Origin of the sequence: Acinetobacter sp. 826659, from assembly GCF_000588515.1 — a bacterium.
GTDB lineage: Bacteria > Pseudomonadota > Gammaproteobacteria > Pseudomonadales > Moraxellaceae > Acinetobacter > Acinetobacter pittii.
This window is the reverse complement of record NZ_JFYD01000008.1, coordinates 115,343-165,436: the sequence shown is the minus strand read 5'-3', so window position 1 is coordinate 165,436 and position 50,094 is coordinate 115,343. Positions and strand designations below refer to the sequence as shown.

Genomic DNA, 50,094 nt, shown 5'->3' with positions numbered 1-50,094 from the left:
CCGCCGCTAAGATCAGTAGCAAGCTACCTCTCTCCGCTCGACTTGCATGTGTTAAGCCTGCCGCCAGCGTTCAATCTGAGCCATGATCAAACTCTTCAGTTAAAATCATTTTGCACCTTATTTAAAGACAAGGTGCCAATTCTGGCTCATCAATTACTGACTTAAATTTCGCTCAAATAAACTTCGAGTAATTTAAACCAATCAATCAATGAAAATTATTTCGATTAATCAATCAGTAAAAATCCACACAAGTTGTTCTTCAATTCTCTTAATGATCTTCTTCCTGGTTCGTCACCAGCAAGCTAGGTCGGCTATATTACTCTTAATCTCTTAAAAGTCAACAGGTAATTTCGATATTTTTAAAACTCATCTCTCAAACCAACTTACCATCAAATTCATCACTTAAAGTAATCAACTTAATCACAAGTAACTGTTTTTCAACAAGTTTCTATCTACATCACCGCCGATGGATGTGCATTATAGACCATCTCATTCCCTTTGCAAGCGAAAATTAAAAATTAATGACCTGAGCGTTTACTTTTAAATCACCATGCGAATTAAGCTATTGTTTTATATTAATAATTATTTTAATTTTTTATTTTTGGCCTAAATAAGCCAGTATCATGCTCGATAATTCGCATTTAAGTTGTTGTTCTGAGATAAGAAAATTGTTCTGGCTTACATAACGCATCATCGTAAAAAGCGTACTATTAATAATTACAAAGGATTTATACTTTACCTGTTCGAAGTCCCACTGATGAGGATTTCTACTGAATGTATATAGCCCTACTTCAAAAAAATGCTTTTCTAAAATCTGAGCAGCTTGCGAATGACTATAGTCATGCCAGTGTTTCAGCACTTCTATAAAAAATCCATGATCGGCTTTTAATGCATTAAATCCCAACTCTATTGCTAAGGGAATGAGCAGCTCTAAAGGAATATTTCCTTGTCGCACAACTAATTCTTTAAGTTGTTGCCCCAGCAATTCGCTTTTACGGCGCAATAGTTCTTCTATGATTTGATCTTTATTCTCAAAGTATTGGTAAATCGACCCAACACTTACTCCAGATTTCTCTGCAATTTTAGGCGTCGTCGTATGTAGTAATCCATACTGCGCGATACACTGCTGTGTCGCCTCTAAAATATGGTCAACAATAATTTTTGAACGCTGTTGTTGTGGGGCTTTTCTCATCGTTTTTTATTCGTTAAATGCGAATTGAATGCGAATAATTATTCATATTAGCCTATTTATTATTCAGTTCAATAAGTAAGTAACGATATACAAATGATTAGCCCGACTCGACTTGCTTCTTTTAATGACATGCAAGACAGTAATTTCTTTACTCAGTTTTTAAATATCTGTTGCGAAAAACCTGTACAACCAAACTATAAAGAATATGTGTCTTTACAACGTGCTCTTTGTGAAGGGGACGTTGAAATGGATAAGGTGATTGATTGGGTTATGCAAGATCCCAAAGGTCACCGAATGATTTTTGAGAAGATATTATTTCAAGGCCGCGATAACCTATCTGAGCCGCTACCTACTGAGTTAGAAAATTTCTTTAATTACATTGAGCAAAAGCCTGAATGGTTAGATCAGCGTCAAATTGATGAGGCTGTTAAATTTACTCATCGTTTAGGAATAAATAATGGTTTTATTCTTAGAGATTTATCCTTAATGGTGGGATATTTATATCCAGGATTTAATCAGCCGCTAATTTTAACGGGTGCATTAAAGAAACAGGCGGGTACTCGTTTAGCTGAAACCACTAAATGGTGGGTTGATATTACTGAACCTCAAGGACTTGAGCGTCTAAGCGCAGGTTTTACATCAACGATTTATGTTCGCTTTATTCATGCACTCGTTCGCCGACAATTAAAAAAGTCTGATCGTTGGGATAGTGAAGTTTGGGGAATTCCACTTAATCAATTTGATTTAGCCATGACTAATTTGGCTTTTAGCAGTGTAGTTTTACTCGGTATTAGGGCTTTAGGTGTATGGCCGACCAAACAAGAAGCCAAGAGTTTTCTACATTTTTGGCGTTATGTTGGCTGGTTGATGGGTATTGATGAAAAATGGCGTATTCAATCTGAATCTGAGGGCTGGAGGTTACTTTACTGGATGCAGTTTGCTCACCCTCGCTCCGATCACAGCAGTGTTGAGTTAGGATCAAGCTTATCTAAAGAGCCTTTTGAGAGAAAATATCTACATTTACGTTCTTTGCAGCAGAAGCTTGCTTATCGACAACATTTAGAACTTACCCAATTTTTTATTGGCAAGAAGAGAATGAAACTACTCGGATTGCCTCAGCAGTCTGCCTCATGGTTTGCTTATTATCTAATTGTGCGTAATTCACTACTTTATAATGGCGCAAAGCTTTCACCAAAAGTTGAAAAGTTTTTATCTAAATCAGGCCGTAATATACAAAAACTTGGTTTAACGCTTTATCAGAATCAAGGTAAGGCAAAAACCTTAGCGAGTATGCATCAATAATTTTTAAAACTTAAAAACAAAAATGGAAGCCCGTTAATTAGACTTCCATTTTCAAATATTAAGGAACTTATTGAGCTGATGAACTGTGCATTTCAGCGTGATTCATTTGCTCGTGTGACTCCATCATCTGCTTCTTTTTCTGACTTGGCATGTAGTCAGGTTCATTGTTGATCGCCAAGTAAAAAACAATCATAAACAATAAACTCAGAATAGAAGCCACAATAAGTAACTTCCATCCCCACCAAGACTGTTCAGGTGATAATTTATCAGTCATTTCATTTCTCTCTTTAAATTAATATTTTCAGTTCATTCGCTACGGCTTATTAAAACTTCATGCTCATACGAACCCAGTAATTTCTTCCGATATTGTTGAACTGCTCTTCGCTCGCAAATCCAAACCCTGCACTACCTGCTTTATTTAAGTGTTCGGTATAGGTCTTATCCAATACGTTATCGATGCCAACAGAGACATCGATATCTTTACGAAGGTTGTAACTTCCGTTTAGAGAAAGAGTCGAGAAACCTTTACTTGGTTTTAAGTCATATCCTACGATATTACCTTGATGTAGACTCACACGGTTTTGCTCAGCCACAGCTCGCCACAACAGACCTAAATTATATTTGTCAGCCACATAGCGAATATTTAAGCGACCTTCTAAAGGTGAAATTTGAGGTAGTGGTTTGTCATCTGTGGTGTTTTTACCCCATGCATACATGGCACTCAAATCTGCCTGAATATGATCGGTAAATTGATATCCAATACCCGCTTCCGCACCTGCGATGGTTGCATCGACATTCTTGGCACCCGCAGTAATATCATGGCTCATATCATGCCCACCCATTCCAGTACTTGGATGATGGTGATAACTCATTAAAATGTAGTCCTCCACCAAACCGGCATAAGCAGAAGCCCATGTATTTAAAGCGCCATGTTGTTGCTGGAAACCTAGATCCAACTGTAATGTTTTTTCAGGATTCACACCGTTAAAAGTATTGGTTGAGCCAGCGTTCCCATGTTTAGGCGAGAAAAGTTCCCAATAATCAGGCATACGCTCTACATAACCTAAACCAATATAGCTTTTTAGGTCATGCTCAGGATGTTGATTTTCCCAACGCACAAATGCACTCGGTAAAGTCTTTTCAAGTTTAGTATTAAAGCCTTTTGCTTGAGAATCAGCACGCTCATCTTCAACTGTGACTCGATCTAAACGTGTACCTGTAACCAGTTTGTTGAAATCGTTCCATTGATAGCCGAGTTCGCCAAAAGCACCATATGATTGAAAATGCATATCTTGGCGATATGGAATATTCATAGAAGGCATTGTTGGCGATGACATGCTACCGCCATGTTTATTAAATTGAGAGTCAACGCCTGTGATCAAACTCCATTTATTCCATTCAGAAGTCATTGCCAAACGTGAGTTTAATGTACGGCGTGTCACTTGCATTGCCATTGGATTCGGCATCAGCATGGTCATACCACCATGATTCATTTCAACTAATGGCGGTGTGCGCAAACTAAAGTTATCCATAATATGGTCGTTATAGCTGTAGTTCACCTGCCCTTCAATTTTCTTAATGACGTCAGTGATATTTTTCTTTTCAAACCGCAGACCTAAGCTTTCTCGCGCAAATTGAGATCCATCCATTGAACGTCCAGCATAAAGCGATTCACCATCAGATTTTCCACCAGTGAGTTCGACCCACGTGTTTTCATCTGGAGTAAAGCCAAGTGCTACATCAGCGTTCCACTTTTTCCATGCTGACGGCACAGTATTTCCATCACCATCTTGATAACTATTCGACTCTGAACGATTGGCATTTAATCGAATATATTTTTTCTCATCGCCCACTGCAGCTTCAATATTATGGTCAATACGCCCATATGAACCTAGCAAGACACTTGCTTGCCCACGATAAGGTTTTTCAGAGGTGAATTTCTCAGGCTGACGTTCAAAAAGCACTGTTGCTGCTGAACCTGTATTGGCATATTGAACAGTTTGTGGACCTTTAATGACAGAAATACGATCATAACTTTCTGGTGAAATATAAGAAGTTGGAGCATCCATACGATTTGGACATGCACCTAGGTTTTCTGTTCCATCTGTCAAAATTTTGATGCGTGAACCAAACATGCCTCGGAAGGTCACATCACCATTTGTTCCACCGCTTTGTATTGAGTTAAAACCCATAATACTTTGTAGATAGTCTGCCCCATCTGTAGCAGGTACCGGCTGAATGGGCTGTTTCGGGTCAGCATGTACAATCAGACCATTTGCATCGTTGCCTTGTTGTGCTGTAACAACAATAGGTGCTAATGAGTGAAGAGCTTTGGTATCGGCATCATTTTTTTCTGAATCAGCAAAAACTAGACCCGAATGAGAGACAGCAAACATCGCAACCCATAAAGGTTGTAGTAAAAATTTAGAATGTGGCATTTTTATAGGCTCTAAAACATAAATAAAGTGATATCGAAGTCAGTTAAGACCCCAACAAAAAATTGCTTTTATTTATGCAAATAGAGGTGGTGCACGCCCTTGCGGGAGTAGAAAAAGTCGCTGTAGTGCAAAGTAGACATGTCTAAATGCTTGTTGATAGGCAACTAAGCGGACTTGTATGCGGACTAAAACTTCTTTTACGCCAAATTCAGGTGGCAAAACCAGATTGGCATAGACGGTACAATATTGACACTGGTGATTTGCATCATGATGATCATGTTGCCCAGAGGCTTGTGCCTGTTCAATATGATGTTCATGATGTGAATGCATGGCATGTGACATGGTTTCCATCTGTGCTTTAGGTTTAAGCAAAGCGAGGGTAATAGTTTCACAGACCGGAGCAATTTGATACTGCTTCGGTAATAGCGGCTGTAGAAATACCGCGACCTGTAAAAATACTGCTGCACATGCAAGCAGTAAACCACTACGAAAAACCAAAAATCACATCCACATTACATTAATGTTTCAAGAATAGAAATTTTTAACGTTTTACTGCAACTTTTTCACGTTCACGTTGACGAACAACTTTTTCGACTTTTTCTCGAGCACGCTGACGTTTAAGTGGCGACAAATAATCCACAAATAATTTGCCATTTAAGTGATCCATTTCATGTTGGATACAAACAGCGAGAAGTCCATCAGCTTCTATCTCAAATGCTTGACCTTCAAGGTTAATTGCCTCAATTTTCACACGTGACGGGCGCTCAACTTTGTCGTATATTTGTGGCACCGATAAGCAGCCTTCTTCGTACTGCTGCTTATCTTCTGTCAGTGGAGTTATTTTGGGGTTAATGAAAACCATAGGGTCATCTTTAGATTCAGACAAATCTATGACGATAAGCTGAATATGACGATCGACCTGAGAAGCTGCTAAACCAATACCCGGTGCCGCATACATGGTTTCAAGCATATCTGCTGCAAGTTGACGAATTTCATCAGTAACTTCTTCAACAGGCTTAGCAATGGTACGAAGACGGGGATCAGGAAAACTTAAAATAGGTAATAAGGCCATACTGACGTCCTCACTTATGCCATTGATTGAAAAACCAAATGAAGGAAATACTTCATCGAAAAAATTGTGTGTTAGCCGCCTATTATAACGCATCTGCACGCATAATTTTTAGGAATTATCATAATGAAAAAGGTTTTTGACGGCATGGTTCAATTTCATGCTTTGGGGATAAAAAAGCATTTACTTGCTTTCGCACTTTTTACAGGGGTTGCTTTCGGTACGGTAGCAGAGGTTTATGCTGCTAGTCCAAACCATAATCCACCCTCTCTTAAAAGTAATGCACCACATGTCTACGTAGTAAAACGAGGAGATACGCTATGGGATATTTCCGGTCACTTTCTGAGTAAACCTTGGCGCTGGCCTGAAATTTGGGCAAATAATCAGCATGTTAAAAATCCGCATTGGATTTATCCAGGTGATCGATTACTGCTGTGTAGTTTAGATGGCCGTCCATTGGTTGGAAAAGATGAGGGAGATGGCTGTGTCGGCATTATTCGCCGTTACACAGGCCAAATGACAAATTTACAACCTCAAGTTCGTGTGGAATCACTTAACAATAACGTACCTGTTATTCCTCTTGAGCATATCAAACAATGGTTAGAACACAGCACAATTTTGCCAGCCGACGCAATTGAACACACTCCTTATGTAGTCGGTACTGCCGATCAACGTGTACTTGCAGCAAAAGGTCAAACTATTTATGCGCGCGGACAAGGTTTGATTGATGGTCAACGTTATGCAGTTTATCGTGAAGGTGAACCTTATTATTTCACCGATAATAAAGGCAAAAAGCACAGTCTAGGTATTGAGCTACAACAAGTTGCCTCAGGGATTGCGATCTCTTCTGAAAAAGACATTACCACTCTTGAGTTAACTGATAGCTACAATTCTGAAGTACGTCGTGGTGATCGGGTGATGCCAGAAGAAGATGCCACATTGCCTACTTTATTTTATCCAGTGGACGCTACTCAAGTGCCAGATGGCGGCAAAATCATTCGTGTAATGGGATCAATTGGCACTGCTGCCAAAAATAGTGTGGTGACTTTGGACCGAGGCACAACTCAAGGAGTTCAAGTAGGCCAAGTTTTTGATATTACGCAGCAAGGCGAAACCATTCGAGATCCTAAAACCAAGGAATCAATAAAGTTACCTGGTCAACAAATTGGGAACCTAATGGTTTTTAGAACCTTTGATCAGTTGAGTTATGCCTACGTATTAGAAAGCGATTTACCAATTAAAGTTGGTTCAAGCATTCAGCCGCCTCGCTTTAATGATTAACGCTGGATATACACTTTACAATGCTTACTCAACTTTCTTCACACCATTACCACACGCTTAAAGTGTGGTATTTGGTGCAGCACTCTTTAGTTAGCTTTAAAAAAATTATTGATTATTTTGGTACCTGTGAGAAGGCTGTCCAACCTGCTGGGTTATCCCAATGGCGCAATCTTGGGTTACACGCCAATCATTTAAAACGTGTAGATGAATTTCAAACTGCTCAAGGTCAAGCTCAGTTTGAAAAACTGATTGAGCAGATCCAAAAATATACTGACTTTATTTTAACGGCAGATGACTCAGGCTACCCCACTCAATTACTACCTTATACAGACCACCCGCCTATCATTTTTGGAAAAGGTCAGGCACAAGCACTATTGCAACCACAAATTGCGATTGTCGGTAGTCGAAAACCAAGCCCGCATGGTCGTCAAGTTGCTTATGATTTTGCCTATTACTTAAGTGAAAAAGGATTTTATATAAGTAGTGGCTTGGCATATGGGATTGACGAAGCTGCTCACCAAGGTGCTTCAGCGCATCAACGTACAATTGCAGTGACAGGAACAGGTTTAGATAGTACCTATCCTGCGCAAAATAAAAAACTTGCGGAACAGATCTTGGCTCAAAACGGCGCCATCATTACTGAGTTTTTACCCAGTACTCCACCATTACAGCAACATTTCCCCCGTCGAAACCGAATTGTCAGTGGTCTGAGTTTAGGCGTGTTAGTTGTAGAAGCTACTTTAAAAAGTGGTTCTCTCATTACTGCGAACAAAGCAGCCGAACAAGGTAAAACCGTATTTGCTATTCCTGGTCATATTTACAGTGAATTTCATCAGGGCTGCCATCAACTCATTCGTGAGGGAGCAATTTTAGTTGATCATCCTGAGCAGATTATTGAAGACCTTGCTTTACCTACCCAATGGCAAAGTCAGCAACAGAACTCAACTGAGGAAGTAATAGTTTCTTGCGCCCCAGAAATTCCTGGGCATTTAGTTAACCTTTATCAGTCTTTAGACTGGGTTGGACAAGATATTGACCAGCTTGTCTTACATCACTCTCAGCCTGTTGCAGAACTCACCTCTTCACTGATGGAACTAGAACTACTTGGTTTATGTATGCAACAATCAGGATTGTATTTACGTTGTCGTTCTTAGTATTGAAGCGCACAATAGCAATTCTGTCTGATTGAAAGGAAGAGTATTACCATGATTACCACCTCAGTTACCGAAGCAGCCGAATGTTTACAACAAGGTCAAGTTTTGGCATATCCAACTGAGGCAGTTTGGGGGCTAGGTTGCGACCCTTTTAATGAGCAAGCTTTTCAAAAGATTCTTGAACTAAAGCAAAGGCCTATTGAAAAGGGTGTAATTTTATTAGCAGGTCATATTAGCCAAGTTGAGCACCTGCTAACTTCTCTACCTCAAACAACCCAACAAGAAATTATTGATTGTTGGACTAATCATCAACCTTCAGAAAGAGCAACAACTTGGCTATTACCTGCTGGCGAACATATTCCTTCATGGATCAAAGGTGAGCATCCTCTTGTCGCTGTTCGAGTCACTACACATCCTTTATGTGTGGCATTATGCAATGCTTTTCATGGTTTTATTGTCTCGACTAGTGCGAACCCAAGTGGACAAGAACCTGCTCATTCATTACAGGATGCCTGCCAATACTTTGGTTCACAATTAAACTATCTGAATGGTGACTTAGGCCAGAGCCAACAGCCAAGCCGAATCATTAACGCTCTTACCAGAGAGATTATTCGCGCCTAACTTCAAACAAAAAAAAGCTCAGTTATATAGGGATAACTGAGCATAAAAAAGGATGGGTATATACCACATCCAGAGGGTTTGGATATCTGTGGAACAAAAGGTAATTTACAAAGAAAATAGCGCCTTTCGTAGTGGCCGCTATTATGTGGTAAGAGGTTCAATGAGAGAAATATATTATTTCTCTAAAAAAAGCATGAAAAGTGTAGGGAATTTACGGTTTTTTGCCTATAAATTAAAATTATATTAATATTTTTACTCGGCTTTTTTAATATTTATATTACAACCTATTTTTATAAACTATTTATAAATCATATAGAAAAACTTTAACTAAGAAAAAATTGGCATATTTTTATGAGTTTTTTTCAAAATATGCCATAGTTTTTTTACCAATTTTAGTTTTGTTCTTGCATTAATTCGCTCTTTTTAGGACTCACCTTCTTCTGAGCCATAATGATACCAATTAAAATAACAGTCCCACCTAGCGTGTGATAAATGGTCCACTGCTCAGACAACCAGACGCTTGCAATAATTGCTGTAAAGACAGGTACCAAGTTCATAAAAATACTTGTTCTATTAGGACCGAGTTGTTGAACAGCTAACATCCAAACTAACGGCGCAATAAGTGAAGCAAATACACCTGCATAAATAGCACTTGGTGCATTTTGTACATTTAAAGCATCAAGTCCAAACCAGAGAATTAAAGGAATATGAAATATGACAGAAAATCCAATCTGAACATATAAGCTTGTCATAATTGGTAGTGGCAACTGCCATTTTTTAAGGAATACTCCATAAAATGCATAGAAGAATACGGCAATAATCATCAATGCATCACCCAGGTGTCCACCACCACTTAAAAGCTTATTAATATTTCCTTGGGACATGACATATAGCAACCCTGCAAAAGATAGAATACTGCCAAAAACTGCAAAGCGATTAGGCACATCTTTTAAAATGGCAAGCGAAACAAAGATCGTGAATATAGGAATAAATGCATTCACAATTCCCATATTGGTTGCACTGGTATAATGGGCGGCTGTATAAGCAAGCCCTTGATAAAGCACCATCCCAAATGCACTTAACACAGCAAGCTTAGGTAAATATGGTATTACTAGTCGTCTTTGTCTCCACACAGGCATAAACATAAATGGAGTCAAAATAATAAAAGCGATTAACCACCGATAAAAACTAATGCTTACCGGAGAGATATAATCCGAGACATAGCGGGTGACTACAATATTTAAAGACCAAATCAATACTGCCAAAATGGGAAAAATAAACGCCCATTTGTGATATTTCATGACCTGACTCATAGCAATACACCATCTACAAAAGAGATTTTATTTTGAAGAATGTCTTAATAAATTGAAATATCGTATTTCCGACATTGATATCGAACTTAAGACATCATCTTTTTTAGAATAATGTCCAAGCTCTCATCGCATGTTCTACAACTTTATGTAATTGATCAGTACTGGCACCGTCTCTTGCCTGAATGGTAAGGCCTTGAATGACAGTAGCATAAAAGTCCGTCATTTCTTGTAGAGGAGCATTAGATAGCAAATCACCCTGCTCAACACCTTGTTTTAGACGCTCCAATAATTTTTCTTTGGTTTTTATACGCTTGTCTAATAGGTTCTGCTGCACATCTTGAGTGGCATCAGAACAATTCATGGCAGCAACCACCAACATACAACCAGCTGGTTTATTGGGTTGAACCAATCGTTTTACATTGTCATAAAGATATAACTCAAACGCAATTTTTGCAGTTTTTGCTTCTAAAAAGATGGTCTCAATAGGACAGGCTTCATGAGCCAAATAGTAATCAATACTTTTATAAAACAGCCCTGCCTTATCACCAAAAGCACTATATAGGCTAGGTGCTGTAATTTCCAAAGCTTGTGTTAAATCACTAATAGACGTTGCTTCATAGCCATGCTCCCAAAAGAGCAACATTGCTTTTTGCAAAACCTCTTGTTCATCAAAGCATTTAGGACGTCCACGCTTTTTTTTCAACGTATCTTCTGTAACAACTAAATTCGTTTCATGCCTATTTGTCATAAAGATCACATCTATTTTTATAACAATCGTTATTAAATTAATTGACGTTCGATTTTTTATCAACTATTTTATTTTCATAATGATCGTTAGTTAATTAATAAATTGCCTTTCTTTACTCCAAATTTAGCCAAGTAAGGATTTCCTATGGACCAATCTTCTATCTCTAAAGCGCGACCCACGACCTCTACTCAAGGAAGCTGGTTTGCCATTTTGGCCGTTTCTATCGCAGCATTTGCATTAGTAACAAGTGAATTTTTACCTGTTGGTGTTCTAAATAGTGTCGCAACTGATTTAAATATTTCTGTAGGTACAGCAGGCCTGATTATTACTGTACCCGGCATTATGGCAGCAATTGCCGCCCCTCTATTGCCTGTATCAGTAAAACAACTTGATCGGCGTTATGTGCTTATCTTGCTGACAGCTATTATGGTTATTGCCAATACCATTACCGCATTTGCTGAAAACTTCCATGTTCTATTGTTAAGCCGCTTAATTTTAGGTATTTCAATTGGTGGTTTCTGGGCGACTGCCATTGCTCTAAGTGGAAAATTAGCTCCTTCGCATCTTCCTATTGCTAAAGCAACTGCGGTCGTGATGGCAGGTGTGACTTTTGCTACAGTTCTAGGTGTACCGATTGGAACTTGGTTAAGCGAGTTTTATGGCTGGGGGAGTGCTTTTGGGATTACTGCAGGCATTGGCTTAGTTGTTTTAATCTTACAATTAATCTTTTTACCTAAACTTGTACCAGATTCGGCAATTCACATGAAAGATTTGCCAGCACTATTACGCACTCCTAAAGCACGTAGTGGCATGTTGATTGTTTTATTGATCGGACTCGCTCACTTTTGTGCCTATAGCTATTTAGCACCTTTCTTTAAAAATGTTGCTGGTTTTAATGGGACAACCATTAGTTCATTATTATTGCTCTATGGAATTGCTGGTATTTTCGGAAATGCTTTTGCCGGATATAGTGGGAATCTAAATGTCCGTTATACATTAGCTTTTGTGGGTACATGCTTTGCAATCGTATTTTTTGGATTTCCTCTTTTTGCCGTTCATGAATTTGGTGCTATTGTCTTAACCGCGTTATGGGGATTTGCATTTGGTGCCTTCCCTACCTCAGCGAATATTTGGATGTTTGTACATGCGCCAAATGCAGTTGAAAAAGGTATGCCGCTTTTTGTAGGTATGTTTCAGGTGATGATTGCGACAGGTTCATTATTAGGGGGATATGTGGTTGATCATTTCAATGAAAATACTTTAATTTATGGTGTATTAAGCTTCGTTGCCCTAGCATTACTGAGTACATTTACCTTAGCGAAAGGTCTTAATAACCCTAAAGCTACTTGTGAAAATTAAAATATGAGTCAAAGCATATAGATGAACAATGAGGATCAGCAATTTTCATTATTAAACAGTATAGAAGTTCATGAATTTCTATACCAAAAAGAAGATATTGTTCGTCCTCATGCATCTCTTTGGGGAGATTTTAATTTCAGTTTAAATGGCATATTAGAAATGGAGATTGAAGAACAGCTATATCTTTCTCCACCTAGCTATGGTCTTTGGATTCCACCTCAAACTGTTCATCAGTCAACCCATATCGACCATGAAATTCATTATATCTGTATTCGGCTGCACCCTAGCCTATGTTCTATTTTAGGTGACGTCTGTAAATGCTTTAGTATTCAGCCTTTTTTTCGCACTTTAGTTTTACAAATTCTAGAGCAGCAAAAACAAACCGAACAACCTGAATATTTAGAACATCTTTTACAAGTTTTATTCGATCAACTCAAACAAGCTCCTGCATATTCGCATTATTTACCGCAAACACGGCATCCTGTTTTATTGCCTATTTTAGAAAAACTTTCAGATCCTTTACTTTTTAATCACTCTTTACAGCAGTTGCTTCAGAACTTTTCGGTCAGTGATCGTCACTTATTACGTTTGAGTCAACAAGAGCTTCAGCTTTCGTTGTCCGAATGGAGAAATCGGGCCAAAATTGTTTATGCCCTTCATCAGATTCGCCAAGGGACGCCTATCAAGCGTTTAGCATATGATTTAGGTTATCAACATAGCTCAAGTTTTATTGAATTTTTTAAACGTTACACTGGGCAAACACCTATCCAAATCAGAAACAACTAGAATTCAGCTTATCTTTAAAAACTTTTTCTTTTTTGAACACGAATATTATTGCACTACCCCTCAATAGCAGTTAAAACAAATGCGTTACTTGATATCAATTACAATCTTTAGGAAAGACTCATGACACAATCTGTATATCACATTCCAGTAAAAGCCATTTCAGGCGAAACGGTTGACCTCGAACAATACAAAGGAAAAGTTTTACTTATCGTAAATACTGCTTCTAAATGTGGTTTAACTCCACAATACGAAGGCTTAGAAAAACTTTATCAAGCAAAAAAAGACCAAGGTCTTGAAATTTTAGGTTTCCCGGCAAACAACTTTAAAGAGCAAGAACCAGGTTCTGATGAAGAAATTCAACAGTTCTGTTCATTAAATTATGATGTTCATTTCCCTTTATTTTCTAAGGTTTCTGTAGTCGGCGAAGATAAGCACCCACTTTACCAAGCTTTGACAGCGGCTCAGCCGGAACGCACTGGTGAAGGTCCTTTCCGTGAGCGTTTAGAAGGCTTAGGTATTCCAACCAACCCTGCTCCAGAAGTTTTATGGAACTTTGAAAAGTTTTTAATTAATAAAAATGGCGAAGTCGTAGCTCGCTTTGCTCCAAACCTAACAGCAGACGATGAACAAATCGTTAAAGCAGTTGAAGCAGAGTTAGCAAAATAATATTTTAAAATGTGAGAAAGGGCGTTTTATACGCTCTTTTTTATGTTCGCCTCAAAGTGTTGTTCGTTTGCAAAAATACAATCTTTCTTCATATTTTATGCCTATAGTATCTATTTGCTTTATTTGATGTTGTTTGTAGTTATGAAAAAAGTTTTACAGGGCGCATTTCTTCCTTTTGTAATTTTTGCCTCAGGCATGCTTTTACTCGGGTGCGATCAGGCACAAGACCATGCTACCGAACAAGAAAAGACTGAAATAACTGAACAGGCATCTGACCAAAACATTGAACAACAAGAGTCAGAAATTGCACCCAACAAAGCCGAACTTAAAAGCGGCAATATTTTTTATATGGTCCGCGACGCTGCTAATTTACAGCTTAAAGCTGGTGACTATGTTGAACAGCTTAAAGATACTCAGCTTGATGTTGAACAAGCCATCCAAGATAAGAATCAGAATGAACTAAAAACTACTGTCACTACCTTAAAACAGCAACTAGAAGGTTTAAATCAAGCACTTTTGACTTTAGATATCAAAAGTCAGGAAATTGAGAATATTCGCCAAAGTTTATTACATGCCAACCAACAAGCTCTTAGCATGCCATTACTCAATGGGAAATTAGATCAAATCAATTTTGACCAAATTGAAAAACAGCTTAATACCATTCAAATGGATATGGTGAAGCTTGCCGCCATGATTATGGCAGGAGATGAAAAGTCAGATTCAAAAACTGAATCTTAAAAAAACAACTTATAAAAAAAGCCACCTTACGGTGGCTTTTTCAATCTCAAACCGGCAATTATAGTGCGCGGTTTTTGATTTTACGGATAGTTTCAAGCTGTGCAGCTGTTTCTGCCAAGGCAGCCAACGCAGCAGCTGAGTCCAAATCACTCTTTTGGTTTGCAAGCAATTGTTCAGCATTTTTACGTGCTTCTAAAATTGCCGCTTCATCCAAGTTGTCTGCACGGATTGCAGTATCTGCAAGAACCGTTACAACATGAGGTTGAACTTCTAAAACACCGCCAGATACATAGACGATTTCTTCTGTACCATTTTCCAACTGAACACGAATCGGGCCCGGTTGAAGCAAGGTTACAAGTGGAGCATGTCCTGGCAAAATACCAAGCTCACCACCAGCACCTTTCGCGATTAACATCGTTACTGCGCCAGAGTAAATAGACTCTTTAACACTTACGACATCACATTGCATAGTCGCCATGAGATGATCTCCTTAAATTAGAGTTTCTCAGCTTTAGCAATCACTTCGTCAATACCACCAACCATATAGAACGCTTGTTCTGGGATGTGATCGTATTCACCAGCTAATAGACCTTTAAAGCCACGAATCGTTTCTTTAAGCGGTACTAATTTACCAGGAGCACCAGTAAACACTTCAGCTACGTGGAATGGTTGAGAGAAGAAACGTTGGATTTTACGCGCACGGTAAACAACCAATTTATCTTCTTCAGCTAATTCATCCATACCCAAGATTGCGATGATGTCTTTAAGCTCTTTATAACGTTGCAATACGTTTTGTACTGCACGCGCAATTTCATAGTGCTCTTGACCAACAACTAATGGGTCTAACTGACGTGAAGTTGAGTCAAGTGGATCGATCGCTGGATAGATACCAGAAGATGCGATGTCACGGCTCAATACTACTGTTGCATCTAAGTGAGCAAATGTAGTTGCAGGAGATGGATCTGTTAAGTCATCGGCAGGTACATATACTGCTTGGATCGATGTGATCGAACCAGATTTAGTAGATGTAATACGCTCTTGAAGAACACCCATTTCTTCTGCAAGTGTAGGTTGGTAACCTACCGCAGACGGCATACGACCTAACAATGCTGATACTTCAGTACCTGCAAGTGTATAACGGTAGATGTTGTCGACGAATAATAATACGTCACGACCTTTACCATTTTCGTCTTTTTGATCACGGAAGTATTCAGCCATAGTCAAACCAGTTAACGCTACGCGTAAACGGTTACCTGGTGGCTCGTTCATCTGACCGTAGACCATTGCTACTTTGTCAAGAACGTTAGAATCTTTCATTTCGTGATAGAAGTCGTTACCTTCACGAGTACGCTCACCAACACCAGCAAACACAGATAAACCTGAGTGAGCTTTAGCGATGTTGTTGATCAACTCCATCATGTTAACGGTTTTACCAACACCAGCACCACCGAATAGACCAACTTTACCACCTTTTGCGAACGGGCAAAGTAAGTCAATTACTTTAATACCAGTTTCTAAAAGATCAGTAGAAGCTGCTTGTTCAGCATAAGAAGGGGCTTGACGGTGAATCGGCAAACGCTCTTCAGTCGCTACCGGACCTGCTTCATCAATTGGGCGACCCAAAACGTCCATGATACGACCAAGCGTAGCTGGACCTACTGGAACAGAAATCGGTGCATTTGTGCTAGTTACATTAAGGCCACGTTTAAGACCTTCTGTAGAACCCATTGCGATGGTACGAACAACACCATCGCCAAGCTGTTGCTGAACTTCTAATGTAGTTTCAGTACCGTCAACTTGGAGAGCGTCATAGATCTTAGGAACGCTATTGCGCTCAAACTCGACGTCGATAACCGCGCCGATGATCTGAATGATACGACCGCTACTCATTGCTGTCTCCTCAATTCAAACTTAATAATGTTAAACGGCAGCGGCACCGCCAACGATCTCGGAAATTTCCTGAGTAATCGCGGCTTGACGCAGCTTGTTGTAAATGAGTTGTAGGTCTTTAATCAATTGTCCTGCGTTGTCTGTCGCTGCTTTCATCGCGACCATACGAGCTGACTGCTCACATGCAACGTTTTCAATCACACCTTGATAAACCATAGACTCGATATAGCGAACCAACAAACCATTTAACAATTCTTCTGCTTCTGGTTCGTAGATATAGTCCCAACCATAAGTACGGTTGAGATCATCGCCTTCTTCTGCTGGTGCTAAAGGAACAAGTTGTTCTACTTTAGGCTGCTGAGTCATTGCATTAACGAAGCCATTTGATACGAGATAGATACGATCTAATTCACCTTTATCAAATGCATCAAGCATAACTTGGACTGAGCCAGTTAACTGTTCCAAACTCGGCGCATCGCCAAGTTGGGTAGTTGCACCGAGCACTTTACCGCCGTAATTCTTAAAAAACGAAACCGCTTTTTGACCAATTAAAGCAAATTCAACTTCAATTGACTGCTGTTGTTGTGCTTTGACATGCTGCACAACTTTCTTGAACAAGTTAATGTTCAAGCCACCTGCCAAACCACGATCTGAAGACACTACGATATAGCCAACACGCTTAACTGGGCGGTCAACCATATAACGGTGTTTGTATTCAGGGTTTGCTTGTACCAAGTGAGCAATTACACGGCGCATATTATCGGCATACGGACGGCCCTGAGCCATGCGCTCTTGCGCACGACGCATTTTAGAAGCAGCTACCATTTGCATCGCGCGAGTAATCTTTTGCGTGCTCTTGATACTAGCTACTTTGGCGCGAATTTCTTTTAAATTTGCCATACGCTTAACCTAGTATTCGAAAGCTCTTTCGAGCTTCCGAAGGTTGATCCGTGAACCAAACTTAACTAAAACTAAACTTAGTAAGTTTGAGTCGCTTTAAAGCTTTCAATACCTGCTTTGATTGCTGCTTCGATGTCTTTGTTGTAATCACCAGTTTCATCGATTTGTTTCATCAACGGAGCATATTCTGAGCGGAAGTAAGAAATTAACGCAGCATCAAAGTCTACGATTTTCTTAACTTCTACGTCAGCCATGTAGCCTTCGTTAGATGCATAAACAGAAACAGCTTGGTCAGCAATTGAGTAAGGAGCATATTGTTTTTGCTTCATTAACTCAGTTACACGTTGACCATGTTCAAGTTGCTTACGAGTTGCTTCGTCAAGGTCAGAAGCGAACTGAGCAAACGCAGCCAATTCACGGTATTGTGCTAAAGCGGTACGGATACCACCAGACAATTTTTTGATGATCTTAGTTTGAGCAGAACCACCAACACGAGATACAGAGATACCCGCGTTCACAGCAGGACGAATACCTGCGTTGAATAATGATGTTTCTAAGAAGATCTGACCGTCAGTAATCGAAATTACGTTCGTTGGTACGAATGCAGATACGTCACCTGCTTGAGTTTCAATAATTGGTAATGCAGTTAAAGAACCAGTTTGACCAGTTACTGCGCCATTAGTGAATTTCTCAACGTAGTCAGCAGATACACGAGAAGCACGTTCAAGAAGACGTGAGTGAAGATAGAATACGTCACCTGGATACGCTTCACGACCTGGTGGACGACGTAAAAGTAATGAAATTTGACGATAAGCAACAGCTTGCTTAGACAAATCATCATAAATAATAAGAGCGTCTTCACCGCGGTCACGGAAGTATTCACCCATTGTACAGCCAGAGTACGGAGCTAAGTACTGCATTGCAGCAGGATCAGCAGCCGCAGCAGCGACAACAGTTGTATACGCCATAGCGCCAGTTTCTTCTAGCTTACGCACAACGTTTGCAATTGTTGATTGTTTTTGACCAATCGCAACGTATACACATTTAATGCCAGAGTTTTTCTGAGCGATAATCGCATCGATCGCCATCGCTGTTTTACCAGTTTGACGGTCACCGATGATCAACTCACGTTGGCCACGGCCAACAGGAATCATTGTATCAACTGATTTATAACCAGTTTGAACAGGCTCATCTACAGATTGACGCCAAATTACGCCTGGTGCTACTTTTTCAACAGCATCAGTTAATTTCGCATCAATTGGGCCTTTACCATCAATTGGGTTACCCAAAGCGTCGACAACACGGCCAAGAAGTTCAGGACCAACTGGAACTTCTAATACACGACCTGTACAACGAGCTTTTTGACCTTCTTGAAGGCTTAGGTAGTTACCTAAAACAACGGCACCCACTGAATCCTGTTCTAGGTTCAGTGCCATACCAAATAAGCCGCCGTCGAATTCGATCATTTCACCGTACATTGCATCAGCAAGACCGTGAATGCGCACGATACCGTCGGATACCATAACAATGGTACCTTCGTTTTTAGCGGTCGCGCTGGTGTCCAGATCTCCGATACGCTGTTTAATGAGCGCACTGATCTCGGATGGATTCAGTTGTTGCATTGCGCTATTCCTCAATCTTTTATTAGTTCAGTCTTCATCATTTGCATTATGCAAGAAGACGAGTACGCATTTTTTCAAGCTTGTTAAGCGCAGAATCATCTATCACTTGATCGCCTGCACGAATTACAACACCTGCAATAAGCTCAGGTTTAACTTCAACTGAAACAGTTACTGTACTGTTAAAACGCTTTTCTAAAGCAGATTTCAACAGTTGCTCTTGTTCAGCAGTTAACGGGAAAGCCGATTCAATCACGACATCCACATTGTTGTTATTCTGTGATTTAAGCTGTTCATATTCTGCTTCAATTTCAGGTAACAACATTAAACGATCGTTATCTGCAAGAAGTGTCAAAAAGTTAGACACTGCTTGAGATTGATCTTCACCTAAAACTTTAGCAAAAAGCTTCACTTGCTCCGCAGGAGTAAGTTCAGGGCGATTTAAATAAGCGGAAAATGCTTCGTCTTGCACCGCAGCACTGAGCACTTGTAACGCATTCGACCAATTGTCTGTTGCACCTTGCTCAGAAGCATAAGCAAATGCTGCTTTGGCATACGGACGTGCCAACGTCAAGAGTTCAGCCATAATTCGCCTCGCTTAAAGTTTAGCAGCCAGCTGAGACAGCATGGCGTTATGAGCTTCTGCGTCAACTTGCTGGTTCAGGATTTTTTCTGCACCAGTTACTGCCAAAGCAGCTACTTGTTGACGTAATTCTTCGCGAGCAGAATTGATTTCTTGATCAACAGCTTCTTTAGCCTGTTGACGAATACGCTCACCTTCAGCCGCAGCTTGAGTACGAGCTTCTTCGATCAATTGCGCTGCACGACGGTTCGCTTGTTCGATCAATTGAGCCGCTTGTGCTTTAGCTGCATCAAGTTCTTGCTTAACTTGCGCTTGTGCATCGGCAAGGTCAGCTTTCGCTTTTTCTGCTGCATTTAAGCCATCAGCGATTTTACGCTGACGCTCACTAATCGCATTGATTAGTGGTGGCCAAACAAACTTCATGCAGAATGCAACAAAGAATGCAAACGCAATCGCTTGACCAATCAATGTGAGGTTGATATTCATTGCAATTCCTCAAATAGTGGATTTAGGAATTAAGATGATTAACCTACAAATGGATTAGCGAAGATGAAGAAAAAGCCAATACCAACACCGATCATAGGCACAGCATCAAGAAGACCCGCGATTAAGAACATACGAGTTTGAAGTTGTGGAGCCAATTCTGGTTGACGAGCAACAGCTTCTAAAAAGCGACCACCCAAAAGACCAAAACCAATCGCAGTACCCAAAGCACCGAAAGCGATCAAGATAGCAGATGCAATTGCAACTAGACCTAAAGTGAGTTCCATGAAAAATTCCTCAGAGGTTAGGTTATTACCAAATTAAATTAAAAAAATTCAGCCCAACCATCATTTGATAGTTAGGCAATACCATTAATGTTTTTCGCTTGCCATGCTCAAGTAAACGATGGTAAGCATCATAAAGATGAATGCCTGCAACGTGATTACAAGAATGTGGAAGATCGCCCAAGGCACAGACAACGCCCATTGAATCCAGAACGGCAATAAAGCAATTAGGATAAAGATCAACTCACCGGCATACATGTTACCGAATAGTCGGAGAGCTAATGAAATCGGACGAGCAAGGAATGTTACCAATTCCAAAATCAAGTTCACTGGAATAAGCAACGCTTTTGCAACTGGATTACTTGGGTTAAATGGGTTAAGTGCCAACTCGCCAACGAAGCCACCAACACCCTTTTCGCGGATGCTGTAGAACAAGATAAGTACAAATACAGATAAAGACATACCTAAAGTAATGTTTGGATCTGTAGATGGAACGATCTTGAAGTAAACGTGGTGAGGGTCCATACCAAATACGTTTGCACCTACAAACGCTGCAACTTGAGGAATCCAGTCAACTGGGATCAAGTCCATTAAGTTCATGAGGAAAATCCACACGAAAATAGTGAGTGCAAGCGGAGCGATTAAACGTGATTTGCCATGAAAAGTATCACGGACACTTGAGTCAACAAACTCAATGATCATTTCAATTGCTGACTGGAATTTAGTTGGAACACCTGCATTTGCAGCTTTCGCAACCATCCAGAACATCAAACAGAAAATCACACCAAGGCCAATTGACCAACCCATTGAATCCAAGTGAATTGCAGTGAACCCCATCGAATGAGCTTCTTCAGCAGTCTCAGCCAATTTCCATGTACCGTCTGGCATTTTGCCATAGGTCATATTGGTCAAGTGATGCTTGATATACTCTGTCGAAGTGAGGGCATGTTCTTCAGCAGCCATAAATCACACCTGGTCAATGTCAATTACTAAAAAGAAGGGAAACGAACATCGGCGTACTGTCGATATCTCGCCACCCTCCAAAAAATCTTCAATTCTTCTTGTTTCTACACCCGTTTTTGTAGACGTGACACCCAAAACGGAGCGACCCACGACATTGCCTGAACGAGAATAAAACCAAACAGCAATGCTAACGGTGATAAAGGTTTAACATTGCTCAAAATCAAAATAAATCCAACGATCATGATTGCAAATTTGCCTAACATGCCCCTATACATGTTAGACAGCACTTGTTTTGATGCTCGTGCACCTGCTGTTCTGAAGGATTGCCACGAAAAATAACCCGTAGCAAGCCAGCAGACCAACGCACCAAGTGCCGCACTTAATGCTGCTGTCATGTCTTTTATGCTCCACGCCACAAGTGCGGAAACAGGGATCATACATGCTTGTAAGAAGACCAAAGCTTTTGCTAATCGTCGGTCAATCAAGCGACTAGTTTGGCTCATTATTTATCCACTCACAGCATAAATGCTTGACAAGTTTAGCTGATGATCGCTTTTAATCGCAGGCATTATAGAGTTACACCCCTGAACATGCAATCTTTTCCCGACTTTAGTCGGGGTTTTTCATGACAGGTGGTGCTGACGCTACAGTCAGCCTTTGTTTACTTTTTATCTTACTTTTGCGTACTTAATACACATTTATCTGTTTTTATAGCCAGTTTCTTCCATGCAGTGACGAAATCATCCTCATTATTCATGCTCTCGTCTACTGGTTGAAAAGTAATGTTACCTAATTTTTGATATTGACTCTTAGTGGTAAAACTCTCTGCCAACAAACACATCTGATTTTTTGGTCGACTATCATTAAGATACTTAATTTGAGCTGCTGTTGGTGCAACGTGAGGATCATCTGTTAAAGCACCAGCGAACTTTAAATTTAGTGAGCGTTCTAAATATTGATAGGCATCATGATATGCCCAATACGGTTTGCCATTACTTGAACTATCGTAAGCTTGTGCTGCCTGGAACATTTTACGAGCGAACACATTGGCGTTATTCCAATACTTTGCCTTATTTTCAGGGTGTTGCTGAGAGCGCAAAGCAGCAATAAAGAAACCAATTCGAACTGCATTGTTGGGCTCTAACCACACATGTGTATCTACTGTATTAGGTAAAGCTGCACCGCGTGTACTTCGCTGAGGTAAAACAGAAACAATGCCACTATCTAATAGTGCAATCGCCTTCTTATTATTGCCTAATAATTTATTTAAGGGCGCTTCATGCGCTTTACCTAACCAAATCACCAAAGACGCATCATTAATTGCTTTACGATGCGCTGGGGTTAATTGTACGTCATGCCCCGTTTGTCCCTTTAATAAGAGTTGTGGTTCTTCAACCCCTTGAGTGACTTCTTTTGCAATCAGATAAATCGGGTGTGTAGAAACCAACAAACCCTGACTCCACCCTAACGTACTCAAAAGTGAGAACATACTGAAAACAAAAAAACGGAACATGACAGACCATCAATTTAAATTAGCTCGAAGCATGTTATAATATAACAAAGTTACAAAAATACCTAAGATTAATCGAATGAAGCATCGCTTCATGCTAATATTCCGTTAAAAATTCGAGGTTATCCTTATGAGTTCCTGCTCGCATGAACATCATGATTCTTTGCATGGTGTGCATGATCACCATAATGTCGCAAGTCGTTTAGCTGAAGCAGAAAGTTTATGTTCTGCGACTGGCGCACGTCTTACACCTTTGCGCAAAGAAGTTCTGGAACTCATTTTAAATGCATCGGGTCCAATGGGTGCCTATGACTTATTGGCACGTATAAAAAGTCAAACAGATCGCCCTGCTGCGCCTCCAACTGTATATAGAACTTTAGATTTCTTATTAGAAAAAGGCCTCATTCACCGCCTAACTTCTATTAATGCGTATATTCCTTGCTGCCACCCGCGTGAAGGTCATCAAGCAGCATTCCTGATTTGTACCGAATGTCATATGGTTAAAGAAGCTTCTTCTCAAGGCCTCACACACCAGCTTGACCAGCTTGCAGCTTCAGATGACTTCGTGGCTCAACACAGCATTATTGAAATTTCGGGGAAATGCCAACAGTGCCGCACAACTCCTTAAATCCTGTATTAATTCAGCTTGAGCAGATTTCTGTTCATCGTGATGATCGGGATATATTAAAGAAAGTTGATTTTGCCCTACATCAAAATGAAATTGTGTCTTTAATTGGACCCAATGGTGCAGGTAAATCAACACTGATTAAAGTTCTACTCGGTATTCTTCAGCCAAGTAGCGGGCGTGTTATCAATCATAAAAAACTTAAAATGGCTTATGTGCCACAAAAGTTTAATCCTTCACACAGCCTTCCTTTACGTGTTCAGGACCTTCTTGATTTAGAAAAATGCAGCCCTGCCCTGCGTCAGGAAATTATTCAAGACACAGGTATTTCAAAGTTACAACAATCAAAAGTACAACAACTTTCCGGTGGAGAGCGCCAACGAGTACTATTGGCTCCCGCTCTACTTCGTCAGCCAGATATTTTAGTCCTTGATGAACCCATGCAAGGTCTAGATATTCAGTCAGAAGCGGAACTTTATGATTATGTTCGCAGTCTGCCAGAACGATATGGTTGCGCGATCTTAATTGTTTCTCATGACTTACAATGGGTGATGCAAGGAACACACCGTGTAGTGTGTTTAAATAAACATATTTGCTGTAGTGGACTACCCGAAAATATTCAACAACACCCTGAATATCAGGCAATATTTGGAACTCAAAGGGTTTTCTATCAACATCATCATGACCATTGTGCTCACGGTGATGCTGCACACCCCTGCCCTCATAATGACCGTCCTCACATTCACCCAGAACCGGAAGCTTAAGCCATGATGGAATGGTTACAATTATTGTTACCCGCATGGATTATGGGAACTCTGCTAGTATTTTTAACTGCACCTCTGGGTTGTTTAATGCTTTGGAGACGCATGTCTTTTTTTGCTGACACGATGGCACACGGAACACTACTCGGGGTTGCTATTGCGGGAGCTTTAAGTCTTCCATTATGGCTTGGTGTTGCAGGGACAGCGGTTTTACTGGTAGGCGTTTTATGGGCTTTACATGACAACCGTTTACCCAATGATGCTTTGCTAGCCTTATGTTCAGCAACATTACTCTGTAGCGGTTTACTATTTATTCAACATGTTCCAAGTTTAAGACCAGAGCTTTTAAGTTATTTATTTGGTGATTTGCTTAGTATTGATTGGCCAGATCTGCCTGTTTTCACTTTAATTATTGCGATATCACTCGTAATTCTTTACCGTTTTTGGCAGCCACAAATACAGTTTGCAATTGATCCAGATATCGCAATTAGTGAAGGGGTGAATGCAAACTGGCAACGCCTTATTTTTATGCTGTTATTGGCTTTATTTACAGTTTTAGCTTTGCGTGCTGTAGGTTCTTTGCTAATGGGTGCATTACTCGTAATACCAGCTTTAAGCGCTCGTCTATTGGCAAATTCACCAAAGCAAATGGTTATTTGGGCATTCGTGCTGGCCCAGCTCGGTGTTAGTGTCGGTTTATGGTCAAGTGCAGCACTTAATATCTCTACAGGTCTTAGTATTGTTTTATGTATGGCATTAAGTTTTGCTGTTATTTTTATAACTCAAAAATTAAAAAATCAGACGCAGGCGGCCTAAGTTAGGACGCCTGATGAACTGTGCTCAATAATAAAGCCGCACAGCTAAACATCACAGCAAAGCCCCGATTTAAATATTTTTGCTGTCTAGGGGATCGAAGTAATCTTAAAACCTTGGATGCCAGCCCCGTATATCCAGCCATTACAATCAAATCGATCGTAATCATAGTAGCCGCCATAATTAGATATTGTATCCATTGAGGCTTACTTAAATCTAAGAACTGCGGTAAAACCGCCAATAAAAATACGATTGCTTTAGGATTACTAATATTAACCACAAAACCATTTAATAGCAGAGCTAAAGCAGACTTATCTCTTTTTTCTTGTTGAATTTCTATATCTTTTACAGGTGCTGTCCACTGCAAATAGGCCAAATACAATAAATAAGCTACGCCAAACCACTTAACGGCCAGAAAAGCTAAAGGAGTTGTGGCAAATAAGACCCCCACACCTGCTGCCACCACCATAATTTGCAGCACCAAGGCAACTTGTAAACCGATCGCATTCCAATAACCATGTCTAAAGCCATAATTTAGACCACTCGACATTGAGGCAATAGCTCCCGCACCCGGAGAGATACTAATGACCCAACAGGCCAACATATAGGCAAACCAAACTTGCAAAGACATACTAAAAATAGACAATAAAAGTGGATTTATACTGTTTTATAAAACTATATTGATGAGAATTCAAACAATAAAATCAAGAAATAGACTACTAACCGCTCTTCGCATCAGGCACAATAATTAAAGCTCATACTAAATTATAATTGAGGAGATACCTTCCAATGACTGCTCAATCTGTCATTTTGCCGTTGCCATCAGATCATGCCCGATTTATTGTTCTTCGTTTAAAAGACTTATCAATTGATGAATTAAAAGAACAACTCGAAGCGTTGTTTGAAACACGCGACCGTCTCATTACTCAGCATTCAGACGCGCAAATTAAAACAGCAGTCGCTTTTGGTCCAGAACTTTGGAAGCAACTTTACAGTCAATCTCCTGCTGGCTTTAAACAACTTGAACCAGAAAACGGCGCATTCAACATGCCAGTCGTTCCCGCTGATGTCCTCATCCATATTGCTAGTATGCGTTCTGATATTTGTTTTGCATTAAGCCAAGCATTTTTTGAAGGTATTAAAGATAAAGTTGAAGTTCTTGATGAGCGTGTTTGCTTCCGCTATTTTGATGGCCGAGATATTACAGGCTTTATAGACGGTACAGAAAACCCTCAATTTCCAGATGACCGTGCAGAAACAGCCTTATTGCCAGAAAGCGCGGGAGTTTTTGCTGATGGCAGTTTCATATTTGCACAGCGCTATGCACACGACTTAGAAAAATGGAAAAAACTAAAAGTTGATGCTCAAGAAAATGTCATGGGTCGTACTAAGCTTGAATCAATTGAACTGGATGATGACGTTAAACCAGAAAATGCCCATGTCGCCCGTACTGTCGTTGAAGATGAGGAAGGCGAAGAAATGGAAATCTTGCGTCATAGTCTGCCTTATGGCGACGGCCGAGGCGATCAAGGCTTATTCTTCATTGCTTATACTAAAGACCTGAGCATTATTGATGCCATGTTAAAGCGTATGTTTGGTACAAGTGGAGATGGTATCCATGATCGCTTATTGCATTTCGTGACTCCACTTGATGGCGCATATTACTTTGCACCTAGCGAAGAATTGCTAGAAGAAGTTTTAGAAGACTAAAATAAAAAAGAGGAGCTTAAGCTCCTCTTTTTACGTTCTCAACCTTAGAAAGGAATACGCTTATATTTGCGGTATTCAGGTTTCCAGAATGATTGATCTATTTTTTGCTGTAGTAAGTCATCACTAATCGTTACAGCCACGCCATCTGCCATGGCAGCTTTCGCAACTTCAAATGCAATCACTTTAGAGACTTGCTGAATTTCCCCTAAAGGTGGTAATAAATCAGCTTGCGGATCTTTTAGTAGAGGTGAGCAATTCGCTAAAGCACTACTTGAAGCCATTAACATATTTTCAGTAACGCGTTTAGCACCCGATGCCACCACACCCAGCCCAATGCCTGGGAAAATGTACGAGTTATTACACTGAGAAATATTATAAAGTTTGCCGTGATGATTCACAGGAGCAAACGGACTACCTGTTGCGATTAACGCTCTACCTTCAGTCCACTCCACAATATCTGCTGGCACAGCTTCAACACGTGAAGTTGGGTTAGACAATGGCATGACAATTGGGCGCTCACAATTCGCCGCCATGGTTTTGATAATCTCTTCTGTGAACAGACCCGGTTGACCAGAAACCCCAATTAACACTGTAGGCTTAGCATTTTTAACAACATCAAGTAGTGAAATCACTTCTTCAATATTGCCCCACTGATCAACCACCTCAGCTTTTTGCGCCAATTTGCGTTGGAAGTCCAATAAGTTCGGCTGATTTTCGGTAATCAAACCAAAACGATCCACCATATAAACGCGTGCACGGGCTTCAGAATCAGTCAAACCTTCAGCAACCATTTGTGCAACAATTTGTTCCGCAATACCGCATCCCGCAGAGCCCGCGCCTAAGAAAGCAATTGTTTGATCTTTTAATTGCTTGCCTGCTGCACGACTTGCAGCAATCAAACTACCTACAGATACCGCTGCTGTTCCTTGAATATCATCGTTAAAACAACAAATTTTATCTCGATACTTTTCTAAAAGTGGCATCGCATTTTTTTGTGCGAAATCTTCAAACTGAATTAACGCTTTTGGCCAACGACGCTTTACAGCCTCAATCACCATATCGACAAATGCGTAATATTCATCGCCACTAATACGTGGCTGACGCCAACCCATATAGATCGGATCATTTAACAGTTGTGGATTGTTCGTCCCTACATCAATTGTGATTGGTAATGTATAAGCTGGACTAATCCCACCACAAGCGGTGTAAAGCGAAAGTTTTCCAATAGGAATCCCCATTCCGCCAATACCTTGGTCACCAAGACCTAAAATACGTTCACCATCAGTAATGACGATCACTTTTACATTATTTTTATTTACGTTTTGCAAAATATCATCAATCACATCACGATCTGGATATGAAATAAAAACACCACGATGACGACGATAGATATCGGAGAAACGCTGACATGCTTCACCCACTGTTGGGGTATAAATAATCGGCATCATTTCTTCAAGATGATTTTCGATTAAATGATAGAACAAGGTTTCGTTGGTATCTTGGATATTACGCAAATAGATATGTCGATTGATATCATCAGTAAAAGCGCAATATTGCTGATAAGAGCGCTGGCTCTGCTCTTCAATAGTTTCAATAATATGGGGGAGTAAACCGTGTAAGTTAAAGTTACTTCTTTCTTCTTCAGTGAAAGCCGAACCTTTATTTAAAAGTGGTAACTCTAAAAGTGTAAAACCTGCATATGGAATATAAAGGGGATGTTTACTTGGGTGTCCTGATATCATTGCCTATCTCATTTTCCAGCTTAGAGTAGAGAAAAACACGTTTTGTATGGTCTCTAAAACTCTTTGTGCGTATAAGCTTAAGCCTAATTCGATCAAAATAGATATTTTAAACCGTGATGTTAAAATTAAACACTATTTAGTTAAAACATGTTTAAAAATAAATAATAAAAATCAGTATCTTAATATTTTTATGATTTTAAAAATTTCTTTTATTTTCTCAACTTTAAAAGCCATAATTATATGATTTAGCGGCAACAGGTATTTCCTCAGGAAATAATATTAAATTAAACACGTAATTTACTCACAAAAACTGCCCAGAAGGCTTGTAATTCATTATTTTCAGAATAGTAAGGCGATTCATCAACCGACATTCATTTAAAAAATAATCATCAGTAATTTGCATAAAGAATTATTGGAATATTAAATCCCCTCCCCTAAGTCATCGGAAATTTGCTATATTTGACGTTTTTCTGCGACATCTATTTTCGATTGATATGAATACGGCAATACAAGCAGCTCTCGACCATGCAGTGCAAACTCTTCAACAAGAAGGGGTGCTTCCTTCCGACTGGAAAAACACAAGCAACTTAACACGCACCAAAGACCGAAGCCATGGCGACTTTGCTTCTAATATTGCCATGATCGGCTCGAAAGCTGCTGGTATGAAACCACGTGATTTAGCTGAGAAAGTTCTCGCTGCATTACCAGAAGTGGCAGATATCAGTAAAGCTGAAATCGCAGGACCCGGATTTATTAACTTCTTTTTAAATGCAGACCAGCGTTTTGCTATTCTTGATCAAATTCAAGCACAAAAAGAAATTTTTGGTCGTAGCCAAGCAAATGCAGCGAAAAAGATTCAAGTCGAATTTGTTTCTGCAAACCCTACGTCTAGCCTACACGTAGGTCATGGACGTGGTGCGGCATACGGTATGACTGTTGCTAATTTACTTGAAGCAACGGGTGCTAAAGTTGACCGTGAGTACTACGTGAATGATGCTGGTCGTCAAATGGATATTTTGGCGACTTCTACTTATTTACGTTATTTGGAACTACTTGGACAAAACCTTGTATTCCCTAAAAATGCATATCAAGGCGATTACGTTAAAGAAATCGCACAAGGCATTATTGATAAAGATGGCGACGCTTACATTCGTGAAGTTGCGAATGTTTATAAAGACGTACCAGAAGATGTGCAATATGCTGAAGAGCTAGATAGTGAAGGCAACAAAGTTGTGTTATCTGGTGATAAAGAAAAGCATATTGATGGCCTTATTGCCAACTCACAACAATTATTGGGTGAAGGTTACCGCGTATTCCATCAAGCCGCTCTTCACGCCATTTTAGATGATATTAAGGATGACCTTGCTGACTTTGGTGTAACGTTCAACCAATGGTTTAGTGAAGCATCTCTTAGTGCAAAAATTGATGAAGCTTTAGAAACACTTGATCAACGTGGCTTCCTTTATGAAAAAGATGGCAACATCTGGTTTAAATCGACTGAATTTGGTGATGAAAAAGACCGTGTTGTTAAGCGTCGTAATGGCCAAACGACTTACTTTGCATCTGACATTGCATACCACTTAAATAAACTACAACGTGGTTATACTGACCTAATCGATATTTGGGGTTCTGACCACCATGGCTATATTTCTCGCGTAAAAGCGGCGATTGATGCAATGGGTTACGACTCTAAGAAATTGACTGTTCTTTTAGTTCAGTTCGTAAGTTTATGGCGTGGCGGCGAGATGGTTCAAATGTCTTCTCGTTCAGGTCAATTCGTGACTTTACGTGACTTACGTAAAGAAGTGGGCAATGACGCAGCTCGTTTCTACTACGTAATGCGTAAGAGTGAACAACACATCGACTTTGACCTTGACCTTGCTGTTTCACAAAGTAAAGACAATGCTGTGTACTATATTCAATATGCACACGCACGTATTTGTCGTATGTTAGAAAAAGCAGCAAGCACAGATTTACAATTCGATGTAAACGCTGCTCGTCCACATGCAGCTCGCTTGTCTCTTGATGCAGAAACTGAGATTCTTGCTAAATTAGCAGCTTATCCAGATGCAGTGTTGCGGGCTGCAAATGCATATGAACCTCATCAGGTTGGTAACTACTTAAAAGAGTTAGCTGCCCTGTTCCACGGTTGGTACAATGAACATAAAGTATTAAGCGATGATGCAGAGCTTACACAAGCCCGTTTATTGCTTTCAATCAATGTACAACAAGTACTTCGTAATGGTTTAGAATTACTTGGTGTATCTGCACCAGAATCTATGTAATAAATATATTGCATGACAGCAAATTAAAGGTCATGCAATATATAGTAAGCGGTGGTTTGTATAGTTAAAATATCAATACAAACCACTGTTTTTAGCATCGTAAGACGAGACTCAAACTCGAATTAAAAAACAATCAAAATACAGAGGAATAATCCACGTGTTTGGCAAAACGCAACGCGGTGTATCTGAAAGACCTAATAAGCCTAAAAAGCCCCTAATTCCCAAATGGTTAGGGACACTTGTCGCTATTTTGGCGGTCTTATGTATCGCTGTAATGCTTATGCTTTGGAAACCTTGGCAACCTGTTCCTGCGAAAAATCAGATTACTTCTGAACATTATCAAGAAGAAGATACTAATAAAGACTATCGCTTCTACGACCTATTGCCTCAACAACAGGTTACCCCTATTCCTGAACAAGCGATCCCTGAAAGTAAAAATCAAGGCACTGCCATGATCGTTGAGGCACCAAGTACCACTCAACCAGCTGCCTCTGAAAGTGTAGGAATTGACCCGAATCAGTCAGCTACAACTCTTCAGCAACCTACATATATTTTACAAGTTCGTAGTTATAACGATCCTGATCAGGCTGATGCTCGCCGTGCAGAAATCATTTTAAATGGCTTATCTGCTGATGTAGTCAAAAGTACTGAAAACGGACAAACATGGTATCGCGTTATTTCTGGACCGTATGATACTCAAGACGCTGCCTTGGCTGCTCAGCAGACCTTACAACACAGTGGCATTGATTCTATCGTGATCAAACGCAAGTAAATTGAAAATAAAGAAGGAACAAATATTTGTTCCTTTTCTTTTAAATATCAGCACAATTCCTTTCATTAGAACCAATTCCCTTTTGTCTCGCTTTTTGAAACGCAGGTCTTTGCTGAATACGGTGTAAAAACGCTTGAATATGAGGGTATTTACCCTGTAAGCGAGATTGTAAAGCTTCCAAAGGAAAGCTCATTTGAATATCAGCGAATGAAAAATCACCTGCAAAATATTCATGCTCTGCCAAATAGTTTTCTAAAAAACTAATATGATCTTTCATACGTGGTCGAACAAAATTTGCCTTCACCCCTTCCGTGATTTTTTTAGCTACTGGTTGAATTAACCATGGCACATGCTTGTTTACACTATTCATGACCAAAGTCATGACTAATAACGGCATAAGTGAACCTTCTGCATAGTGCATCCAGTAAATATACTGCTGTAAATCTTGTGGCTCTGTAGGTTTAAATTGTTGCTTCTGATCATAACGCTGCTGTAAATATTCTAAAATCACAGCAGATTCTGCGATGACTTGTTCATCATCAGTCAAAATCGGAGCTTTACCTAAAGGATGAATACATTTCAATGTTTCTGGAGCGGAATAGTTAGGTAGACGTTGATAATAATGAATATCATAATCTAAGCCTAATTCTTCTAAAGCCCATAAAATTCGAAACGATCGCGAACATTCCAGGTGGTGTACACTAATCATGTTATTGCCTGCTTTTATTTTTCTTTTTTACATAAAAAACAGCATGTGAACATGCTGCTTTATTCCATTTGTGGGATGGATATAAAATCATCCACCTTAACAAAATAGCATTTTTACACTGTAACAAGCACAGTATGAATGTCTAAACTACGTAACAAAGTTTTAGTGACTGGGGTTTTACCGCATACCGCTAAGATTTTTTGTTGAAGCTCTTCGTTTGGTAAGTCTTTAAAAACAATACGACGTTCTATATGTTCTTCATGTTCTCTATTGGTATGAAAATCGATTTCAACCGAAAACTCACCAAAATCATAACCCTTATGCTTTGCGTACATTCTTAAAGTAATGAGCGTACACGCGGCTAAACTTCCAGTGAGCAAATCATATGGCGCTGGGCCTTGATCTTGCCCTTCTAACTTTTCTGGCTCATCACAAAAATATTGGTGACGACCACTGGTGATTTCGCCCTTCCATTGTTCAGCAAGGGGCTTTGCTTTACTGCTTGCGATTACTGCTGTCATTTTGATGCTCTCATTTGATCTGGAAGAACAGGGGCTTCTAAACGTGCACCAACATAATCTGGAATTTCACCAAAACGTGCATCATGGTTAATCCATTGCTCACGAGCTTCTTTTAAATCATCCATTGTACGTGCAACAAAATTCCACCATAGCAAAATTGGTGTTTCAAACGGTTCACCGCCAATCAAAAGGATACGATTGCCTTTTTTTACTTCAATCTCAATTTCACTAAGACCCGTATCTAATACCACCATATTGTCAGCAGTTAACTCATGGCCATTTACATGAGCACTACCCTCAAGCACCATAAAACCATATTCATAATTAGGATTTAATGGAATGCGGGTTTTCGTATCTTCGGTAGCAATGAGGTCAACACCCACTAACGGCGTATGTACCAAGACTGGAGAAGTAGTTGCCAAATATTCACCCACAAGCACGGTAAACTCTAGACCGTCTTTCTCAACAACAGGCAGTTCAGGATAATGTTCAAATTTCGGATCCATGTTGCGCTTAGCATCTGGTAAGGCAATCCAGAGCTGAGCAGCGTGCATTTGAGTTTCTGTATCAGGTGCAACTTCTGTATGTGAAATTCCGTGACCTGCCGTCATTAAATTAACTTGTTTAGGTCGAATCAGTTGTTTTGAGCCTAGACTATCGGTATGCATCATGGTGCCTTCAATCATCCACGTGAAGGTTTGCAAACCAATATGAGGATGAGGACCAACATCTAAACCATCACCCGCCGGAAAAGTTACTGGGCCCGCATGATCTAGGAAACACCACGCACCAATCATTCGTTTTTGTCGGCTAGGTAAAGCCCGCTTAATGACTGTCCCCTGTCCAATTTCAGCAGAGCGAATTGGAAATTCCTGAATAAACTGATTGGCAAATTTTTCGCAATCCTTTGAATCAGAAATATCGTAATCATTATTATTGCTCATGATATTACTCTCTTTTACCTATGCTTTTGCAATGAGTCGTTGTAATGATCTTAACAATACACTCATTATTCAATATAGTCTTTTAGTAATACACAGGGTGCTATGAATGAGACAATCCATTTTTTAATTATAGAAAAATAAAAGCTGCATTGAGCAGCTTAAGATGATTGAGTTTTAACGAGCTGTTTTAGGTTTTTCATAAATTGACCAAATTGTGGGAGAAACTCTTGAAATAGTGGGTGGTCACGGTTTTCAAGCATAACCTCACTAAAAAGTTTTAGCCCAACTCCAAAAGATTTTGTTGTTTCATCATCAAAAAAATCTGCTTTTTTTAAGCGTTCAACAATTTCAAAAATATCGTCATGATTTCCCGCATAGAACTCAAGGCGTTCAGTATAAGTAGAGGCTTCTCCCTTTGCATTTTTTAAGTGTTGTACCGTGACATGATATTGATGTTGTTTCATATATAAATTCTCTCTTAAAATTAATAACTTTGAAAAAATTTCAACTTGTTTAAGGTCGATTTATAGCCGCCCAATCGCAACAGCAGCCTGATCAATTTTTTCGGCAATTTGATAAATCTGCTCTTGCTGTAAACCTGCCGAGTTCAGCTTCAAACGCAAGGCTGTTTTTAGGTTTTCCATGGCACGATGAATTTCGATTAATTCATCATTACTGTGGATTTCTCGTCTTAAACGTAGTTTTTCTAATAACTCTTTCAACTTGTCTTGTTGTTCAGCTAAGTAAGCTTTCCCAAATTCCGTGATTTGATATTGCTTACGCTCTACATTCAGCAAATTAATCAAATTCATTTCTTCAAGACTGGTTAATGTTGGATAAATTGTTCCTGCGCTTGGTGTATAACCATCGCCTACCAAATCACTTATTTCTTTAATGATTTCATAACCATGCTTAGGACTTTGCTGAATAAGATGAAGTACCAAAAGTTTCATACGTCCCGCTTCAAAAAGTCTTCCACGGCGACCCGAACGATGATGTTCATTGTGTTCAATATGATGATGTTCTGATTGTTGTTTCATCTTTAAAGATTCTCGAATCTGTTTAATTTATGCTTATTAAGATATATCTTAATATATCTTTTATCAAGAAAAAATAATAAAATCCAACCTATTGCTTTGATAATTATTAAAATTAATTTTATTTTCTTTAAACACTAAGTAATAAAAAAAGAGTGCTTAAGCATCTTAATAGCTAGTTTTCTGAGAAAAAGTTTAAGCTAACGAAAGAAAATAATATTTAGGATGAATTTCTTATAAAATGTAATATGTTAATTTTTCTCTTTAATCATAAATAATATGCACTTGTGTTATTTAAGCGATTTAACATTAGCAGATGCCTCTAATTTAGTTAGACTTTATACAAATGATACGACTAGAAAGTATTTAGGTGGCCCATTGGAAGTATCTTTAGCTCAAACACGAGCACATGCTGATATTAATAATCCAAGTAAATTACCTATTTGGGCAATTCGATCTTCTACTAATCATAATTTTTTAGGAATTATATCTCTGGATACCCATCATGACGGCTCAGATATCGAAGTATCATATGAATTGCTGCCGGAATATATGGGATATGGATATGCAACTCAAGCACTTGAATTTGTTTTAAATTATTCATTTAATGAGTTAAATCTTAAGAAAGTAATAGCCGAGACTCAAACACAGAACAAAGCATCTATCAAATTGCTAGAACGTGTTGGAATGATTTTTGGCAAATCAGTAGAACGTTTTGGTTCAAATCAAAGTATTTTTTTTATTACTAGTCACCAGTATATCAATAAACATAAAAAAGGCAGGATTTAATCCTGCCTTTTCATTTGATTATTCCCACTCAATTGTTGCTGGTGGTTTAGATGACACGTCGTATACAACACGTGATACATCTTTAATTTCATTCATAATACGCGTTGAGATTTTATCAACTAATTCGTATGGTAAATGTGCAAAACGAGCTGTCATAAAGTCAACAGTTTCAACTGCACGAAGTGCGATTACCCATGCATAACGACGACCATCACCTACTACGCCAACTGACTTAACTGGTTGGAACACAGCAAATGCTTGAGCAGTTTTATCATACCAACCGCTGTCACGAAGCTCTTGCATGAAGATGTCATCAGCAAGACGAAGAATATCAGCATATTCTTTCTTCACCTCACCCAGAATACGAACACCTAAACCAGGGCCCGGGAATGGATGACGGTAAATCATACTGTGTGGCAAGCCAAGTGTAGTACCTAATTTACGAACTTCGTCTTTGAACAAGTCGCGTAAAGGTTCTACCAATTCAAATGCTAAATCTTCTGGTAAACCACCCACGTTGTGGTGTGATTTAATTACGTGTGCTTTACCTTGTTTGCTTGCAGCAGATTCGATTACGTCTGGGTAAATCGTACCTTGTGCCAAGAATTTCACGCCATCAAGTTTACGTGCTTCTTCAGCAAATACCTCAATGAATTCACGGCCAATGATTTTACGTTTTTTCTCTGGATCAACTTCACCAGCCAATGCAGTTAAAAAGCGTTGTTCCGCATCTGCACGAATAACACGGATACCCATATTTTCAGCAAACATTTGCATCACTTGGTCACCTTCGTTTAAACGAAGTAAACCGTTATCAACAAATACACATGTTAGCTGGTCGCCAATTGCTTTGTGTAAAAGCGCAGCAACGACAGACGAGTCAACACCACCAGAAAGACCTAAAAGAACTTTTTCATCACCGATTTGTTCACGTAATTGCTCTACGCGTAAATCAATGATGTGTTCAGGCGTCCAAAGACCGCCACATCCACAAATTTTATGAACGAAGTTTGCAAGTAACTCTTCACCTTTTGCCGTGTGTGTTACTTCTGGGTGGAATTGCACGCCATAGAAACGACGCGCTTCATCACTTACAGCAGCAACTGGACAGCTTGGTGTGCTTGCAGTAATGGTAAAGCCTTCTGGAATCTGGCTAACTTTATCGCCATGACTCATCCAAACATGAAGTTGGTTTTCACGGTCTTGTAAGTTACCAATCAGTTGGTCGCGTTTAACGATATCAACTTCGGCATAACCAAACTCATGTACAGTCCCCGGCTCAACTTTACCGCCTAACTGTTCAGACATGGTTTGCAAGCCATAGCAAATACCCAATACTGGAACACCTAACTCAAACACCACTTGTGGTGCGCGAGGGCTGCCTTCTTCATGTACACTCTCAGGTCCACCTGACAAAATAATGCCATTTGGCTTAAAAGCGCGAATGTCTTCTTCAGACATATCAAAAGCATACATTTCAGAGTAAACACCAGCTTCACGTACACGACGTGCAATCAGCTGACTATATTGAGAGCCGAAATCCAGAATCAGGATACGATCTTCAGTAATTTGAGTATTGGTAGTCATGACAAACCACTAAATGGCAAAAGAATTAAGCGCGCCATTTTAACATTTTTCGCGCTTCGGCGCACCGCAAATCATCATATATCTTATTTTTTTCATATCAGAATCATTTCTATAATTGGATTGTTTGATATAAATCAAAATTTACTTATATTTATCAACTGTATGGGTTACGCTTAAAAACTCCATGTGTATTGATAAATTCATCACATTCTATGCAACATCACCTTGAATTTGATGTTAAGATGAGCCGATAAAACAGGCATTACCATGGAAAGGTAGATACCATAAGCGATATTTGTCTGTGCTTAAACAATTATCCATTTTTATGGCTTTTTTCCCCCTATCAAAATCAATAGAAATCTAAGGAACAACAATGCTTCAAACTATGATTGCAGATTTCCAGCAACATTTTTGGTTGTATGTCTCTATTCCTTTTATGAGTGGTTTAATTGGCTATATCACCAAGGTGGTTGCCATCCAGATGATGTTTTCACCACTTGAATTTAAAGGTATTAAACCATTTTTGGGTTGGCAAGGCATTGTGCCTCGCAAAGCCGAGAAAATGGCAACCATTGCTGTTGAGCTCATGACAGCAAAGCTGATTAAACCTGAAGAAATTTTTGCACGCCTAGATCCTAAACGTATTGCCAAAGAAATAGAAAAACCTCTACTTGCAGCGGCTGAAGATATTACCCGTGACGTTGCTCAAGAGTATCAGCCCGGTTTATGGGAAGGCATGCCAGAATTTGCTCGCCAAAGACTCATCCGTCGTGTGCAATCCAAAGCACCCGAAATCGTTGAACACATCATGAGGGAAGTACAGCGTGATGTGAATCGATACTTTGATATTAAACATCTGGTTATCAGCAACTTGCTTAAAGATAAACGTTTACTCAACAATATTTTTAAACGTGTAGGGAAACAAGAATTTAAATTTTTCAGTAATGTGGGTTTCGTATTTGGCTTCGGTATTGGTGTAATTCAGATGCTGTGCTGGATTGTCACTCAAGGAAAATATCCTTGGATGCTACCTTTATTTGGTGGTTTTGTGGGTTTCTTCAGTGACTGGATTGCACTGCAAATGATGTTTAGACCACTTTATCCTAAAAAGATATTGGGTTACACATGGCAAGGTCTGTTTATTAAACGTCAAAATGAAGTTGCAGCTGACTATGCAGCTTTAATTTCTAAGCAGCTTTTAACTTCACGTCACATGATGGAAGAGTTATTTTCTGGTACACATTCTGCACGTGTTATTGATCTGGTTAACCGCCATGTCAAACAAGAAATTGATATGCAAGCTGGGGTTATTCGTCCGTTAGTTGTATATGCAATTGGTGGAGAAAAATATCAGAATATGAAATCACAAGTTGCTGAACGTATTATGCAACAGCTTCCAGAGACGATGAAATATGTAGAGTCTTATGCAGAAGATGCAATGAATATTCGTAGCACACTCATTGAGCGTATGCAAAAATTAACACCTTCTGAATTTGAAGGGATGTTACGTCCTGCATTTAAAGAAGATGAGTGGGCCTTGATTGCAGTCGGCGCAGTTCTTGGTTTCGTGGTTGGGGAATTACAAATCCAATTTATGCTTTAATTTTAAAATAAAGAAATAAAAAAACCGGATGACTTGCTCATCCGGTTTTCTTTTGTCTTGAATATTATTTCTCGATTGCATGATCCAGACTAATACGGCCAGCACCATGAAGCATTAGGAAGAATAAACCACCTGCCATTGCTAAGTTTTTCATAAAATGGATGCCATTATTGTATTGTGCCGCTGCATCAGCCCCACCTTGGTGGAACAAGAATGCAGTTAAAATACTAAAGATACCAAGACCAAAAGCTGCAAAGCGTGCTTGGAAACCAAATAACAAGGCTAAACCACCACCAAACTCAACCAAGATAACTAAAGGAAGAATTCCACCTGGTACACCCATTGCTTCCATATATCCTGCAGTTGCTGCATAACCGGTAATTTTTCCCCAACCAGCAACAAGGAAGATATAAGCCATAAGAAGACGAGCAATAAGGCTAATAAAACTGTCCGCGCCTGATTGCGTTACGATATTTTTGACCACTACATTTGGATTAAACATTTTGCCACCTTTATTTAAATGCTTATTTATTGATGAGCTCATTCTAGGTTTGGGACATTGATAATTAAATACTCAAAATCCATATATATCGTTGCACAAACAGGATGATCAATTTGTATATTTTTGATGTTTTATACTGACTTTCTATAGGGTCACTGCTAGGATTTGAGCACGGTTTACCACTTAATCATCTCATGGAACTTATTGATTTTATTCTACACGTTGATCAGCATCTCGCCGAGTTTATTACAAATTACGGGACGTGGATTTATGGCATTTTATTTTTAATTATCTTTGTCGAAACCGGTTTAGTGGTTATGCCGTTTTTACCGGGAGATAGTTTACTATTTGCAGCTGGTGCTTTAGCAGCATCTACAGGTGCGATGGATCCATGGTTATTGGGTGCTCTACTCTTCATTGCTGCCGTTTTAGGCGATACAGTGAACTACCATATTGGTCGTTTTATCGGTCCACGTGTATTTGAAATGAATTCACGATTCATTAATAAGCAGCATTTAATTAAAACCCAAGAATTCTTTGCTCGTCATGGTGGCAAAACAATTATTTTTGCTCGCTTTGTTCCATTTGCCCGTACTTTTGCCCCTTTTGTTGCGGGTGCTGGTAGCATGAACTATAAGTTTTTCTTAACTTATAATGTGATTGGCGCATTTTGTTGGGTCGCTTCTTTTGTGGCGTTAGGCTATCTATTTGGAAATATGCCAATCGTTAAAGACAACTTCACTCATCTTATTTTTGGCATCATTATTATTAGTGTTTTACCGGGCATCATCGGCTTTATACGTGAAAAGCTAAAAAGCCGGAAAACCAATGCTTAAGACTTAATTTAGAAGAAACGGAATACCACTGGAAGCATACATAAAATAAGCAACATAGCCGATCCTTTATATAAATGATCGGCTTTTATTTTTTGTACTGGGCCCGTTAATAGTGCACGTCCAAAAATCATCCAGAAACTCGCAGCTGGAATGAGCGTCAATGTAAAAACACCAAATACCATTAGACAATTTTCAGGCGAATTCCATGTTTCGGCAGGGAAAATACCTGCAGCAAAAAGTAAAGATTTCGGATTTTTTAAGGTTGAGAAGAATAATTGACGTGGGCGAATGTTACGGTGAGTTTGACTAAATTGTTGTAAATGGGTGGTTTTCCATAATCGGAATGCCATCCAGAACACATACGCCACACTTGTAATATGTAAAATGAGCAATAACGCAGGCCAAACTGGTGCTGCCAAATGAATAAACACAGCCCAAAAGCTAATACCGTAGGCATAGCCTAACCATTCCATAGGAATAAGCCAAAATGCTTTAGATAAACCTTGAGAATGAGCAGCGGTTGCAAGTAAAGCATTTGTCGGCCCAGGAATGAGCAAAACAGCCAACATTGCCAATACAAAAAACCAACTCTCAATCATAAAGTTTCCATAATATCCAAGATGGGGCCACCTTAAACGAAACAGGCAAAATATAGCAAGTTTATAAGGCTTTTTGATTACAGAAAATACAGAATTTTAGAAGCTTAAAAATTGATAAACCACTTATTTATATTAATTTTATTATGAAACATTTTGCTAAACTTTATTCATCACAACATGCCTTAGTTAGCATATTGTGATGCAAAGTTGACTATTAATTGGTCTTTTTACGAACAATAATTGGACAATTCTTGAACTGGGCAGCCTGAACAATTGCTTCTTGTTGGCCTAAAACACGTGAAAGTTCGGTATTTTTCGTTGAAGAAGACTGTCCCATATTTACAGAAATAGATGGACCGAATCCCCAACCACCTCGTCCCCAGCCACCACCGAGTCCAAGACCAACACCCATACCTGTACTTTTTGGAGTTTGCACGCCATTGTCGATATATTGCTGAATACGGTTATATTCACTTTGTAGCTGTTGGCAGCTCAAAGATTGATATTGTGTTGGAGACACATAAGTCGGTTTTACCGTTGTAGCACAAGCGCCAAGGAGTAAAGTGGCTGCCACCAAAGGCGCAATGTATAAGCCTTTCATCATTTTTCTCTTATCGTTTTGGCTCAATCTCACCAAACAATGTCTCATAAGCTTGAGTCAATTTATGTTCGGGTGCCAAATGGGCCAAAGGTAAATTTTTCTGATGCGATTCTTTCATCAAAATCGAAGGCGGTAACATGCTATTGAGTACAGGCAACCCTTCATCTTTTAACTGCTGAACCACTTCCCGAGGTAATTTTGCTTGGGATTGGAATTGATTCACCACAATTCCTTCAATTTCCAAGCGATCATTATGATCATCTTGCGTTTCGAGAACATTTTCAATCAATGTTTGTAACGCACGCTTTGAAAAAACATCACAGTCGAAAGGAATGAGTACTTTATCTGCCGCAATCAGAGCAGAGAGAGTAAAAAAGTTAAACGCTGGTGGTGTGTCTATATAGATACGGTCATATCGCCCAACTAAGTTTTGAATCGAATCACGTAATTTATAAATTTTATGTTTACTTTCAAGCGCATGTTCAAGCGCGCCAAGTGTAGGACTTGCTGGAAGCACATCTAATTTTGCAAAAGGAGTTGAATGAACAAAACTGTCGAGATCTTTATTTCTTGGAGCTTTTAAAATTGAACCTAATGCGTTACCGATTAAACCCTTTTGTTGATTGTTGCCCAACACATCATCAAAGAAATTTTCGATATTTGGCTCTAAAATTGATTTTTCAGCAGAATAGGTTGCTTCGTCACCTAAAAGATACTGACTAGAATTGGCTTGGGGATCAAGATCGATCACCAATGTTCTTAAGCCATGTTTGGCGCTAATTGCAGCCAAATTTACAGTAATACTTGATTTCCCTACACCGCCTTTTTGGTTAAACACCACACGAGTTAACATGTTTCCCTCTGCATATTATTTTACTGTACGCAGTTTAACCTAGAGCTTAATCAAAAAGGCAAAGAATGTAGAACAATTAAGCTAAAACAGGTTTCACAATCACTAAGATAATAATAGCAATAAATGCAATCGCACTAATGACCAAACCTGCACGGCGCTGTGCCAACAAAAGAGTGTCATCTTTTTTAAAGGCTTTCATCAGGGAAGATAACAACACTAAAAATAGAATAATTTTAGCGTAAAACCACGGTTGTACTTGAAAGTCTTTCATGACTAACAAAATTGCACCTGTAATGAAAACCACGGTAAATGACAAATGTTGTAAGGCAACTAATACTTTACGCCCTGCTGGATTGGGTTGTTCACCTTGAACACCTATAAACAGAGTTGAAGCGCGCAAAACAAAGACCATAAGTGCGGCAGCTACCGCAGTCATATGAATAATTTTAGTGAGTAAATGTGCATCCATGAAATTAACCCTTAGCTTTTAGGTGCATGTGCACATTCTGGGCTAGCAGGTGCTTGGCCTTGCCACTCACTTGGCAAATAAGCATGAATTGCTAAAGCATGAATTTGGCCCGGATTCATCAAATCAGAAGCTAAGGCATATACTTTTTGATGACGTTGAACCAAACGCAATCCATTAAATTCGTCGCTCACTATAATCACTTTAAAATGAGATTCTTTACCTGGAAAATAACCACCGTGCCCGGCAGACTCATTGATCACTTCCAAATGGCTAGGTGCAAGTGTTTGTAACCGTTCAATCAACTGTTGTTCAAGGCTCATAGCTTTTCCTTTTACGATTATTCGTATATTTGAACCTAGTATACCCTGTCTACACACAAACAAAAGTTGCTCTTGTATGCTTTGACTTCAAACAAAATGTCTATTTATTCGGCAACTTAACAACAAAAATACCGCTAAATGCTCATTTCTGTTTTTATTTTATGCAATCAGCATAATTATTTGCATAAAGTTGTTGACCCTTGTTTTGCTTAATGTATTATAAGCGGCACGCGGGAATAGCTCAGTTGGTAGAGCATAACCTTGCCAAGGTTGGGGTCGCGAGTTCGAGTCTCGTTTCCCGCTCCAAATTGGTTTTTTTTGAGAAAGTTTTAGTAAAAACTGCTTATATATGCGGGAATAGCTCAGTTGGTAGAGCATAACCTTGCCAAGGTTGGGGTCGCGAGTTCGAGTCTCGTTTCCCGCTCCAAATTGGTTTTTTTTGAGAAAGTTTTAGTAAAAACTGCTTATATATGCGGGAATAGCTCAGTTGGTAGAGCATAACCTTGCCAAGGTTGGGGTCGCGAGTTCGAGTCTCGTTTCCCGCTCCAAATTTAAAAGGCCCTAGTCGAAAGACTGGGGCTTTTTTCTTTTTATCGACCCATGATTTTACGTTCTATCGATTTACAGCATATTCTGAGAATAGCTCAGCTCAAGGCCGAGTATTTCATTGATAGACTCAGATTTTTAAACCAGTAATTGTATCGAGTTAATCTAGTTATATTTGCAGGGTATTGGCGTTATCCGATGCGTAGATATACATGGCACCAATTGAAAACAATCCAAATCAAATCTTTCTTGGGCAAGAAGCTGTTGTAAACAGATTGAAAAGATAAAGTTATGATCATAGACATAGCTTTGGAAATAATATTCTTCTGTCTTTTGAATATCACGAGTTGAATCGAGAAACTCTATATGTTCAGCTAACACATGAAAGTTTAGCTTCTTTAAATGACGACTCATTCCTTCGCCAGTACATTTAATATAGGATTCTTTTAAGGTCCATATTTGAAAAAACCGTTGATATACAGTGGATGGATCAATCCTTTCATTTTCCTGAATCCATTCAATTTCACTTGGCGCTAACACACTATCGACACGCATCCAATCGAACTCACGGTCGACCCGTTCAACATCGACTCCTATTTCCCCTTCTTCAGTCACCGCAAGAACAATAACATCTGCTGAATGACTAAGATTGAAATAAACAGCTTTATTGCCTTGTACAAAAGGTTTGCCGTTAGGTTGTAATTGCATGTTGACCTCATGGGGTGAAATACCCAACTTATCTGCTAAAACAGACTTCGTTAACACACGAGAAATTAAGAAAAGACGTGCAGCCTGAGGACGATATTGATCATATCTCAACTTTTCTGCCGCATTGAGAAAGCTGAGATAATGACTCAATATTAAGTGGTTTTGTGGCACCCGTGAAACTGGGCAGACATAAACCTGTACTTTGGAAATATCAGACATCACTGAGCTGGACTGTGGTGCTGATGTATTTGGTTAGAACTGGTGTGAGATAATCATAAACCGCTTCTACATGGGTAACGTGCGGATTATGGCCTGCGCCAGCAATGATATGTACAGGGATATTAGGATTTATTGTAGTAACAATTGGGTCCTTCTCTCCAACAATGATTTCAACTTTAGAGCCAAGTTCGTTTAACAAAGCTGTTTGAGATACTCTCTGCTGAGGCAAACTAATACGATGCATATACTCACTAATATGCTTGGCTACCGACACTCGGCCTAATGAATCCATCGCATAACCAACAGATAGATTTTTTTGCCCATCTGGATGCAGATTTTTAGCAATTTTATCTTTCAATACAAAACGGAAAATTAGATTAGAGATGATTTGTATTTGAAATATTTTTGCGGCCTGTGCCTGCACGAAATAAGGCGATATAAGGATAAGACGTGCAACTTTATTTGGATATTTCTGTGCAAGACTCAATGCAAATAAACACCCTAACGAATGAGCAATAACAACACTATTTGGTGCTAAAAGCTTTGCAGCATTATCAATAAACTGATGATTGTTATCTTCCATCACCTCATAACTACCTGAACGCCCAAGTCCAGGTAGGTCCATCATAGCGACCTGATCATAGGTGATTTTATTAATTATTGGGAACCAACATGTGCTATCGAATGGAATACCGTGTAAAAATAATGCAGAAGATTTTTCTGAACCAACTTTTTGTTTAGTATAGATTTCTGTCCAATATCGATTCTGATAACTGAAACAGCTAGGTGTTGGAGCTTGCATACGACCAAAACGTGTAAGCACCAGACGATCAATCCAACGAGAAAAATAAGGACTGGTATTGATTAGGTCTGCGATACCCATCCTAACAGCCATCTTTTCTGTCTCAGCGACATGATAGTTTTCATTAGAAATGAAAGCGAGCTGCTCTTTTGAGCCACCAAGCAATGCCTCAGGTAATTTCTCGAGCAGAACTTTAGGTATTTGCAAATGTGGTGCGCTAACCCCTAAATGCTCGGCAGCTAGGTTAACTAGACGATGACATTTAGGTGTCGCAGGATCAAGTAATACATACTCCTGAGCAATAGTCTCAGGAAAAGATATCGTTCGGATGAGAAAGCTCACGATATATTGCATATTGCACAGTGGCAGAAATGTATCACTCCCACCAGGCAGCGCCAGCAGACGTCCTTGATATAACTTATCAATCATTTCGGCAATACCAATATATTGCATATCACCATAAGTATAAAAACCATCAATGACTGTCGCCGGATTTATTGCGGTCCATGGCACATTTAAACGCTTACATGTCTCAATAAAAGCCTGATGCCCTAAAATTTTCGAAGCTTCGTAACCACCATATTTATAATACAAGTTATCAGCAGACTCTTGCGGTGGAGTAGCGACTCGATATCCACCAATCCAGATAAATCGCTCAAGCTGCTTCAATGTCGCAGCCCATTCAATCAGAGCAAGTCCTGATTTTACATTCGTACGCTGAGCTTCAGCTTTGCTAATGCCCCAATTAAATGATGCTGCAAGATGATAAACAACATGGATCTTTGTTTGAGCATCCGTTAGTAGAGAGTCCAACTTAAAGTCATGACTTAAATCATATTCAACAAAAGAAATAGATGGATCTGTCAGCCCTTGTGTTGCAATGAAACCTAATAGCTTGTCTTTCTTAGTTGCCGCATTGCGTAGTGCAGCAATCACCTGATGACCTTCTCGTAGAAGTTCAACGATCAATCTGCTGCCAATAAAACCTGCTGCACCTGTTACTAATATGGTCTTCCGTGAAAAATTATCTTTTTTTGCATTATTTAAATTATTCATAAATCACCTTAATTAGGGACTGCAAACTCCAGCATTATTTTTGGAGCGAATTATCTTAAAAGTTATATCGAACCTGGGCATACACCAGACTGTTATCTCTAAATTGTCCTAACACCGTATCATTTCTGCCCCAGAATCGATCGCCACCTGCATTCAATTGCCAATGATAATTAAGGTTGTAATTAATACGAACTCTCAACATCTCATTAGGCTCTGGTGCAAAATAGAAACCTGTTACTTCTAACTTTAGATTGTCATTCAGGAGGTTAAGTGCATAGCGCAGCATAGCTCCATACTGATCGCGCTCATATTGGTTACTGATGGTTTGCTGATAACGGTAAACTGTTCTCAATAATGGATTTGTTAGACTATCAGCAGATCTTAAGTCCTCCGTATGTTTATAGACACCTACTAAACTCACGGTGGAATTCTTTAATGCTAATTCTGGACCGATGACTACAGTCAGATTATTTTTTTTGTGCGTAAGATCTTCACTACCTTCTGAATCAGTCTGCGTATAGGCCGCTTCACCTCGCCACACGATATCGTTATGGTTATAACTGAAATCTACTCCATAAACAGACATAGGATTATTTTTCAGTTGCAATATGGCCTCTCCTGTTGGAGACGCTGAAAGAACTGACAGATCGGGCATATGATCCAAACCCGAGAAATATGATGCCCCAACATCTAAACCATCTACAGAATAATCCCAGCGCATTCCAAATGCAGGACGACTCTTACGGTCTATGTCATATTGAACACCAGCAATCTGACGCAATGGAATCACATCTGAACGACTACGCGGATACCACAATGCAGTCCATTTATTGGTTCCAGATTCAGGAATATATGTCAATTTGATTGCATCATTTCCAAGACGTTGATCTGTCTCATCTGGTACTAGGCGCGTATAGTCACGGGGCGATAGATTATCTGTTGGATTAATCCCATCAGCTCTCCCCCAGACGACAATCTGGCGACCAACATCTAGATAGAACGTCTGATCCCAGTTGTAAGAGGCGTACAACTCACGTAAGTTGCGATTCACCTTACTCACCTGATCTGGGTTTACAGTATGGTCCGTTTCGTCTCCAATATTTATGTCGTAATGGATCTTAAACTCAGGGTTAAACTTGAGCGTACCATTGGACCAGAAACTTGCTTGCCCAATGTTTTTTAACGAACTTAAATCACGATCTGATGACCAGACATCGAGTCTGGCTGAGTTCTGGCTTACAAAACTCATTTCGCTGTCATCTGCATAAGCATGCTGCAGCAGCATAAAGCTACTGCAGCATGCGAATACCCAATAGGCACCTTGCGTCATTTTTCAAGACTCTGCGGTGAGAAAATCTTATCGGATAAAGTTTTCTCAGCGACAAAATCATTAACGATCACTTGTGTCATATGCTGAGTTTGCAGATTCTTCGCCATAGATTTCATGGCTTGCCATCTTGGTTTCACTTTGCCATAAGGACGGATATCCGTGAACTCAATATGCTTTAACGGTTTGCCTGCTGTGTCCCATATATCAATGGTTGCTGTAACAAAGTTGTCTTTGAGAATGCACATGCGACGTTTGCTATAACCAAAGTCACTCTTCACCGTATTATTAATTGGCGTTGCTTCGATCATGTAGCAATCTTTGCCATTAAATTTGCTATCTGCAAGTTTCGTGTACTTCCAGTCACTTAGCTTATAGCCAAGTACATCACCATAACTAAAGTCCGTACCAATAAAAGCATCCCCCTTATTCGCTGAGGCAAGACGACGTACTTTTTTCAATGCAGGCAAATAGACAAACATGCTATCACTGCCTTTTGAGTTCTCAATCAATAGCGTCGTGGTTCCCTGTACATCTGCAGGCGAGATGAACTCGGTCAAACGCATATTGTTCTGAGTATTTCCAGCAAGCTTGGTCATATTTTTAGTCAAGCGCACACGTTGCTCACCATTTTTAGAAGTCAAAATAAATTTGGCACTAGCACTTGAGGTCAGAAATTTAGAGGCATCATCACTACGATTAACAATGTCTTGAACTTCATCTGCATGAGATGTTTTAGGTAATGAAAAGGTGAGTGCAGTACCCAACAAAAGGCTTGTCACGACAGTTTGTGCAACAGGGATGCTCTTCTTATTTGAGGAAAAGATGAAACGAGGTTTTAATATTAGAATCATTGTAGGTACCATAATTAAGGTTGCAAACACACTGAAAAGCATCGCAATCACAATAAACATCGCCAGCCATTGATGTACGTGGAAGCCTTGCGACAACGACAATACGCCATCCCCGCCAGCGACCGCAGTCGCGACAAAAAGAGAAGCTTTACCAGCAGTACTTAATGTTTTACGAATAGCATCTTTGATATCTCCACCTTCTTCGCGCAAGATTTCACGCAAACGATAGAGGAAATAAATTGCGTAATCCGCACCAATACCTACAGCCATGGCCGAGATAAGGGAGTTTGGAATATTGAGCGGAATGTCGAGCCAGCCCATCACACCAAAGATGGCAAGAATTGAGAACAAAAGTGGTGTCAGAACAATCAGTCCAGCTGAAATCGAACGGAAGACCAGTGCTGAAATAAAGAATACGGCAAATGAAATTTGTAGAATGTTCATAAGCTTGCCGTGAACCATTGTTTCAGTCAAAGCAATGGTTTGCGTCACGTCACCACCAAAACTCACTACAGCCTTGTCCCCCAATTGAGCCGCCATATACGTTTTTAGCGATTCAAGGATTTCTTTGATACGGTGGTTGCTACCCGTTTTCATAAGAATCGTGATCTTGGCATAGCGCTGAGTAGTATCAATGTAGGATTCAAAATCAGTCGGCTCACCAGACATTGAATACAACAGCAGATATTGAGCAACAACATCTTTGGTTGCAGGAACCTGAAATGCCTGTGGCTGATCGGCATTCATTGCCTGATTCATCCTTTTGATATAGTCCACGATAGAGATTGTTTTACCAACCTCTGGAATTGAATTCGCGAACTTCTCTGTATTATCAATCGCTTTTAGGATCTCTGGGTTTTCAATACCGTCACGGACCTTCGTATCGACCATAATATAAAGGCTGTTTGTGCCACCAAGTGACTGATTCAAGAACCTGTCATCCTGCTGCATCGGTAGGTCACGAGAGAAGAAATTCCGACTATCGTTATCTACCACAATACGGCTCGTGCCGATCGCAAGAAAGACACCAATTGTCGCAATTGCAGTCATTAATATCATTCGTGGACGAACTGACAAAATGGCATCGCCAATACGATTTGGAATCCAATCCCAGATCGGTAGCCCTTTGCGTTTGACCTTCGTAACCGAAGGCGGTGGCAACATTGAGCGTAGTGCTGGAATAAAAGTCATCTCAATGATCAGCGTACTGATGATCCCGATTCCAGTAAAAATACCGAATGAACGAATAGTCGGAATATTGAAGGTCAACAGAGAGAAGAACCCAGCCGCCGCAATTCCACCAGCCAGCACCATAACTGGACCAACACGAACTAAAGACTGCACCACAGCTTCGCTATTGGCAGCTTTAGGTTCCATCCCTTGAGCAATCAGACGATCAAAATCTTCATAGTAACGCTTGAGCAACTGCACGGCGTGCCCTGCTGCAATGGCCAGAATCAAAATTGGTGTAGGCGAGTTAAAGATATCCATCGGCTGTTTAAACAGTCCCATCATGCCCATACCCCATGCCACAGCAAGCAAAGCTGTAACGAGTGGCAGAATCAAACCCTGCTTACTGCGGAATGCTTCAAAGTGCAACAATCC

51 protein-coding genes, 3 tRNA genes, 1 rRNA gene and 1 pseudogene (1 of these 56 running past the window's edge) are annotated in these 50,094 nt (G+C 39.7%); 20 read left to right on the top strand and 36 right to left on the bottom strand.

The features are described 5' to 3' along the window. Positions 1-102, bottom strand: a 16S ribosomal RNA gene (locus J663_RS16565); the annotation flags it as partial. A gap of 519 nt (positions 103-621) precedes the next feature. Continuing rightward, positions 622-1,192: pseudogene (locus J663_RS16560) on the bottom strand (TetR/AcrR family transcriptional regulator). A gap of 87 nt (positions 1,193-1,279) precedes the next feature. Here J663_RS16560 and J663_RS16555 point away from each other — a divergent pair. After that, positions 1,280-2,494 (top strand): oxygenase MpaB family protein, encoded by a 1,215-nt coding sequence (locus J663_RS16555; RefSeq protein WP_033851043.1) that lies wholly within the window; start codon positions 1,280-1,282, stop codon positions 2,492-2,494. A 67-nt stretch (positions 2,495-2,561) separates the two neighbouring features. Here the strand turns inward: J663_RS16555 and J663_RS16550 are convergent, their stop codons facing one another. From J663_RS16550 to def, 4 genes are all read right to left on the bottom strand, one after another. Then, positions 2,562-2,768 carry a hypothetical protein gene (locus J663_RS16550; RefSeq protein WP_033851042.1) on the bottom strand — a complete coding sequence of 69 codons (207 nt, stop codon included), beginning with the start codon at positions 2,766-2,768 and terminating at the stop codon, positions 2,562-2,564. A gap of 49 nt (positions 2,769-2,817) precedes the next feature. Beyond that, positions 2,818-4,932, bottom strand: a complete 2,115-nt coding sequence (locus J663_RS16545; protein ID WP_033851040.1) for a TonB-dependent copper receptor — start codon at positions 4,930-4,932, stop codon at positions 2,818-2,820. Positions 4,933-5,004: 72 nt separating this feature from the next. Continuing rightward, a complete protein-coding gene (locus J663_RS16540) occupies positions 5,005-5,430 on the bottom strand; it encodes a DUF2946 family protein (RefSeq protein ID WP_002114087.1) in 426 nt (141 codons plus the stop codon). A 43-nt stretch (positions 5,431-5,473) separates the two neighbouring features. After that, positions 5,474-6,004, bottom strand: a complete 531-nt coding sequence (def, locus tag J663_RS16535) for a peptide deformylase (RefSeq protein ID WP_032055797.1) — start codon at positions 6,002-6,004, stop codon at positions 5,474-5,476. Positions 6,005-6,127: 123 nt separating this feature from the next. Between def and J663_RS16530 the strand changes: the two genes are divergently transcribed. Genes J663_RS16530 through J663_RS16520 form a run of 3 tightly spaced genes read left to right on the top strand, consistent with a single transcriptional unit; the run spans position 6,128 to position 9,057 of the window. Next, positions 6,128-7,282 (top strand): LysM peptidoglycan-binding domain-containing protein, encoded by a 1,155-nt coding sequence (locus J663_RS16530; RefSeq protein ID WP_033851038.1) that lies wholly within the window; start codon positions 6,128-6,130, stop codon positions 7,280-7,282. Positions 7,283-7,302: 20 nt separating this feature from the next. Further along, a complete protein-coding gene (gene dprA / locus J663_RS16525) occupies positions 7,303-8,436 on the top strand; it encodes a DNA-processing protein DprA (RefSeq protein WP_033851037.1) in 1,134 nt (377 codons plus the stop codon). A 51-nt stretch (positions 8,437-8,487) separates the two neighbouring features. Further along, complete coding sequence (locus J663_RS16520; RefSeq protein ID WP_005072030.1) at positions 8,488-9,057, top strand: L-threonylcarbamoyladenylate synthase; 570 nt, start codon at positions 8,488-8,490, stop codon at positions 9,055-9,057. A 392-nt stretch (positions 9,058-9,449) separates the two neighbouring features. On the opposite strand, the gene J663_RS16515 is transcribed toward J663_RS16520, so the two are convergent. Together J663_RS16515 and J663_RS16510 are read right to left on the bottom strand one after the other, a co-directional pair. After that, the gene (locus tag J663_RS16515) at positions 9,450-10,370 is read right to left on the bottom strand and encodes a DMT family transporter (protein WP_081404791.1); all 921 of its coding nucleotides are present in this window, start codon (positions 10,368-10,370) and stop codon (positions 9,450-9,452) included. A 103-nt stretch (positions 10,371-10,473) separates the two neighbouring features. After that, positions 10,474-11,127 (bottom strand): TetR/AcrR family transcriptional regulator, encoded by a 654-nt coding sequence (locus tag J663_RS16510; protein ID WP_081404790.1) that lies wholly within the window; start codon positions 11,125-11,127, stop codon positions 10,474-10,476. Between the two features lie 135 nt (positions 11,128-11,262). Here J663_RS16510 and J663_RS16505 point away from each other — a divergent pair, with 135 nt between their 5' ends. The 4 genes from J663_RS16505 to J663_RS16490 all read left to right on the top strand — a co-directional run bounded on the left by J663_RS16505 (position 11,263) and on the right by J663_RS16490 (position 14,667). Then, positions 11,263-12,477 carry an MFS transporter gene (locus J663_RS16505; RefSeq protein WP_032005621.1) on the top strand — a complete coding sequence of 405 codons (1,215 nt, stop codon included), beginning with the start codon at positions 11,263-11,265 and terminating at the stop codon, positions 12,475-12,477. Positions 12,478-12,498: 21 nt separating this feature from the next. Next, positions 12,499-13,263: a helix-turn-helix transcriptional regulator gene (locus tag J663_RS16500; protein ID WP_033851030.1), complete on the top strand. Its 765-nt coding sequence runs from the start codon at positions 12,499-12,501 to the stop codon at positions 13,261-13,263. A gap of 120 nt (positions 13,264-13,383) precedes the next feature. Beyond that, on the top strand, positions 13,384-13,929 hold the full coding sequence (locus J663_RS16495; RefSeq protein WP_014208128.1) for a glutathione peroxidase: 546 nt from the start codon (positions 13,384-13,386) through the stop codon (positions 13,927-13,929). Positions 13,930-14,070: 141 nt separating this feature from the next. Next, positions 14,071-14,667 (top strand): hypothetical protein, encoded by a 597-nt coding sequence (locus J663_RS16490; protein ID WP_014208127.1) that lies wholly within the window; start codon positions 14,071-14,073, stop codon positions 14,665-14,667. 58 nt (positions 14,668-14,725) lie between these two features. On the opposite strand, the gene J663_RS16485 is transcribed toward J663_RS16490, so the two are convergent. From J663_RS16485 to J663_RS16440, 10 genes are all read right to left on the bottom strand, one after another. Further along, positions 14,726-15,145, bottom strand: coding sequence for a F0F1 ATP synthase subunit epsilon (locus J663_RS16485; RefSeq protein WP_002114076.1), 420 nt, complete (start codon positions 15,143-15,145; stop codon positions 14,726-14,728). Between the two features lie 17 nt (positions 15,146-15,162). Beyond that, positions 15,163-16,557 carry a F0F1 ATP synthase subunit beta gene (gene atpD, locus J663_RS16480; protein WP_002114045.1) on the bottom strand — a complete coding sequence of 465 codons (1,395 nt, stop codon included), beginning with the start codon at positions 16,555-16,557 and terminating at the stop codon, positions 15,163-15,165. Between the two features lie 30 nt (positions 16,558-16,587). Beyond that, entirely contained in the window at positions 16,588-17,457 is an 870-nt protein-coding gene (atpG, locus tag J663_RS16475; protein WP_002114131.1) for a F0F1 ATP synthase subunit gamma, read from the bottom strand. A 77-nt stretch (positions 17,458-17,534) separates the two neighbouring features. Then, a complete protein-coding gene (gene atpA / locus J663_RS16470; protein ID WP_002114049.1) occupies positions 17,535-19,079 on the bottom strand; it encodes a F0F1 ATP synthase subunit alpha in 1,545 nt (514 codons plus the stop codon). A 46-nt stretch (positions 19,080-19,125) separates the two neighbouring features. Further along, positions 19,126-19,662, bottom strand: coding sequence for a F0F1 ATP synthase subunit delta (locus tag J663_RS16465; protein ID WP_002114070.1), 537 nt, complete (start codon positions 19,660-19,662; stop codon positions 19,126-19,128). A 12-nt stretch (positions 19,663-19,674) separates the two neighbouring features. After that, positions 19,675-20,145, bottom strand: coding sequence for a F0F1 ATP synthase subunit B (locus J663_RS16460; RefSeq protein WP_001024691.1), 471 nt, complete (start codon positions 20,143-20,145; stop codon positions 19,675-19,677). A 38-nt stretch (positions 20,146-20,183) separates the two neighbouring features. Next, the gene (atpE, locus tag J663_RS16455) at positions 20,184-20,429 is read right to left on the bottom strand and encodes a F0F1 ATP synthase subunit C (protein WP_031950971.1); all 246 of its coding nucleotides are present in this window, start codon (positions 20,427-20,429) and stop codon (positions 20,184-20,186) included. Between the two features lie 84 nt (positions 20,430-20,513). Beyond that, positions 20,514-21,389, bottom strand: a complete 876-nt coding sequence (gene atpB, locus J663_RS16450) for a F0F1 ATP synthase subunit A (protein WP_033851025.1) — start codon at positions 21,387-21,389, stop codon at positions 20,514-20,516. A 104-nt stretch (positions 21,390-21,493) separates the two neighbouring features. Further along, positions 21,494-21,892, bottom strand: coding sequence for an ATP synthase subunit I (locus J663_RS16445; protein ID WP_005072004.1), 399 nt, complete (start codon positions 21,890-21,892; stop codon positions 21,494-21,496). A 170-nt stretch (positions 21,893-22,062) separates the two neighbouring features. Further along, a complete protein-coding gene (locus tag J663_RS16440) occupies positions 22,063-22,902 on the bottom strand; it encodes a metal ABC transporter solute-binding protein, Zn/Mn family (protein ID WP_033851024.1) in 840 nt (279 codons plus the stop codon). A 127-nt stretch (positions 22,903-23,029) separates the two neighbouring features. Here J663_RS16440 and J663_RS16435 point away from each other — a divergent pair, with 127 nt between their 5' ends. Genes J663_RS16435 through znuB form a run of 3 tightly spaced genes read left to right on the top strand, consistent with a single transcriptional unit; the run spans position 23,030 to position 25,101 of the window. Then, on the top strand, positions 23,030-23,527 hold the full coding sequence (locus J663_RS16435) for a transcriptional repressor (RefSeq protein ID WP_002114130.1): 498 nt from the start codon (positions 23,030-23,032) through the stop codon (positions 23,525-23,527). Then, complete coding sequence (gene znuC / locus J663_RS16430) at positions 23,500-24,288, top strand: zinc ABC transporter ATP-binding protein ZnuC (protein ID WP_033851022.1); 789 nt, start codon at positions 23,500-23,502, stop codon at positions 24,286-24,288. The genes J663_RS16435 and znuC overlap by 28 nt, the downstream gene beginning before the upstream one ends. Positions 24,289-24,291: 3 nt before the next feature. Next, positions 24,292-25,101: a zinc ABC transporter permease subunit ZnuB gene (gene znuB / locus J663_RS16425; protein ID WP_005071996.1), complete on the top strand. Its 810-nt coding sequence runs from the start codon at positions 24,292-24,294 to the stop codon at positions 25,099-25,101. 1 nt (position 25,102) lies between these two features. Here znuB and J663_RS16420 read toward each other — a convergent pair whose 3' ends face one another. Next, on the bottom strand, positions 25,103-25,729 hold the full coding sequence (locus tag J663_RS16420) for a LysE family transporter (RefSeq protein WP_033851020.1): 627 nt from the start codon (positions 25,727-25,729) through the stop codon (positions 25,103-25,105). A 158-nt stretch (positions 25,730-25,887) separates the two neighbouring features. Here J663_RS16420 and J663_RS16415 point away from each other — a divergent pair, with 158 nt between their 5' ends. After that, the gene (locus J663_RS16415) at positions 25,888-26,808 is read left to right on the top strand and encodes a Dyp-type peroxidase (RefSeq protein WP_033851018.1); all 921 of its coding nucleotides are present in this window, start codon (positions 25,888-25,890) and stop codon (positions 26,806-26,808) included. Positions 26,809-26,852: 44 nt separating this feature from the next. On the opposite strand, the gene J663_RS16410 is transcribed toward J663_RS16415, so the two are convergent. After that, positions 26,853-28,550, bottom strand: a complete 1,698-nt coding sequence (locus J663_RS16410; RefSeq protein ID WP_002114135.1) for an NAD-dependent malic enzyme — start codon at positions 28,548-28,550, stop codon at positions 26,853-26,855. 494 nt (positions 28,551-29,044) lie between these two features. On the opposite strand from J663_RS16410, the gene argS reads away from it, so the two are divergent. After that, positions 29,045-30,835, top strand: a complete 1,791-nt coding sequence (argS, locus tag J663_RS16405; protein ID WP_033851016.1) for an arginine--tRNA ligase — start codon at positions 29,045-29,047, stop codon at positions 30,833-30,835. Positions 30,836-30,992: 157 nt separating this feature from the next. Continuing rightward, positions 30,993-31,607 (top strand): SPOR domain-containing protein, encoded by a 615-nt coding sequence (locus tag J663_RS16400; protein WP_033851014.1) that lies wholly within the window; start codon positions 30,993-30,995, stop codon positions 31,605-31,607. Between the two features lie 40 nt (positions 31,608-31,647). On the opposite strand, the gene J663_RS16395 is transcribed toward J663_RS16400, so the two are convergent. The 5 genes from J663_RS16395 to J663_RS16375 form a co-directional block, all read right to left on the bottom strand. Continuing rightward, positions 31,648-32,316, bottom strand: a complete 669-nt coding sequence (locus J663_RS16395) for a glutathione S-transferase family protein (protein WP_033851013.1) — start codon at positions 32,314-32,316, stop codon at positions 31,648-31,650. A gap of 113 nt (positions 32,317-32,429) precedes the next feature. After that, positions 32,430-32,837 carry an OsmC family protein gene (locus J663_RS16390; protein WP_014208118.1) on the bottom strand — a complete coding sequence of 136 codons (408 nt, stop codon included), beginning with the start codon at positions 32,835-32,837 and terminating at the stop codon, positions 32,430-32,432. Next, positions 32,834-33,781: a pirin family protein gene (locus tag J663_RS16385; protein WP_033851012.1), complete on the bottom strand. Its 948-nt coding sequence runs from the start codon at positions 33,779-33,781 to the stop codon at positions 32,834-32,836. Before J663_RS16385 ends, J663_RS16390 begins: the two co-directional genes overlap by 4 nt. A 158-nt stretch (positions 33,782-33,939) precedes the next feature. After that, a complete protein-coding gene (locus J663_RS16380) occupies positions 33,940-34,245 on the bottom strand; it encodes a DUF3861 domain-containing protein (protein WP_002114086.1) in 306 nt (101 codons plus the stop codon). Positions 34,246-34,305: 60 nt separating this feature from the next. Continuing rightward, positions 34,306-34,821: a PadR family transcriptional regulator gene (locus J663_RS16375; protein ID WP_033851010.1), complete on the bottom strand. Its 516-nt coding sequence runs from the start codon at positions 34,819-34,821 to the stop codon at positions 34,306-34,308. Positions 34,822-35,097: 276 nt separating this feature from the next. Between J663_RS16375 and J663_RS16370 the strand changes: the two genes are divergently transcribed. Next, positions 35,098-35,607 (top strand): GNAT family N-acetyltransferase, encoded by a 510-nt coding sequence (locus J663_RS16370; RefSeq protein ID WP_033851009.1) that lies wholly within the window; start codon positions 35,098-35,100, stop codon positions 35,605-35,607. Between the two features lie 18 nt (positions 35,608-35,625). Here the strand turns inward: J663_RS16370 and guaA are convergent, their stop codons facing one another. Beyond that, a complete protein-coding gene (gene guaA, locus J663_RS16365; protein WP_033851007.1) occupies positions 35,626-37,194 on the bottom strand; it encodes a glutamine-hydrolyzing GMP synthase in 1,569 nt (522 codons plus the stop codon). A 385-nt stretch (positions 37,195-37,579) separates the two neighbouring features. Between guaA and J663_RS16360 the strand changes: the two genes are divergently transcribed. Beyond that, positions 37,580-38,797, top strand: coding sequence for a DUF445 domain-containing protein (locus J663_RS16360; RefSeq protein ID WP_171073672.1), 1,218 nt, complete (start codon positions 37,580-37,582; stop codon positions 38,795-38,797). 64 nt (positions 38,798-38,861) lie between these two features. Here the strand turns inward: J663_RS16360 and J663_RS16355 are convergent, their stop codons facing one another. Next, positions 38,862-39,299 carry a DoxX family protein gene (locus tag J663_RS16355; RefSeq protein WP_002114126.1) on the bottom strand — a complete coding sequence of 146 codons (438 nt, stop codon included), beginning with the start codon at positions 39,297-39,299 and terminating at the stop codon, positions 38,862-38,864. Between the two features lie 194 nt (positions 39,300-39,493). On the opposite strand from J663_RS16355, the gene J663_RS16350 reads away from it, so the two are divergent. After that, entirely contained in the window at positions 39,494-40,135 is a 642-nt protein-coding gene (locus tag J663_RS16350) for a DedA family protein (RefSeq protein WP_033851005.1), read from the top strand. A gap of 8 nt (positions 40,136-40,143) precedes the next feature. On the opposite strand, the gene J663_RS16345 is transcribed toward J663_RS16350, so the two are convergent. From J663_RS16345 to J663_RS16325, 5 genes are all read right to left on the bottom strand, one after another. Next, complete coding sequence (locus J663_RS16345; RefSeq protein ID WP_017399730.1) at positions 40,144-40,734, bottom strand: LysE family translocator; 591 nt, start codon at positions 40,732-40,734, stop codon at positions 40,144-40,146. Positions 40,735-40,948: 214 nt separating this feature from the next. Beyond that, the gene (locus tag J663_RS16340) at positions 40,949-41,335 is read right to left on the bottom strand and encodes a hypothetical protein (protein WP_002114091.1); all 387 of its coding nucleotides are present in this window, start codon (positions 41,333-41,335) and stop codon (positions 40,949-40,951) included. A 10-nt stretch (positions 41,336-41,345) separates the two neighbouring features. After that, on the bottom strand, positions 41,346-42,188 hold the full coding sequence (locus J663_RS16335) for a ParA family protein (protein WP_005071966.1): 843 nt from the start codon (positions 42,186-42,188) through the stop codon (positions 41,346-41,348). Positions 42,189-42,264: 76 nt separating this feature from the next. Further along, positions 42,265-42,657, bottom strand: coding sequence for a SirB2 family protein (locus tag J663_RS16330; RefSeq protein ID WP_033851000.1), 393 nt, complete (start codon positions 42,655-42,657; stop codon positions 42,265-42,267). Positions 42,658-42,668: 11 nt separating this feature from the next. Then, a complete protein-coding gene (locus J663_RS16325; protein WP_002114074.1) occupies positions 42,669-42,977 on the bottom strand; it encodes a BolA family protein in 309 nt (102 codons plus the stop codon). A 230-nt stretch (positions 42,978-43,207) separates the two neighbouring features. Here J663_RS16325 and J663_RS16320 point away from each other — a divergent pair. The 3 genes from J663_RS16320 (at position 43,208) to J663_RS16310 (ending at position 43,525) form a co-directional block, all read left to right on the top strand. Then, positions 43,208-43,283 (top strand) — tRNA-Gly (locus J663_RS16320). A gap of 45 nt (positions 43,284-43,328) precedes the next feature. After that, positions 43,329-43,404, top strand: a tRNA-Gly gene (locus J663_RS16315). 45 nt (positions 43,405-43,449) lie between these two features. After that, positions 43,450-43,525: transfer RNA gene (locus J663_RS16310), tRNA-Gly, on the top strand. Between the two features lie 163 nt (positions 43,526-43,688). Here the strand turns inward: J663_RS16310 and J663_RS16305 are convergent. The 4 genes in view from J663_RS16305 to J663_RS16290 are tightly spaced (at most 55 nt apart) and all read right to left on the bottom strand, a layout consistent with a single transcriptional unit that may run on beyond the window. Further along, entirely contained in the window at positions 43,689-44,450 is a 762-nt protein-coding gene (locus J663_RS16305; RefSeq protein WP_033850998.1) for a 4'-phosphopantetheinyl transferase family protein, read from the bottom strand. Then, positions 44,443-46,308, bottom strand: coding sequence for an alpha/beta fold hydrolase (locus J663_RS16300; RefSeq protein WP_033850997.1), 1,866 nt, complete (start codon positions 46,306-46,308; stop codon positions 44,443-44,445). Before J663_RS16300 ends, J663_RS16305 begins: the two co-directional genes overlap by 8 nt. A gap of 55 nt (positions 46,309-46,363) precedes the next feature. After that, positions 46,364-47,638 carry a hypothetical protein gene (locus J663_RS16295; RefSeq protein ID WP_033850996.1) on the bottom strand — a complete coding sequence of 425 codons (1,275 nt, stop codon included), beginning with the start codon at positions 47,636-47,638 and terminating at the stop codon, positions 46,364-46,366. After that, on the bottom strand, positions 47,635-50,094 hold the 3' portion of the coding sequence (locus J663_RS16290; protein ID WP_033850992.1) for an outer membrane lipoprotein-sorting protein. The gene runs 1,287 nt beyond the window's last position; the window shows 2,460 of its 3,747 coding nt (coding positions 1,288-3,747); its start codon lies off the right edge, out of view; its stop codon occupies positions 47,635-47,637. Before J663_RS16290 ends, J663_RS16295 begins: the two co-directional genes overlap by 4 nt.

What these genes read in the sequence shown, in the direction of transcription:
- J663_RS16550 (WP_033851042.1), bottom strand. Translation starts at nt 2,768, where the DNA reads ATGACTGATAAATTATCACCTGAACAGTCTTGGTGGGGATGGAAGTTA.
- J663_RS16545 (WP_033851040.1), bottom strand. Translation starts at nt 4,932, where the DNA reads ATGCCACATTCTAAATTTTTACTACAACCTTTATGGGTTGCGATGTTT.
- def (WP_032055797.1), bottom strand. Translation starts at nt 6,004, where the DNA reads ATGGCCTTATTACCTATTTTAAGTTTTCCTGATCCCCGTCTTCGTACC.
- J663_RS16530 (WP_033851038.1), top strand. Translation starts at nt 6,128, where the DNA reads ATGAAAAAGGTTTTTGACGGCATGGTTCAATTTCATGCTTTGGGGATA.
- dprA (WP_033851037.1), top strand. Translation starts at nt 7,303, where the DNA reads ATGCTTACTCAACTTTCTTCACACCATTACCACACGCTTAAAGTGTGG.
- J663_RS16520 (WP_005072030.1), top strand. Translation starts at nt 8,488, where the DNA reads ATGATTACCACCTCAGTTACCGAAGCAGCCGAATGTTTACAACAAGGT.
- J663_RS16515 (WP_081404791.1), bottom strand. Translation starts at nt 10,370, where the DNA reads ATGAGTCAGGTCATGAAATATCACAAATGGGCGTTTATTTTTCCCATT.
- J663_RS16505 (WP_032005621.1), top strand. Translation starts at nt 11,263, where the DNA reads ATGGACCAATCTTCTATCTCTAAAGCGCGACCCACGACCTCTACTCAA.
- J663_RS16500 (WP_033851030.1), top strand. Translation starts at nt 12,499, where the DNA reads ATGAACAATGAGGATCAGCAATTTTCATTATTAAACAGTATAGAAGTT.
- J663_RS16495 (WP_014208128.1), top strand. Translation starts at nt 13,384, where the DNA reads ATGACACAATCTGTATATCACATTCCAGTAAAAGCCATTTCAGGCGAA.
- J663_RS16490 (WP_014208127.1), top strand. Translation starts at nt 14,071, where the DNA reads ATGAAAAAAGTTTTACAGGGCGCATTTCTTCCTTTTGTAATTTTTGCC.
- J663_RS16485 (WP_002114076.1), bottom strand. Translation starts at nt 15,145, where the DNA reads ATGGCGACTATGCAATGTGATGTCGTAAGTGTTAAAGAGTCTATTTAC.
- atpD (WP_002114045.1), bottom strand. Translation starts at nt 16,557, where the DNA reads ATGAGTAGCGGTCGTATCATTCAGATCATCGGCGCGGTTATCGACGTC.
- atpG (WP_002114131.1), bottom strand. Translation starts at nt 17,457, where the DNA reads ATGGCAAATTTAAAAGAAATTCGCGCCAAAGTAGCTAGTATCAAGAGC.
- atpA (WP_002114049.1), bottom strand. Translation starts at nt 19,079, where the DNA reads ATGCAACAACTGAATCCATCCGAGATCAGTGCGCTCATTAAACAGCGT.
- J663_RS16465 (WP_002114070.1), bottom strand. Translation starts at nt 19,662, where the DNA reads ATGGCTGAACTCTTGACGTTGGCACGTCCGTATGCCAAAGCAGCATTT.
- J663_RS16460 (WP_001024691.1), bottom strand. Translation starts at nt 20,145, where the DNA reads ATGAATATCAACCTCACATTGATTGGTCAAGCGATTGCGTTTGCATTC.
- atpE (WP_031950971.1), bottom strand. Translation starts at nt 20,429, where the DNA reads ATGGAACTCACTTTAGGTCTAGTTGCAATTGCATCTGCTATCTTGATC.
- atpB (WP_033851025.1), bottom strand. Translation starts at nt 21,389, where the DNA reads ATGGCTGCTGAAGAACATGCCCTCACTTCGACAGAGTATATCAAGCAT.
- J663_RS16445 (WP_005072004.1), bottom strand. Translation starts at nt 21,892, where the DNA reads ATGAGCCAAACTAGTCGCTTGATTGACCGACGATTAGCAAAAGCTTTG.
- J663_RS16440 (WP_033851024.1), bottom strand. Translation starts at nt 22,902, where the DNA reads ATGTTCCGTTTTTTTGTTTTCAGTATGTTCTCACTTTTGAGTACGTTA.
- J663_RS16435 (WP_002114130.1), top strand. Translation starts at nt 23,030, where the DNA reads ATGAGTTCCTGCTCGCATGAACATCATGATTCTTTGCATGGTGTGCAT.
- znuC (WP_033851022.1), top strand. Translation starts at nt 23,500, where the DNA reads ATGCCAACAGTGCCGCACAACTCCTTAAATCCTGTATTAATTCAGCTT.
- znuB (WP_005071996.1), top strand. Translation starts at nt 24,292, where the DNA reads ATGATGGAATGGTTACAATTATTGTTACCCGCATGGATTATGGGAACT.
- J663_RS16420 (WP_033851020.1), bottom strand. Translation starts at nt 25,729, where the DNA reads ATGTCTTTGCAAGTTTGGTTTGCCTATATGTTGGCCTGTTGGGTCATT.
- J663_RS16415 (WP_033851018.1), top strand. Translation starts at nt 25,888, where the DNA reads ATGACTGCTCAATCTGTCATTTTGCCGTTGCCATCAGATCATGCCCGA.
- J663_RS16410 (WP_002114135.1), bottom strand. Translation starts at nt 28,550, where the DNA reads ATGATATCAGGACACCCAAGTAAACATCCCCTTTATATTCCATATGCA.
- argS (WP_033851016.1), top strand. Translation starts at nt 29,045, where the DNA reads ATGAATACGGCAATACAAGCAGCTCTCGACCATGCAGTGCAAACTCTT.
- J663_RS16395 (WP_033851013.1), bottom strand. Translation starts at nt 32,316, where the DNA reads ATGATTAGTGTACACCACCTGGAATGTTCGCGATCGTTTCGAATTTTA.
- J663_RS16390 (WP_014208118.1), bottom strand. Translation starts at nt 32,837, where the DNA reads ATGACAGCAGTAATCGCAAGCAGTAAAGCAAAGCCCCTTGCTGAACAA.
- J663_RS16385 (WP_033851012.1), bottom strand. Translation starts at nt 33,781, where the DNA reads ATGAGCAATAATAATGATTACGATATTTCTGATTCAAAGGATTGCGAA.
- J663_RS16380 (WP_002114086.1), bottom strand. Translation starts at nt 34,245, where the DNA reads ATGAAACAACATCAATATCATGTCACGGTACAACACTTAAAAAATGCA.
- J663_RS16375 (WP_033851010.1), bottom strand. Translation starts at nt 34,821, where the DNA reads ATGAAACAACAATCAGAACATCATCATATTGAACACAATGAACATCAT.
- J663_RS16370 (WP_033851009.1), top strand. Translation starts at nt 35,098, where the DNA reads ATGCACTTGTGTTATTTAAGCGATTTAACATTAGCAGATGCCTCTAAT.
- guaA (WP_033851007.1), bottom strand. Translation starts at nt 37,194, where the DNA reads ATGACTACCAATACTCAAATTACTGAAGATCGTATCCTGATTCTGGAT.
- J663_RS16360 (WP_171073672.1), top strand. Translation starts at nt 37,580, where the DNA reads ATGATTGCAGATTTCCAGCAACATTTTTGGTTGTATGTCTCTATTCCT.
- J663_RS16355 (WP_002114126.1), bottom strand. Translation starts at nt 39,299, where the DNA reads ATGTTTAATCCAAATGTAGTGGTCAAAAATATCGTAACGCAATCAGGC.
- J663_RS16350 (WP_033851005.1), top strand. Translation starts at nt 39,494, where the DNA reads ATGGAACTTATTGATTTTATTCTACACGTTGATCAGCATCTCGCCGAG.
- J663_RS16345 (WP_017399730.1), bottom strand. Translation starts at nt 40,734, where the DNA reads ATGATTGAGAGTTGGTTTTTTGTATTGGCAATGTTGGCTGTTTTGCTC.
- J663_RS16340 (WP_002114091.1), bottom strand. Translation starts at nt 41,335, where the DNA reads ATGAAAGGCTTATACATTGCGCCTTTGGTGGCAGCCACTTTACTCCTT.
- J663_RS16335 (WP_005071966.1), bottom strand. Translation starts at nt 42,188, where the DNA reads ATGTTAACTCGTGTGGTGTTTAACCAAAAAGGCGGTGTAGGGAAATCA.
- J663_RS16330 (WP_033851000.1), bottom strand. Translation starts at nt 42,657, where the DNA reads ATGGATGCACATTTACTCACTAAAATTATTCATATGACTGCGGTAGCT.
- J663_RS16325 (WP_002114074.1), bottom strand. Translation starts at nt 42,977, where the DNA reads ATGAGCCTTGAACAACAGTTGATTGAACGGTTACAAACACTTGCACCT.
- J663_RS16305 (WP_033850998.1), bottom strand. Translation starts at nt 44,450, where the DNA reads ATGTCTGATATTTCCAAAGTACAGGTTTATGTCTGCCCAGTTTCACGG.
- J663_RS16300 (WP_033850997.1), bottom strand. Translation starts at nt 46,308, where the DNA reads ATGAATAATTTAAATAATGCAAAAAAAGATAATTTTTCACGGAAGACC.
- J663_RS16295 (WP_033850996.1), bottom strand. Translation starts at nt 47,638, where the DNA reads ATGACGCAAGGTGCCTATTGGGTATTCGCATGCTGCAGTAGCTTTATG.